The 57,671-nt window shown below is 62.2% G+C and carries 45 protein-coding genes and 1 pseudogene (2 of these 46 only partly in view); 17 read left to right on the top strand and 29 right to left on the bottom strand.

The genetic code is table 11. The features are described from left to right. Window positions 1-18: the 3' portion of a helix-turn-helix domain-containing protein gene (locus NX778_RS12410; protein ID WP_258812051.1), read on the top strand. The gene continues 795 nt to the left of window position 1, outside the view; 18 of the gene's 813 nt are visible here — the last part of the coding sequence; its start codon lies beyond the left edge, outside the window; it ends in the stop codon at window positions 16-18. Window positions 19-1,392: 1,374 nt separating this feature from the next. Here NX778_RS12410 and NX778_RS12415 read toward each other — a convergent pair. The 11 genes and pseudogenes from NX778_RS12415 to NX778_RS12465 form a co-directional block, all read right to left on the bottom strand. Continuing rightward, window positions 1,393-2,361 (bottom strand): hypothetical protein, encoded by a 969-nt coding sequence (locus NX778_RS12415; protein WP_258812052.1) that lies wholly within the window; start codon window positions 2,359-2,361, stop codon window positions 1,393-1,395. Between the two features lie 2 nt (window positions 2,362-2,363). After that, complete coding sequence (locus NX778_RS12420; protein WP_258812053.1) at window positions 2,364-3,473, bottom strand: AAA family ATPase; 1,110 nt, start codon at window positions 3,471-3,473, stop codon at window positions 2,364-2,366. Further along, window positions 3,470-4,588 carry a DUF262 domain-containing protein gene (locus tag NX778_RS12425; protein WP_258812054.1) on the bottom strand — a complete coding sequence of 373 codons (1,119 nt, stop codon included), beginning with the start codon at window positions 4,586-4,588 and terminating at the stop codon, window positions 3,470-3,472. The genes NX778_RS12420 and NX778_RS12425 overlap by 4 nt, the downstream gene beginning before the upstream one ends. A gap of 545 nt (window positions 4,589-5,133) precedes the next feature. Further along, window positions 5,134-6,351, bottom strand: a complete 1,218-nt coding sequence (locus tag NX778_RS12430) for a restriction endonuclease subunit S (RefSeq protein WP_258812055.1) — start codon at window positions 6,349-6,351, stop codon at window positions 5,134-5,136. 131 nt (window positions 6,352-6,482) lie between these two features. After that, window positions 6,483-8,975, bottom strand: coding sequence for a type I restriction-modification system subunit M (locus NX778_RS12435; RefSeq protein ID WP_258812056.1), 2,493 nt, complete (start codon window positions 8,973-8,975; stop codon window positions 6,483-6,485). Window positions 8,976-9,807: 832 nt separating this feature from the next. Then, window positions 9,808-10,128: pseudogene (locus NX778_RS12440) on the bottom strand (LysR family transcriptional regulator); the annotation flags it as partial. A gap of 29 nt (window positions 10,129-10,157) precedes the next feature. Beyond that, a complete protein-coding gene (locus NX778_RS12445) occupies window positions 10,158-11,159 on the bottom strand; it encodes an NADP-dependent oxidoreductase (RefSeq protein ID WP_258812057.1) in 1,002 nt (333 codons plus the stop codon). 48 nt (window positions 11,160-11,207) lie between these two features. Continuing rightward, window positions 11,208-12,071, bottom strand: a complete 864-nt coding sequence (locus NX778_RS12450) for an alpha/beta fold hydrolase (RefSeq protein WP_370661330.1) — start codon at window positions 12,069-12,071, stop codon at window positions 11,208-11,210. A 65-nt stretch (window positions 12,072-12,136) separates the two neighbouring features. After that, window positions 12,137-12,919, bottom strand: a complete 783-nt coding sequence (locus NX778_RS12455) for an SDR family NAD(P)-dependent oxidoreductase (RefSeq protein WP_258812058.1) — start codon at window positions 12,917-12,919, stop codon at window positions 12,137-12,139. A 69-nt stretch (window positions 12,920-12,988) separates the two neighbouring features. Further along, window positions 12,989-14,077: an alkene reductase gene (locus NX778_RS12460; protein ID WP_258812059.1), complete on the bottom strand. Its 1,089-nt coding sequence runs from the start codon at window positions 14,075-14,077 to the stop codon at window positions 12,989-12,991. 88 nt (window positions 14,078-14,165) lie between these two features. Then, a complete protein-coding gene (locus NX778_RS12465) occupies window positions 14,166-15,011 on the bottom strand; it encodes an alpha/beta fold hydrolase (protein WP_258812060.1) in 846 nt (281 codons plus the stop codon). Between the two features lie 128 nt (window positions 15,012-15,139). On the opposite strand from NX778_RS12465, the gene NX778_RS12470 reads away from it, so the two are divergent. Continuing rightward, window positions 15,140-15,718, top strand: a complete 579-nt coding sequence (locus NX778_RS12470) for a TetR/AcrR family transcriptional regulator (protein ID WP_258812061.1) — start codon at window positions 15,140-15,142, stop codon at window positions 15,716-15,718. Here the strand turns inward: NX778_RS12470 and NX778_RS12475 are convergent. Then, the gene (locus tag NX778_RS12475) at window positions 15,689-15,892 is read right to left on the bottom strand and encodes a hypothetical protein (protein WP_258812062.1); all 204 of its coding nucleotides are present in this window, start codon (window positions 15,890-15,892) and stop codon (window positions 15,689-15,691) included. The genes NX778_RS12470 and NX778_RS12475 overlap by 30 nt on opposite strands. Further along, window positions 15,876-16,331 carry a MarR family winged helix-turn-helix transcriptional regulator gene (locus NX778_RS12480; RefSeq protein ID WP_258812063.1) on the bottom strand — a complete coding sequence of 152 codons (456 nt, stop codon included), beginning with the start codon at window positions 16,329-16,331 and terminating at the stop codon, window positions 15,876-15,878. The genes NX778_RS12475 and NX778_RS12480 overlap by 17 nt, the downstream gene beginning before the upstream one ends. Window positions 16,332-16,447: 116 nt before the next feature. Between NX778_RS12480 and NX778_RS12485 the strand changes: the two genes are divergently transcribed. The 3 genes from NX778_RS12485 to NX778_RS12495 are packed head-to-tail and all read left to right on the top strand — an operon-like array spanning window position 16,448 to window position 19,146. Next, window positions 16,448-17,632 carry a thiolase family protein gene (locus tag NX778_RS12485; RefSeq protein WP_258812064.1) on the top strand — a complete coding sequence of 395 codons (1,185 nt, stop codon included), beginning with the start codon at window positions 16,448-16,450 and terminating at the stop codon, window positions 17,630-17,632. 15 nt (window positions 17,633-17,647) lie between these two features. Further along, window positions 17,648-18,145: a MaoC family dehydratase gene (locus NX778_RS12490; protein ID WP_258812065.1), complete on the top strand. Its 498-nt coding sequence runs from the start codon at window positions 17,648-17,650 to the stop codon at window positions 18,143-18,145. Then, complete coding sequence (locus NX778_RS12495; protein WP_258812066.1) at window positions 18,142-19,146, top strand: aldo/keto reductase; 1,005 nt, start codon at window positions 18,142-18,144, stop codon at window positions 19,144-19,146. Before NX778_RS12490 ends, NX778_RS12495 begins: the two co-directional genes overlap by 4 nt. Before the next feature lie 71 nt (window positions 19,147-19,217). Here the strand turns inward: NX778_RS12495 and NX778_RS12500 are convergent, their stop codons facing one another. Both NX778_RS12500 and NX778_RS12505 read right to left on the bottom strand, forming a co-directional pair. Further along, the gene (locus tag NX778_RS12500; RefSeq protein WP_258812067.1) at window positions 19,218-20,888 is read right to left on the bottom strand and encodes a methyl-accepting chemotaxis protein; all 1,671 of its coding nucleotides are present in this window, start codon (window positions 20,886-20,888) and stop codon (window positions 19,218-19,220) included. 186 nt (window positions 20,889-21,074) lie between these two features. Then, complete coding sequence (locus NX778_RS12505; RefSeq protein ID WP_258812068.1) at window positions 21,075-23,354, bottom strand: hypothetical protein; 2,280 nt, start codon at window positions 23,352-23,354, stop codon at window positions 21,075-21,077. 173 nt (window positions 23,355-23,527) lie between these two features. Between NX778_RS12505 and pelA the strand changes: the two genes are divergently transcribed. The 8 genes from pelA (at window position 23,528) to NX778_RS12545 (ending at window position 39,623) form a co-directional block, all read left to right on the top strand. Next, window positions 23,528-24,820 (top strand): pectate lyase, encoded by a 1,293-nt coding sequence (pelA, locus tag NX778_RS12510; RefSeq protein WP_258812069.1) that lies wholly within the window; start codon window positions 23,528-23,530, stop codon window positions 24,818-24,820. Further along, a complete protein-coding gene (locus tag NX778_RS12515; RefSeq protein WP_258812070.1) occupies window positions 24,817-26,940 on the top strand; it encodes a hypothetical protein in 2,124 nt (707 codons plus the stop codon). Before pelA ends, NX778_RS12515 begins: the two co-directional genes overlap by 4 nt. Before the next feature lie 277 nt (window positions 26,941-27,217). Next, window positions 27,218-28,996 (top strand): glycoside hydrolase family 28 protein, encoded by a 1,779-nt coding sequence (locus NX778_RS12520; RefSeq protein WP_258812071.1) that lies wholly within the window; start codon window positions 27,218-27,220, stop codon window positions 28,994-28,996. 82 nt (window positions 28,997-29,078) lie between these two features. Then, on the top strand, window positions 29,079-29,675 hold the full coding sequence (locus NX778_RS12525; RefSeq protein ID WP_258812072.1) for an RNA polymerase sigma factor: 597 nt from the start codon (window positions 29,079-29,081) through the stop codon (window positions 29,673-29,675). After that, window positions 29,662-30,654, top strand: a complete 993-nt coding sequence (locus NX778_RS12530) for a FecR family protein (RefSeq protein ID WP_258812073.1) — start codon at window positions 29,662-29,664, stop codon at window positions 30,652-30,654. The genes NX778_RS12525 and NX778_RS12530 overlap by 14 nt, the downstream gene beginning before the upstream one ends. A 152-nt stretch (window positions 30,655-30,806) precedes the next feature. After that, window positions 30,807-34,550 (top strand): TonB-dependent receptor, encoded by a 3,744-nt coding sequence (locus tag NX778_RS12535; protein WP_258812074.1) that lies wholly within the window; start codon window positions 30,807-30,809, stop codon window positions 34,548-34,550. Between the two features lie 148 nt (window positions 34,551-34,698). Further along, window positions 34,699-38,259 carry a TonB-dependent receptor gene (locus NX778_RS12540; protein ID WP_258812075.1) on the top strand — a complete coding sequence of 1,187 codons (3,561 nt, stop codon included), beginning with the start codon at window positions 34,699-34,701 and terminating at the stop codon, window positions 38,257-38,259. Further along, window positions 38,259-39,623, top strand: coding sequence for a glycoside hydrolase family 28 protein (locus tag NX778_RS12545; RefSeq protein WP_258812076.1), 1,365 nt, complete (start codon window positions 38,259-38,261; stop codon window positions 39,621-39,623). Before NX778_RS12540 ends, NX778_RS12545 begins: the two co-directional genes overlap by 1 nt. 7 nt (window positions 39,624-39,630) lie before the next feature. Here the strand turns inward: NX778_RS12545 and NX778_RS12550 are convergent, their stop codons facing one another. Then, entirely contained in the window at window positions 39,631-41,274 is a 1,644-nt protein-coding gene (locus tag NX778_RS12550; protein ID WP_258812077.1) for a methyl-accepting chemotaxis protein, read from the bottom strand. A 252-nt stretch (window positions 41,275-41,526) separates the two neighbouring features. On the opposite strand from NX778_RS12550, the gene NX778_RS12555 reads away from it, so the two are divergent. Further along, window positions 41,527-42,300 (top strand): GIN domain-containing protein, encoded by a 774-nt coding sequence (locus tag NX778_RS12555; protein WP_258812078.1) that lies wholly within the window; start codon window positions 41,527-41,529, stop codon window positions 42,298-42,300. 64 nt (window positions 42,301-42,364) lie between these two features. On the opposite strand, the gene NX778_RS12560 is transcribed toward NX778_RS12555, so the two are convergent. The 12 genes from NX778_RS12560 to NX778_RS12615 form a co-directional block, all read right to left on the bottom strand. Further along, a complete protein-coding gene (locus NX778_RS12560; protein WP_258812079.1) occupies window positions 42,365-42,685 on the bottom strand; it encodes a BON domain-containing protein in 321 nt (106 codons plus the stop codon). A 94-nt stretch (window positions 42,686-42,779) separates the two neighbouring features. Beyond that, window positions 42,780-43,916, bottom strand: a complete 1,137-nt coding sequence (locus tag NX778_RS12565; RefSeq protein ID WP_258812080.1) for a LytR C-terminal domain-containing protein — start codon at window positions 43,914-43,916, stop codon at window positions 42,780-42,782. 17 nt (window positions 43,917-43,933) lie between these two features. After that, window positions 43,934-44,878 (bottom strand): type II secretion system F family protein, encoded by a 945-nt coding sequence (locus tag NX778_RS12570; RefSeq protein WP_258812081.1) that lies wholly within the window; start codon window positions 44,876-44,878, stop codon window positions 43,934-43,936. A gap of 9 nt (window positions 44,879-44,887) precedes the next feature. Then, entirely contained in the window at window positions 44,888-45,862 is a 975-nt protein-coding gene (locus NX778_RS12575; protein WP_258812082.1) for a type II secretion system F family protein, read from the bottom strand. Window positions 45,863-45,877: 15 nt separating this feature from the next. After that, window positions 45,878-47,218, bottom strand: a complete 1,341-nt coding sequence (locus tag NX778_RS12580; protein WP_258812083.1) for a TadA family conjugal transfer-associated ATPase — start codon at window positions 47,216-47,218, stop codon at window positions 45,878-45,880. Window positions 47,219-47,231: 13 nt separating this feature from the next. Next, complete coding sequence (locus tag NX778_RS12585; protein ID WP_258812084.1) at window positions 47,232-48,407, bottom strand: CpaE/TadZ family protein; 1,176 nt, start codon at window positions 48,405-48,407, stop codon at window positions 47,232-47,234. Between the two features lie 46 nt (window positions 48,408-48,453). Further along, window positions 48,454-48,708, bottom strand: a complete 255-nt coding sequence (locus NX778_RS12590) for a hypothetical protein (RefSeq protein WP_258812085.1) — start codon at window positions 48,706-48,708, stop codon at window positions 48,454-48,456. Between the two features lie 23 nt (window positions 48,709-48,731). Then, window positions 48,732-50,246 (bottom strand): type II and III secretion system protein family protein, encoded by a 1,515-nt coding sequence (locus tag NX778_RS12595; RefSeq protein WP_258812086.1) that lies wholly within the window; start codon window positions 50,244-50,246, stop codon window positions 48,732-48,734. A 46-nt stretch (window positions 50,247-50,292) separates the two neighbouring features. Further along, window positions 50,293-51,144 carry a Flp pilus assembly protein CpaB gene (gene cpaB / locus NX778_RS12600; RefSeq protein WP_258812087.1) on the bottom strand — a complete coding sequence of 284 codons (852 nt, stop codon included), beginning with the start codon at window positions 51,142-51,144 and terminating at the stop codon, window positions 50,293-50,295. Then, window positions 51,141-52,505 carry an ATP-binding protein gene (locus NX778_RS12605; RefSeq protein WP_258812088.1) on the bottom strand — a complete coding sequence of 455 codons (1,365 nt, stop codon included), beginning with the start codon at window positions 52,503-52,505 and terminating at the stop codon, window positions 51,141-51,143. The genes cpaB and NX778_RS12605 overlap by 4 nt, the downstream gene beginning before the upstream one ends. Before the next feature lie 98 nt (window positions 52,506-52,603). Next, complete coding sequence (locus NX778_RS12610) at window positions 52,604-53,131, bottom strand: A24 family peptidase (RefSeq protein WP_258812089.1); 528 nt, start codon at window positions 53,129-53,131, stop codon at window positions 52,604-52,606. A gap of 55 nt (window positions 53,132-53,186) precedes the next feature. After that, window positions 53,187-53,381 (bottom strand): Flp family type IVb pilin, encoded by a 195-nt coding sequence (locus NX778_RS12615; protein ID WP_258812090.1) that lies wholly within the window; start codon window positions 53,379-53,381, stop codon window positions 53,187-53,189. A 295-nt stretch (window positions 53,382-53,676) separates the two neighbouring features. Here NX778_RS12615 and NX778_RS12620 point away from each other — a divergent pair, with 295 nt between their 5' ends. Continuing rightward, window positions 53,677-54,705: a GGDEF domain-containing protein gene (locus tag NX778_RS12620; RefSeq protein WP_258812091.1), complete on the top strand. Its 1,029-nt coding sequence runs from the start codon at window positions 53,677-53,679 to the stop codon at window positions 54,703-54,705. On the opposite strand, the gene NX778_RS12625 is transcribed toward NX778_RS12620, so the two are convergent. Then, the gene (locus NX778_RS12625) at window positions 54,702-55,913 is read right to left on the bottom strand and encodes an HD-GYP domain-containing protein (protein WP_258812092.1); all 1,212 of its coding nucleotides are present in this window, start codon (window positions 55,911-55,913) and stop codon (window positions 54,702-54,704) included. The two genes, NX778_RS12620 and NX778_RS12625, sit on opposite strands and share 4 nt — an antisense overlap. 98 nt (window positions 55,914-56,011) lie before the next feature. Between NX778_RS12625 and NX778_RS12630 the strand changes: the two genes are divergently transcribed. After that, window positions 56,012-56,944: a LysR family transcriptional regulator gene (locus NX778_RS12630; RefSeq protein ID WP_258812093.1), complete on the top strand. Its 933-nt coding sequence runs from the start codon at window positions 56,012-56,014 to the stop codon at window positions 56,942-56,944. Between the two features lie 485 nt (window positions 56,945-57,429). After that, on the top strand, window positions 57,430-57,671 hold the start of the coding sequence (locus tag NX778_RS12635; protein WP_258812094.1) for an indolepyruvate ferredoxin oxidoreductase family protein. The gene runs 3,394 nt beyond the window's last position; the window shows 242 of its 3,636 coding nt (coding positions 1-242); the start codon lies at window positions 57,430-57,432; the stop codon falls past the right edge of the window.

Genomic DNA, 57,671 nt, shown 5'->3' on the forward strand with positions numbered 1-57,671 from the left:
GAAGATCACGATGACTGACCATATTTATTCCCGGCGACGAACCGAAATCTGCAAATTATTAACGTGTTACATCACGTTAGGATGGGCGAGACTACCCAGGACCGTTGCGTGAGATACAAGAAGCAAAATCCGCCTACCTTCTGTTCAGACAAAGCTTTTTTGTAAAGCGAACGGTTCTATCTAGCGCCATGCATGTATGCTTGGGCAAAGGCAAGCAACAACAAGCACAGAGGTTAAATGTCTGGTCCACGAATTACTCACCCACCCTTTTTGGATATCCCTTATTTGGGTCTTCGCGCTGGGTTGTTACCTCGTCCAAACTTACTTCGGAGAAGGTGTGCTTGCTGCTGCCCTTGTGCTATTGGCAGCGATTGCTGCTTGGCGGCGTTGGAAGCTCAGACGCGAGAGGGCTGAAGCCAACCTAAAGATCGAGGAACAGATGCGTAGATTGGATGAAGTTCTGCGGCAGCGTTAAGCAGTACCGTACAAGGCAGCGTCGTATGTCTTGAAAAGCAGATTCTTGCATCGGTGGCAGCCGCAGCAGAGGCGCCACTGAGCACTGGTCTTACGACCTTCGACAACCTCCTAATGCCCCTAAAGAGTCAACACAACCTCAAAGATACATGCTGGAGCTAGCCTTCGGATACTGTTGAAGAATACTTTGATTGCTTGTACGACTGCCAGGAGTCGATAGCGGCGTACGTACTCTAAGTTTGATGTCTTAGAAATTCTAAGATGTAGTCGAAGCGAAGCGTGGGCATTCTGGTCCTGTGCCGCCATGACATTGGTACTCAGCTCTTCCCAAAGAAATGGTGAAAGACCCTTAGAAATTCTAAGGATAAGACTCGGGTGAGCACTAGGGCAGGATAGGTACAAGGTACCAGAATGTACGGCAGAGTTATCTCGGACATGAAATTCCCTCTACTAAATCAACATCAACTCAATGAGATATAGTTACCCAACACAGCGCGTTATTCGAAATACATATGGGTGGACATGATGCGAAAATTTAAATATGTGGGGAAAATTGACGAGAACACAAAAGTGCTCGGCAGCCCTTATGGACGAGTTAAAGAACTGCTTAGGATTGGATTTGAGACACATTTTACAGTGCCTGAAATTGCAAGATTTAATGATGGATCTCAAAAATCTAGCAGCTCGCCGCTTAGTGAGATAAGCTCTATCAGTTCTTCCAACGCTCACCCAGGCAGCATAAAAGACGCTGGCAGCGACTGCGAATAGGTAACTCACTGTCATTGACAAAAATGGCAGCTAGGCGTTGACTGCGCTATAAACTTTTGATCCTAAAATTGTTCTTCAATTGTTTAGCGCAGAAGATCAAAGTCCGGCTTGCGATGAAAGTAATGTCGAACTACAGTCCAATCAGATGAATTAGCTTTTCGTCAGTTTCGGCCCAAGATAAAGCACTTTCAGACGTGATGCATCATTTGGAACTGGCCATTCGAAATGCATTCTGAAAAATCGATGGCTAATCTTTCCGTGCCAGTGCGCAAATATTTTATGCCCTTGATTTTCTGGATCATCAAAGCTTAATTCGGTCACAAAGTCTCGCTGGTTTGTTACCGATTCACCTGAAAAAAGCGCTCGATCGCCTGTAAAAAAGCGTTCGACCACACTGCGTGAAATAGCTCCTTCAGATCCATCAGCCTGCCGCCCTTCCATATATTCATTCAAATAAGTAAGAAGAACAATTGTTCGATCGCGGATTGGACCATCGAAAGGCTCACGTGCTAGACGCGCATCTTCAAAAACAGAATCAGGAATCCATAACTTTGGGAACCGTTCACGCGCCGCGATGATAAGTTCTCGCCATGAAGTGATTTCAGGTGCTAGGGCGCGTGCAGCATTCGTCAACTCGACCAAATCCCAATAGTTCTCTACATTGTAGGAACCAAGTCGATCCTCTGGTATTCCATGCTCAACTGGCAAAGGAGTAACGGTGAAATTGACAGTACCACCGGAAAAACTGAATGACTGCCCATCTAACTGTGCCTTTACCCGTCGCCCTACCTCTCCTAGACCACCATCTGTTACGTCGACACCGAAACATTCAAAATAATCTTGTTCCTCAGGTTGTCTACTATCCTCTACAAACGGTCCGGCCTTCCCTAGCCACGCAAATATTGCTGCTCGTTGATCGCGGCTCGCTGATGCAATTGCTTGCCGGACCGTTTCACGGTCATTTACCGGCCGATCCGCAAAACACTTCACAACAAAAAAAGATTCTCTCAAAACGTTATAGCGTGCCCGAATTTCAAGAAACCCTTGAAGGATCTCTAGAAAATTCGCTGCATTTTCAAACTGCCCTTGAAGTGACGAATCATTGAGGTAGATCCGCATTGTCAAAACCACCCGGAAAGCTTAGCCAAATCCTTTTCCGACTGATCAAAAAACCCATTCGGCCAACTATCGATGTTTCCAGCGTTATCAACATTCAAAGCTCGAACGCCATGATCGTTCTCAGACGGCCCTGAAAAGAAGTGAATGCGTAGGTTTTCCGGGGGTAGTATCCCTTCTTTTACCGCAAGTCGGACGCCATTCAAAAAATGGTCGCTGTGCGTTTCAACTATGACTTGTACACCGGCCGCAGACATATGAGCAATTAACCTACCCATCTGCGACTGCGCAAAAGGATGAAGATGAGCTTCTGGACTGTCAATTATCACTACTTGTCCATCTCGAGCAGTCAGTAACGCAACTAGAATTGGGAAGGCATATGTGTAACCATAGCCCACGTTTGCAGGTCTACGCCATTCACCAAATTCTGCTGTGCGAAACTGCAAACTTGCCAATAAAACTGTGGATACAAGTTGAGCGTTTGTCCCCGCGCCTGGGAAAAGAGTCGAGAACCAAGCATCCATCTGCTTACGAAGTGAAGTCGCGGTCTCAGAAGGATGAGTTCGCGAAGGAGATATCTCGTCGTCCGCGCACTTTTCGTACCAATAGGCAGCAAAACGACCATCAACTCCTACATCAGGCACGTCGTCTTTAGTGAGCTCGGGCAAGGGAAAAGAGTCAGCGGTTCCCTCTCGAACGGAACTCAAATATGAAAGTGAAATTAACGTACCTTCAACGGATTTGGACTCCTCTGTAACTTTATCTTGTTGGCAGAGAGAACGAAAATTTTCTATTTCTAATTGCCGCTCACCAGAGCGTGAAGTCAGCATCCAGCTAACTTCCTCTATGTCGCTTGTTATCCTGAAACTAACGTACGGGTTCGAACTGTTTGCAGGCAATATATCGCCAAATGTTCCTAGTTTCACAAGTGGTCCGTTCAGCACAACTCTTTCTCTTAGAGACGAAGTCCTCAACGATTGGGTAAGTAACGCTAGCGGCTGTACTGCACTCGATTTTCCACCTGCATTAACACCCGTGAGCAAAGTTAGATTTCCGAAATTAATTTTCAAATTTGAAAAACATTTGAAATTTTCGACACTTAAGCTCGTAATCATTTTTTTATAACCTCTTGCAGTTTCTCTTCCATTGCAGCAAACCTATATTGTACTGCAGCGGTGCTGTTGGTTGAATATGTGATTGCCCGTGCGAATTGCTCATTTCGAACTAATTCAACAATAGCGTTACGAATCTCCATTTCGTTCGAATCGGAAATGCTGTCCTCAAAGTCAGACATGAGAACAGCGCACACTTCAAATAGAGATATGTTTATTACGCTTCGAACACTTGCGAGGCTTTGAGAGGCCAGCGACTTCCTAAACGCATGGTCTTTAAACAGTCTTCTATTTAAAGCCATCGCATTATCGAAAGAGCTTCGAAGCTGTTTTCGCTTTAATTCACCTATCGAGTCAAGACTCTTGAGCCCTTGTGCCAAAAAGCTGTCCATGTCCCCGGTTGTGTACTTTTGCCATCCGAGAAGCTTAAAAGAGCAAAATCGGTTAATCGCCTCACGGTCACGCATAGTTTTAGCGTTAAGCGAACCTCCTGTCGCTGAGCGGAACGCGTCAGATTCTGCTGCGCCCCGCAGCCATAACGTAGCCGGTCCGTTGTAAAGCGCATTTCGCATCTGTTGCCTAGTTAATGGCTCACCGCTATTTACTCGCTCAAATATATCCAATCTCGCTCGCTCAGGTGCTTTGGCATCAAGAATATACATCGTTAATTGAGTATCGAGAATTCTCTCTTGCAGATTCAGGGGCAGTTCGCCAAATATCTTTCCCTCAAGCACGTTAGCACGCACGGCCGTCCCGCTTCCTCCAAGCCCTGTCAGGCGAAAATCATTAGAAAGGAACCGAGATAAAGTAGTTAAGCGCTGCAGTCCGTCAACGACAATAATCCTTCCGTCCGCTGCTTCTGCCACATAAAAGACGGGAAGCGGAATTCTCATAACACAACTCTCAATCAACTTTGATTGTTTCGGAACCGGCCAAACAAAGTCTCTTTGAAATTCTGGGTCGAGAATATATCGTTGATTTTGTATGCGCTTGACGACTTCACTTACAGATCGCGTCTCTGTGCGGACAAAAACGGCATCAAGAGGATAATCGCCCCACCCGTCTGACGATTCGTCATCTACTCCCTCGACATCTGACCCAAAATTGTTTTGTTTCATAACTCATCCCGTCTTCTGAATATTCAGTTTAACGCCCACATTCTATTTATCAAACATAAACGAGTTACCTGAATTTCGGTTCATTTTTGCACAGATAAGCTGGTAAGCGGAACGCACTACTCCCTAGCTTAATTGGACTCACCATTTTTTTGCATCGCCAAGAGCCCTCTGCTAATGATCAAAAAGAGATCCCACCTTAATGCTCCTGAGGCGAGACATCGCATGTAGCTGATTGTTTCGTCAAGCCAGAGATGCATCATGTTCAATACGCAAACGGACATTCTCTTTAAAATACACTGTTTGCGATCAATTTCCTTCTTCGCTTTATTCCTTAGCAACATGACCGAAGGGTGACTTCGCGTGCATTCCCCAGGTCTCAATCCGATAATATTGTCATGTCACAATCTTGGGCTAGATGAACTTAAGGCGGACTCTCTGCCTTCGTTCTAACGGTTGGTAAATTCGAGGCATCATTGCCAACCGTGTAAAGCTAACTGTCGACTAAGCTCTTGCTTTCTTCGATAACTTTGTCACTCAGAATACGTTCATTCTGTAGTTTCAAACAGAGCTGATTCGAACTTGGCCCAAGCTACGCGACGTAGTTCAATCGCTTTCATGTTCTTTATCTCAGCTTCTTGCCTACCCTGGTTGAGCTTTACGATGAGGTCACGCTGAGTTGCGATATCTGGCACCGGAAACCGCAGACTGAGCAAGGATGGTTTGGAGATATTTTTCATAGTTGGCGACGTGCCAGTCAACTGTGTTTCGATTTGCTCTCGCACTGTCGGCAGCTTCATAACAGCAGCTAGAAATCTACCGTCTAAGAGACTATCTTCCTTGAAAATCACCCGAAAGAGCTTATCGGACAACATCAGTTTAGGACGTGTTTTCTCAACGTATGCACATGCGCCGACGTATCTTGTTACGTTGGCACGACTAATGATTACGTCCCCTTCTTTTACTTCGTAATGAGGTAAGGGTTTTAATTTTGGGGGAAGTTCCTTATTCTCCATCTCGTCGTAATAGCCGTAAGATACAGCTCCCACTTTCAACACTCCCCAGTTGTTCGGTGAAGCTGGATGGTCGAGACATTTTGGGCTCCATCCGTTCTCGAGGTCATCCACTAAGCTATCTAGTGCCATAACTGGCCATTTTGCGATCGAGTGGCCCGACTGTGTTATTGCTCGCAAGACACCCTCATGACTCCATCGCTCTACATCTTTGAATCGTGCAATGAAGACTGGACGATTAGGCAGTGGTGGAGGCGAAGCAATTCCGAGCTCGTCTTCGAAAATACGTTGGCTGGCTTGCGCGATTTTTGCGGCTTCGGTCTCGAGGACTTCAGCGTCATTTAAAGCAGTGTAGTATCCATCGAGCAAAGTTTTTTGCTCGCTCACGTCTGGTAACGGAATAGTGAGTGATTCAAATTCAGATGGTCGGACTCGAGCCTTCGTTGTGTTGCCAGATCTCAATCGCCCAACCCGATGTTTAAAGGCATCGGTTCTGATGACCATCCGTATAAATTCAGCAGAAACCTTAGCAGGGTCAACGTTGTAAACAGGATATTCTGCGCTGACAGCTAAGTGGTCGAGGCGATCTGGTACGACGCATAGCGATCCTTGAGCAACTCGAATTTTCGAAATAACCAAGTCACCGGGGTGAGCATAGAACAGAGGCCCTTTGTAGCCTTTTTTCTCTTCAGCAGTGCGAACATGCAAGACACCGCCAAACGTTATTTTTGCTATAACGTTTAACTCATCCAATGATGTAGCTGCTCGGTCAACTGGAGCAATTTTACGGCAGATAAAATCGCTTAATGGATGCTCTTCGTAAGCGCTCTTGTGCCAAACTTCACCATCTTCAATCCAACGTTCGATGTCCCTCCACCACCGGATTACGCAGTGGAGGGCTCCGGAAAATTTGGTATAGCCTCCTGAACGGCACCGTCCGTCACCCACTTTTCAAAGGTACGAAATTGCTCCAGAACTTGGGGAAGGTCGTTGGTCACGCCGTCGCCGGTATCCCCTGTGGACGTTATGCCGACGGATTTGGGTGCGCCCACGAATACTGGATAATCGAATAGCTCCCGAACTCGGGCCCAGAGCGCTGCGGTGTGAGCAGAGTCAACTTCTCGGTACTTGACCTTGAGCTGCGACATCAATGCCTCACCAGCTTTCGCAGCAACATTTAAAGCGGCTTGAGCTTCGCGCTTAAGTAGGGCCGCAGCCGTTTTGTTCTCGGCAGCCGCCGAGCCTTCCCACATAGGCCTGGGTTGTAATGTAGGCTCAACACCACGAGGGTAGGCAGGAGGCTCGCCACGTGTCCAAGTCGGCAGAACCCTAGTAACGCCCAAACTGCTCAGTTTGCTCAACAGTTCTTCTATGTCCTTGTCGTCGCAGGCTGCTATCCGTTTCGCATAGGCAGCATGCAGCGCGTTTCGCTGCTCATCAAATACTGGGTAAAATTCCTGTTCAGCTTTTTCCCATGCAGATTCCCAAGCCGCTGCTTCAACCTCAGTAAACTTTGTCATGAATACTAGCGAAGCCTTCACCGTCGCATCACTAGAACGGAACGTTTCTTCCGGCAGGCTAACCACAGCCATCAGCTTTGCCCGACCTTCTGCATAACGGCGCAGCCAAGCGAGCGAAGGATTATTCAAATTGCCGTCTGGAAGCACAATACCCATGCGCCCACCTGGCTTAAGAAGATTTAGGCAACGTTCGACAAATATAAGTTCAGTCGGTCGGTTGGGCTTGCCGTATCCAATGTCAAACAGGTCGAGGATGGGTGTGTCTTCAATTTCCAACTGTAAAAGACGATTGTGATTCTCTTCCCATGTCTCTCCATAGCGCTCTTTGCATGCGGCGATATATGTTGGGTCAGTCGGAATACGGGTTTCTTCGCTTCCCCCTAGCTTTTGATCTTTGCCAACATTAGAGCCGAAGGGCGGATTCGTAAGCACTACATCAAACCGGCCGTCAAATATACCGTTAATATCCACTAGGCCGTCATGATAGTGGATACCCCCATGCCCATCTCCATGCATTACCATATTCATTTTGGCAGTGCGTGCTGCACGGGCTTCTGCGTCCGTTCCATAGATGCATTTCCACGCAAGACGACCTACACGAGTATCAATCGGCTTGTTGTCGGGTCCACTAGGGAGCAATTCTAGATTGAGCTTGGCAAACGCCTCCTCGATTTGCCGCTCTTCTTCTTCCTCATGAAGTTTCAAAGCTTCTATACGTGCTCGCTCCGCGTCTTTCTTCGCCTTTATATCCTCCATAATCAGCGCGCGAACGTGCTCAAAGGTTCGAATGAGAAAGCCCCCGGAACCAGATGCGGGATCACAGACCAGTTCGCCTTCTGCAGGGTTCAGGAGGTCAACCATGAACTCAACCACGGGACGCGGGGTAAAATACTGCCCAAGTTCACCGCGGAATGTAGTGCCGAGGAAACGCTCGAAGGCCAAACCCTTAATGTCGTCGCCAGTCTTTGCAAGGTCAAAACGCTCCAACTCTTTGACGATACGGCGGAACGTGCTTTCAGAGATGTCAAGCTTATCGTTAGCCGTGAATAGCTCGTCAGCCTTGTAGAAATTCTTGGTGAGTTCAAATAACCCATCATGAACTTGTGGGTCATTGGGCATGCGCGATGCAGCCCGTTTATCAAGGTAATCCGTTGTAAAAGTCCCATGTAAACCGGAACGCTCGACGTACATTTTGATAAACAAGATCTTCGAGATGGTGTCGAAGGCTCTTCCAGGATCCATCTTGTGTACATCCCGAAGGATGCTATGGCATACAAACAAGAGGTCTTGGAATTCCTTGCGGCTAAAAGCACGTAATGATTCCTTGATTTCCTTTAGACGTTTGGCGTCTCCCCAATCAGCGGCCTTCGGTATCTCATTGATTGCCACGAAGCCGCCTGGCAGTCCTGGTAAGAGCCGAAATACTGAAGTGTGACGGATATTGGTGGCAACAAAGAACTCGCAGCCCGAGGCACGAGTGTATGACTCGCCTTGGTAGTAGTCACTTTGTTGAATTTCAATACTGTCAGTTTTGCACTCGACTACGAGCACTGGCGACCTGACCGGCTTAGCGTTCTTATCAGCGACGGATTGCCATACGACTATGTCGGCACGAGGACTTTTATGGCCATGTTGCGTGCGACGCTCTTGATCCATCTGCCCTAAATCGTAACCATAGTGGTCGACTAAAACACGTATAAAATTCTGACGTACGACCTCTTCAGGCTTTGTACTGACATCTCGCCATTCTTTGCGGAGCGGTATCCAAAGCCAACTGCCGACTTGATGCAGAGTGTCCGGTTCGGTTGGGAACGGTGTAGATGGAAGGGTGGAGGGCTTCTTGGGATTCTTGGTCATTATTTGAACTAACTCAGGCCTATACACACAACGGCGCTTAACAGGCTCCTAGTCGATTTGCTACTGATCAAGGAGCCCAACAGTGAGCGTCATTTTCCACCCTATCGTCATCGAAGCCAAGCTGAAATCGTCTAGCAATGGCACATCTGAGAGAGAGAGACGTAGTCAAGGATGCAATAGTTGTATTTTAAGCAACCTTCAGGGTTTTGGCGCGTGGCTTGCTAGGTCATCGAAGAACAGTTCGATCCACTTCCTCAGAAAACCACTGAGTTGCCTCACGACAAAAGTTTCCTTTATGAAACTATGCCGATCTCTGTTCCAGATAGTATTTTTCGCGAACAGCTGCGATGCGCTGACCTGATACTTCAGTTACACATTCAGTACATCCATCAGTTCTTTCCTCTTCCGCCAACTTACGGTAACTTACTGATATTAAAATACTTTTCATTTCGCTCGATTACGGTAAAATTCTTCTAATAATCAAAGACATACTGAATTCTTAGCTAATTTGTAATCATCAGGTGACCCGTTCGATTCGGGTAGCCGGCACCACAAAATAGCTTTGAAAACAGTGCCTTAGACTTAGTCGGTCTAAGGCATTTGTCTTTCTGCATCCACAACTCAGCTAGGATGGCCGTGGCCACGACCTCGCGAGAGAAGACCTACTCGCAGATTGCCACGATCCCAACCGCCTGGCGCGTAGAGTTCCTTACAGACTTCCTAATGCGACTTCCCACTATCGAGAGAGGTGGCCCCGCAACAAAAGATGATCTGCGTAATATCGTCGCACCCGACATGGGTGGCCGTGGGCCATACCCTACCGATACCCTAGCGGTAGGCGCGATGGTGTGATGCCGTCTGACAGCGCGATGCGCAACTGTCCGTGACAACCATTGGCAGCGGACTTGACGCTATCGCGGGCTTGATCCCATGCGACGAAGACACGTCGGACGTGTTCCAGGAACAGGCGTCCCGCGCGGATCAACTGCGTGCGGCGGGTGGTGCGAACGAATAGGCGCGAACCGAGTTCTTCCTCCAACTCCTTGTTAGTGCGAGACAGCGGCGACTGGTCAATGTGCAGGCGCTCGGCAGCGCGAGCGAAGCTGAGTTCTTCGGCAACGGCAATAAAACACCGGAGATGCCTCAGTTCCATTTTGTCCTCCGCAGTTCAACTAGGTTTCATCACTTCACTTTGATGACCACCTTGCCTTTCGCCCGCCCCGTCTCAACGTAAGCCAAAGCCTCCGCTACCGAGTTAAATGGGAATATTCGATCCACGGCTGGCTTGATGACGCCGGACTCAATCAGAGAACTGATTTCACCCAGTTGACTCCCGCTTGCCCGCATGAAGACAAAGGTGTATTGGATGCCGCGCCGCTTTGCCTTTTTTCGGATGCCGTGGCTCAACAGGCGTAGAACCTGCTTGAGCGGCCAAGCGAGCTTCTGGTCGGCCGCGAACTCTGGCGTGGGCGGGCCGGAGATGGAAATGAGGTGGCCGCCCGGCTTGAGCACTTGGAGCGATTTCTCCAGTTCGTCGCTGCCGAGGCTGTTCAGCACCACGTCGTAGTCGCGCAGCTCGGTGGCGAAGTCCTGCTTCTTGTAGTCGATGACGACATCCGCGCCCAACGCCTTGACCCACTCAACGTTGCTGGTGCTGGTCGTCGTCGCGACGAATGCGCCCAGATGCTTGGCCAACTGGATGGCGATGGTGCCCACGCCGCCGGAGCCAGCCTGGATGAATACCTTCTGTCCCTTCTTGAGCTTGGCAGTTTCGACCAGCAGCTGCCAGGCCGTCAGGGCGACCAGCGGGATCGAGGCCGCTTCCTCCATGCTGAGGTTGGCGGGCTTGTGCGCCAGCGACCCTTCCTTGACGGCGATGTATTCGGCGAAGGTGCCGATCCGGAAATCGTCCGGCCGCGCATAGACTTCATCGCCCAATTTGAACCTGCGCACGCGCGGACCGATCTTGACGACTGTGCCGGCCACGTCGTGTCCCAGCACCAGGGGCATGCGATAGGGCAGGATAGGCTTGAACTCCCCGTTCCTGATTTTGACGTCGAGCAGGTTGACGCTTGCCGCGTGGATCTGGATCAGAACATCGTCATCCCGTAATTCGGGTTCCGGTACTTCGGCAATACGGCCGACTTCTTTCTTGCCGTAGCGGTCGATGGTGAAGGCTTTCATAGAAGGTCATTCCTTTTTTCTGAGTGCTCGAGCCGGTTGCACGTGGCGTTATTGCGCAAGAAAGGCCAAGGCTTGCGCCACGAAGTCTTCGTGGTACTGGAAGATGCCGCCATGCCCGGCGTCTTCGTAGATCACGAGCCGCGCGTTCGGAATCCGCCGCGCCATGTCGCGGCTCAGTGCGGAGGGCACCATGATGTCGTTGTCTCCATTGGCGATCAGGACAGGCAGGCGCAGGCGGGATAGGTCTTGTGACGCCTGCCGTCCCCAGTCCTTGATCGCCTTGAGTTGGCGAAGGAATGCACTAGGTGTTGGCCCCTTGTCTCGGTCGGCCTTGCGTTCCTTCAGACGCTTCAGAAACGCGCTCGCTGCCTGCCGACCGTTCGCCGTCGAGGTGAAGAACAGATAGGACTTGGGATCGCGCAGCGTCAGCAGGCCCTTGAGCATCAGCGGCCAGGACACGGCGCCCACGCGGTCGATGCCCGAGCCGCCTGCCGGGCCTGTGCCCGTGAGGATGAGCTTGCGCACGAGGTTCGGCGCTTTCAACACCACGTCCTGCGCCACGAAACCGCCGAGCGAGAAGCCCAGTAGATCGACGTGCTCGAAACCCATCGCCCGGATGAGCGCGATGGTGTCGCTGGCCATCTCGCCCACGGTCACCGGCGCGGTGCCGCCAGAGGCACCGATTCCCCGGTAGTCGATGGCAATGACGCGGTGCTTGCGGGCCAAGCCATCCACGATGCGCGGATCGAAGTTATCGAGCACAGCGCCCCAGTGATTGAGCAGCACCAAAGGAATGCCGTCCTGCATACCCAGTTCGCGGTAAGCGAACGTGGTGCCATCTGCCTTGATCAGATGGGTCTGTGCTTTGGCATAGGGCATTGCCGACTGCGGGGTTGGGTTGAAACTGCTCATTTTTTTGATTCCTTGGAATCGGCCTTCGCGCGTGAAAGTCCATGACTGCACGGCAGCGGTCAGGACTATGCCCGGTAACGCTCGGCCACATGTGCTTGTCGAATGTCCGAAAGCAGCCCTTGACGCGCACCGTCCAACGCAGTCCAGCGCTCGGCCATGTGCAGCGGCGGGATCGTGACCAGTTCGCGGCGGTCGAAACCGACCAATGCCGCATCGACCAGTTCGCCGACTTCCATCACGTCGGTCAGCGTGTTGACGTCGATACCGGCGCGCTCCCATATCTCGGTGCGGGTGGCCGCCGGTAGCACCGCTTGCACATACACGCCTTTGGACGACAGTTCGTGATTCAGCCCCTGTGACAGGAACAGCACATAAGCCTTGGTGGCGCCATAGATCGACATGCCGAACTCGGGAGCGAAGCCGACTACGGAACCGATGTTGACGATCGAGCCGGCGCCCGCCTGTACGAAGCGCGGAGCAGCGGCAGCGGCAAGCCGGGTCAGCGCGGTGGTGTTGAGCATGACCAGGCGTTCGATGCTATCTGCCGTCTGCTCTACAAACCCCCCCGCCTGGGCCACGCCGGCGTTGTTGATCAGGATGTTGATGCTGGCATCGTCACGCAGTCGGGTTTCGACGGCAGCCAGGTGGGCCTGCCTCGTCAGATCGGCTGGCAGCACGTCGATGGCAACCTTGTGTTCGCCGCGCAGGCGCTGCGCGAGTGCGTCCAGACGCGCCTCGTCGCGGGCGACCAGAACAAGATCGTGGCCGCGCTGCGCGAGGCGCTCGGCATAGGTTGCGCCGATGCCGGTCGAAGCGCCGGTAATCAGGGCGCTGGAGTGAGTGGTCATGTGAGTGTTCTCCGTAGATCAGGGACGCCGGGCCGCAACGACATAGCGTTCGGCCCGGCGCCTGTTTGCTTACCTGGCCTCGGCCAGCGTGGGGTAGTCGGTGTAGCCCGCCGCACCGCCGCCGTAGAGCGTGGCCGGGTTGAGCTGTGCCAGCGGCGCGCCGCTCTTCAACCGTTCGACCAGGTCAGGGTTGCTGATGAACTGCCGGCCGAAGGCAAACAGGTCAGCCTTGCCCGCATCAAGCTGGGCGGCGGCGAATTCCAGGTCGTAGCCGTTGTTGGCGAGGTAGGTCTGCTTGAAGCGGCGGCGCAGCGCGTCGTAGTCGAATGATGCCACGTCGCGCGGGCCGCCTGTCGCACCCTCGACCACATGCAGATAGACGATGCCCAGCGTGTTGAGCTGTTCGGCTATGTAGTCGTACTGCGGCTGCGGATCGCTGCTGAAGATGCCGTTGGCCGGCGACACGGGCGAGATGCGCACGCCGGTGCGATCGGCGCCGATCTCCTTCGCTACCGCGGCGACGACTTCCAGCAGCAGACGGGCACGGTTCTCGATGGAACCGCCGTAGGCGTCGGTGCGCTGGTTGGCCCCGTCCTTGATGAACTGCTCCAGCAGGTAGCCATTGGCGCCGTGGATCTCCACGCCGTCGAAGCCGGCGGCGATTGCGTTTGCCGCAGCCTGGCGGAAGTCGTTCACGATGCCCGGCAGCTCGTTCAGTTCGAGGGCGCGCGGTTCGGAAACGTCGGCAAAGCGGTTGTGGACGAAGGTCTTGGTCGCTGCACGGATGGCCGACGGTGCGACTGGCGCGGCACTGCCCGGCTGGACGTCGACGTGCGACACGCGGCCCACGTGCCAGAGCTGTACGACGATGCGCCCGCCCTTGGCATGTACAGCGTCCGTGACTTGGCGCCAGCCGGCGATCTGCTCGGGCGTGTATAGACCGGGAGTGTCCTGATAGCCCTGGGCCTGGGCCGACACCTGGGTGGCCTCGGTGATGATCAGGCCGGCAGAAGCGCGCTGGGCATAGTAGATGGCGGCCAGTTCGCTGGGCACCAGGCCGGCACCGGCACGGTTGCGGGTCAGCGGCGCCATGACAATGCGGTTGGCGAGCGTCAGAGGCCCCAGTGTGTACGGCTCGAAGAGTGCTTTCTTGCTCATGTTGGTATTCGTTCTCGTGAATGGATGGACGTGCGGCCGATGCTCGGCATGCGGCCGCCGAAGAAGGTCAATGGCTGCGCCCGCGCAGTCACTCCGCCAGGAACTGGATGGCGTGCTGGAGGAAGCGCCCGGGGTACTGGAACTGCGCGCCGTGGCCGGCGTCCGGGTAGATCAGCAACTGAGCGTTGGGGATGTTCTGCGCCAAGTGCCAGGAGTTGATCGTCGGAATCATCACGTCCTTGACCCCGTTGAGCACCAGCGTGGGCTGCTGGATGGCATTCAGGTAGGCGTAGGGGTTCTCAGCAGCCAGCGGCGTCAGGTAGGCGGCATGGGCTTCGGCCTGTGCCTGGGCGACCGCAGCGGAACTGGGTGGGTCTTGATCGGCGCGCTGGTGGCGGCGCTCCCAGAAAGCCAGTCCAGCCTGCTTGGCGGCTTCCGAGCGCCCGAAGAACAGGTAGAGGAAATCTTCCGCCGTGGGCACCGGACGGGGGGCGACTTCGAGCACCTTGGGCTCCATGTTCGGATCGCCGCCGCGCAGCCCTGTGCCCAGCAGCAGCAACTTGCGCACGAGTTGCGGATGGCGCAGCGCCACCTCCTGCACCTGGAAGCCACCGAGAGAGAAGCCCAGCAGATCCACCTGCGACAGACCCAGCGCCTGGATCACCCGCGCAATGTCGTCGGCCATGTCCTCGATGCGGTTGCGCGGGGTGCCGCTCGACGAGGCGATGCCGCGGCCGTTGAAGAGGATGACCTCGCGGCCTTCGGCGAGGCCATCGGTCAACAGCGGATCCCAGTGATCCATGCCACCACGGAAGTGCTGCACGAAGAACAGCGGCGGATGCGAGCGGGAGGCGTTGCCCCAGCGGCGGTAGGCGAATTGGTCGCCATCGACCTCCACGAACTGGGTGGGTGCGGTCAGGTGCGTGTTGCTCATGATCAAGATCCTTTCAAGTGATGTCCCCTTAATGATGACGATCATAATCTAACCTGTCAAGACTTTGATGGTGATCGACATCAATGTATAGTGTTAGCTCCTAGCACAGAGAAAAATCAGTCAACGATATGAAGGTCACCAAAGCACAAGCACAGGCGAACCGGGCGCACATCGTCGAAACGGCGTCTGCGCTCTTTCGTGAGCGTGGCTACGACGGCGTGGGCGTTGCCGACCTGATGGCCGCTGCGGGCTTCACCCATGGGGGCTTCTACAAGCATTTCGGCTCCAAGGCCGACCTGATGGCGGAATCGGCCGCTTGCGGTTTCTCGCAAACGGTGGCAATGACCGAAGGCTCCGACCTCGCCGCGTTTTTGCAGCAGTACCTATCCAGGCAGCACCGTGATGCCCCTGGTCAGGGTTGCACGATGGCGGCGTTGTGCGCAGATGCGGCGCGTCAGCCAGAGCCCGTCAGAGAGGTTTTTGCCGCTGGACTGGAGCGTTTGCTCGCGGCGCTGAGTCCCGATGTCATCGAGGATGCAGCCATGTCGCGGGAGGCGCGCGCCAAGACCATCAACGCGATCGCGCATGCTGTCGGAGCGCTCGTGTTGTCGCGGTCCTGCCCCGACGACTCTCCGCTTGCCAACGAAATCCTGGAGACCTGCCGCACGGCGATCCAGTCAAACGCGTCGGCACTGCCGAAACGGTAACGTCCTGGATGCCCCACGCAGGACCGGACGGTGGATGCGAAAGAACAGCGCCAGCCCGAACGGCGAGAATCCGAATCCGTCCAGCAGGATGGCAGGTGCCATCGCGAAGAACATGTAGCGAGCGCCGATGACCAGGCTCACCGACAGCGCGGGCGCATTACTCGTCGGCTGCATCGTCGCCTCCTTCATCGAGGCGTTCGATACAAGCATCCAGCAGCTCATGCAGGGCAGCCACGCGCTCCACCCCCAAGCGCTCATTCAGCGCAGTTTGCGCTGCCTGCCAGGCACGCTGCCCCTCGGCTCGCTTTGCTTGACCGGCCTCGGTCGCATCGACGAGACGGCTGCGCGCATCGCTGCCCGCGCCAATCCTCAGCCATCCATGAGCCACCAGAGGCTGCATGTTGCGCGTCAACGTCGAAGCATCCATCTGCATGCGTTTGGCCAGGTCGCCGGGACGGATCGGCCCAAGCCCGACGACATATGACAGCAGCGCGTACTGCGTGTTCTTCAGTCCCGTTTCGCTGACGTAGCGGTCGTAGTGGCGCGTCACCATGCGAGTGAGCTGGCGCAGCTTCAGGTTCGTACACCCTTGCGGTTTGGAGGTGTTCTTCATGTGATATATTGTATATGCAAACGTTGTATATGCAATCGTATCCAGTGAAATCTACGCGCATGCGACCACGACCTGTCTGATCTTCGACCAACCCGCTCTCACGACAAGGAGTTCCCATGAGCAAGCCTGAAATCGTCCTTTGTGCGCCCGTGCGCACACCAATCGGCACCTTTGGCGGAGCGTTGAAGGACACCCCTGCAACCGCTCTGGGCGCGGCTGTGGTGCGCGACACCTGCCGGCGTGCCGGCCTGCCTCCCGAGGCTGTCGATACCGTGGTGCTGGGTCAGGTGATCCAGGCAGGGGCCAAAATGAACCCTGCACGTCAAGCCGCCATTGGCGGCGGCCTCCCGGCGCAGGTGCCCGCAGTGACCGTCAACCGGGTCTGCGGGTCGGGAGCGCAGGCCATCGCCAGCGCTGCGCTGGAAGTAGCCGCCGGGTACGCCAAGGTGGCAATCGCTGGCGGCATGGAGAACATGGATCAGGCCCCGTACCTAGTGCCCAGTGGGCGCTGGGGTAATCGAATGGGCGACGCGGCAATGCTGGACAGCTTGCTGCGCGATGGTCTCAACGATGCCTTCAGCGGACAGCACTCGGGCTGGCATACCGAAGATTTGGTCAGCCGGTATGGGATCACCCGCGAAGACCAGGATCGTTGGGCAGCGCGCTCGCAGCAGCGTTTCAGCGCAGCACAAGCGGCAGGCAAGTTCGACGAGGAAATCGTTGCGATCGACCTGGCTGGCCGCAAGGGACCGGTGCGATTCGACCGCGACGAAGCCAACCGTCCGGAGACGACCATCGAAACGCTGTCCAAGCTCAAGCCTGCTTTCCGCAAGGACGGCAGCATCACCGCCGGCAACGCGCCTGGACTCAACAGCGGCGCAGCCGCGCTGATCGTCGCGGAACGCGACTTTGCCGACAAGCATGAGCTGCGGCCTTGGGCGCGACTGGTCGCGCAGGGCGTGGCTGCGGTCGAGCCGGGCCTGTTCGGCATCGGCCCCGTGCCGGCAGTCAAGCTCGCCCTGGAGCGAGCTGGGTGGAAGCACGGCGACATCGAGCGCATCGAGATCAACGAGGCTTTCGCCGCGATCGCGCTGGCCTGTCTGCGCGAGATGGGCCTGCCGGAAGACATTGTTAACGTCGAAGGCGGCTCCATCGCCCACGGCCATGCGATCGGCGCCACGGGTGCCGTGCTGACCACGCGCTTGCTGCATTCGATGCGTCGTGACGGCCTCAAGCGCGGGGTGGTGACGCTGTGCATCGGTGGCGGCCAAGGCATCGCACTGGCGCTCGAAGCGCTCTGATCAACGAGTGTTCTCATGACCATCCTCTACCTGGAAGACTTCACACCGGGTCAGCGCTTCGGTGGCCGCACGCGCATCCGCATCGAGGAAGCCCGACTCAAGGCATTCGCATCGGAGTTCGATCCCCAACCCTTTCACCTCGACGAAGGCGCCGCTAGCGCCTCGATATTTCGAGGCTTGGCCGCCAGCGGCTGGCATACCGCAGCGGTGACCATGCGCCTGCTCGTGGACAGCGAATTCCGGCCCGCAGGCGGCATCGTCGGCGCGGGCTTCGACGAGGTGCGCTGGCCGCAGCCGACGCGGCCAGGCGACGAGTTGCGCGTGGAAAGCGAGGTGTTGGAAGTTCGGCAGTCCAAGTCCAGGCCCGAGCAAGGGCTGGTCAAGGTGCGAACGAACACCCTGAATCAGGACGGGGAGGTCGTGCAGATCTCCGTCGGCAATGTGGTGGTTCTGTGCCGGTCGGCGTCGTCGGGTGAGGCGCAGCACGATATTTCTCAAAGGAGCGAAGCATGAAATACACCGTCTTTGGTAAAACCGGCCTGCGTGTGTCGCAAGTCGCATTGGGCACGGGTAACTTCGGCACGGGCTGGGGGTATGGCGCCGACCCTGATGCCGCAGAGGCCGTCTTCAATTCCTATGCCGAGGCGGGCGGCAACTTCATCGACACGGCGGACGTCTATCAGTTCGGTCAATCGGAAGAACTGCTCGGCACCCTGCTGCGGGGCCGGCGCGAGGACTTCGTGCTGGCCACCAAGTTCAGCAACGGTGCCGTGCCGAACGCGAACCGGCTGCTCACCGGCAACAGCCGCAAAGCGCTGGTGGCTTCCGTGGAGGCGAGCCTCAAGCGCCTCAGGACCGACAGGATCGACATCTACTGGGCACACCATCCCGACGGTGTTACCCCCATCGAGGAAATCGTCCGCGGCTTCGAGGATTTGGCGTGTGCGGGCAAGATCCTCTATGCAGGCTTGTCGAATTTTCCTGCCTGGCGCCTGGCCCGTGCGGTCACCCTCGCTGAACTGACCCGCGCGGTTCCCATAGCGGCGGCACAGTTCGAGCACAGCCTGGTGCGCCGTGAACCCGAGGCCGACCTGTTTCCAGCAGCACGCGCCTTGGATCTGGGTGTGGTGACCTGGTCGCCGCTGGGCGGGGGCATGTTGACCGGCAAGTACCGGCAGGGAGAAAAGGGCCGGGCCGAGGGCTTTGGCGGACGAGTTTTCCAGCCGGAGAACTCGGCGCAGCGCACGCAGATCCTGGACACCGTGCTGGCCGTTGCAAGCGAGCTGGGCGTCACCGCAGGCCAAGTGGCCATTGCCTGGGCCGGAACGCATGGAGCCGTACCGATCATCGGCCCGCGTTCGCCTGCCCAACTGAGCGACAACCTCGGTGCGCTGACGGTCGCGCTATCGGCCGAACAACTCCATCGCCTCGACACCGTCAGTAGCCTCGTGTCATCGGCACCATCACGGTCGCCGGTCCCCTGGGCCGAGGATTTCAATCGGGTCGTTGCTTGACACTATGCAGCCCAGCCTTCATAGCTGGGCTTTTTGCTTTTTGCTTTTTGCTTTTTGCTTTCTGCCCTGGTTCAACTCGTCACTAAGGCGCGGTCCCGAATCAGCTCTCTCGATGGCTTGGCGGCGGCGATAGTGATCTGCGGTACGCGCGGCATCGGTTCCTGTGCCGCACTCAGCTTGTTCGGTGACGACGTCACCTTGCCATCCAGCTTGAATACGCTGACCAACCGCGCCAGGTCGCCGGCCTGATCCTGCAGCGACGCGGACGCCGCCGCGGCTTCCTCGACCAGCGCCGCGTTTTGCTGGGTGACCTGATCCATGTGCATGATCGCCTGATTGACCTGTTCGATGCCTGCGCTTTGTTCCTGGCCGGCTTCGGTGATTTCTCCCATGATATCGGTCACGCGTTTGACGCTGTCAACGATTGCCTGCATCGTGCCGCCGGCTTCGTCGACCAGTTTCGCGCCCACCTCGATTTGCTCGACCGAATCGGTAATCAGCGCCTTGATTTCCCTGGCCGCGACAGCCGAGCGCTGCGCAAGGTTGCGCACTTCGGTGGCGACCACCGCAAAGCCGCGCCCCTGCTCTCCCGCCCGCGCCGCCTCAACCGCAGCGTTCAGCGCCAGGATATTGGTCTGGAAAGCGATGCCATCGATCACGCCGATGATGTCGACGACCTTCCGCGACGATGCATTGATCGAGCCCATCATGGTGACCACTTGCGAAACCACAGCGCCGCCCTGAACCGCAACTTCAGACGCCGATAAGGTCATCTGGTTAGCCTGCCGCGCATTGTCTGCATTTTTTCTCACGGCTTTGGTCAGCTCGTCCATGGATGCGGCGGTTTCTTCCAGAGAGCTGGCCTGCTCGTCGGTGCGTGAGGACAAATCGAGATTGCCAGCGGCGATCTGGCCAGAGGAAGCGGCAATGGCATCGGTACCGGAGCGAACTTGTACAACGATGTTTTGCAAGCTGCCGCTCATTTCTTTCAGCGCCTGCAGCAACTGGCCAGTCTCGTCGGTCGTTTTGACTTCGATGCGACGGGTCAGATCGCCGGCTGCCACTGACTGCGCGACTTTCACTGCCTCGCCCATCGGACCGGTAATCGATCTCGTTATCCAATAGGCGAGAGCAATGCCGATGAATACCGTGACCAATCCCAGCGCGATCATCAAAGCACGAGAGGAACGAATATCGCTCAGCGCTTCCGCTCCACTGGATTCAACCGCCTGATTCTGCAGTTGCGACAATTCCTTCACGGATTCCTGCAGCGTGCCGAGGGTTGGAAGTGTCTCGAGCAGCATCATGGAAGTGGCTTCGTCCCGATTCTGCTCGATGAGTTTGTCCACTTTGCTGAAGGACGCGACATACCGGACGCGATTGTCCCGGACCTTCTCGACCAATGCCTTCCCTTCGGGCGAATTATCGAGTTTGCTCAGCGTCTGGATCGCCTCGGTAATGATTTTTTTGTTGGCTTCGATCCGTTCGTGGATATCGGCGATGCGCGCTTTATCCGTCGTCAGAAATAGCTCCATCACGTTGCGGGCGTTTGCACGCGTGTTGGTGTCGATGGTGCTGGCAGCTTGCGCCCTCACCCAGTCTTTTTCGACGATTCTGCTGGTGATTCCTCCGACGTTGGCGATCCCAACCAGCCCCGCCGCAATCAAGGCCACCATCAGCATCAAGAGCAACCCGAAGCCTGTCGCCAAGCGGACGCTGATTTTCATATTGGCTATATTCATCCTCGCTCCATCCCATTCCCGAAAACGCACCAGAGTTGTGCATCGCCGATAAACAAAACAAAAGGGCGCCCGTCCAAATGCATTGCTGCATTCGACGAGACGCCCTTGTCTCTTTCAATTAGCGGTGACGCCATTGGCACCGCCACCATTTATCAAGCAATACTCATGCCATGAGGCAACCGCACTCTAGATCGATTTCAGCAGTCCTTCGGCCCTGACTTTCCAACCCTTGCGGGGGAAGCCGGGAGCGAGGCCGCCCTGCCCGTCCCATCCCCCCGCCATCAGGGCGACCGCCAACAGCAGTCCGCCGTTCGATGGGAAATAGGTCTGGGCAGCCCGCTGGTAGCCCGGCCCGTCCGGCCCGACACCAGCTTGCGCGCTGGTGGAGCCGGTCGCGGTTGGTACGAAGGCGGCGGCGTGGGCGTCGAGATGGACACGAGGCGTCATGCCGCTGGTGCCGAACTTGTTGTTCTTGGCGTCGAAGAACAGCCAGTCGATGGCCTCTTCCGGCGCGTTCAGGCGGGCGGCGGTCAAGGCCATCATCGGGTAGTCCCAGCCCCAGGTCTGGCGCAGGTCCCAGTCGCGCTTGACGCGGTCGAGGGTGCGGCGCATGGTCGGTTTGTCAACGTCGCGGCCGGGCAGGAAGCCGAGCGGCATGAGGAAGGATGGGTGGTCGCGGTTCTGGCAGGTCTCCTCCAACGCGTTCGCCTTGCAGGCGCCAGCGGCCTTGTCCCAGAAGCCCGGTTCGGAGCGGACCGGCAGGTACAGGCCGTCTTTCTGCGGCAGGTCCGGCCACTTGGCCAGCACCGCGTCCCAATCGGCGTGCCGGGATTTGCCGGCACGCTCGCGCCAGGCTTGCGCGGTTTCGATGCCCCAGCGGAAGTAGGCGACTTCGAAGGCCGGGTCGAAGGTGCTCAATGGCGCAAAATTTTCCTGGACCGGGATGATCGGCGGACCGAGGCGATACTTGCCGCTCGCTTCGTCCAGATACGGGAACGATGCCAGCAGGTTCGCGCATTCCTCGACCAGTTCCCCGTAGGCTTTCAGCAAGCGCTCGCCGCCGCCGGCGCGGTACAGCAGCTCGCTCATGTAGATCGGGTGCGGTTGCTGCCACATGATGAAGGGCGAGACCTTGGACGGACTGTCGGCGCCATCCGGCCCGATCATCTTCGGCCACCACGCGCCTTTCAAGCCCTGCTCCGCGGCACGCGCCTTCGCTTTCGGCAGGAAACCGACGTACCATGCGAGACTCTTCTCCAGCAGCTGCGGCCGGCCCCACAACGCGAAGTGCGCCGAATGCCACGGGTGCATTTCCAGATGGGACTTGCCGTTCCAGCTGTTGGAGAACAGGCCCTCTTCCTGCGGCGGGAAAGCTCCCGCGGCGTTCACTGCCATCAAGTATTGCGACAGTACGACGCGGCGCTCCAGCTCCTTGGCGCGCGGATCAGTCGAGCCGGAAAAATCGACCATGCCGCCATCGGTCCAGTAATGAATCCAGTGGCGCGCGGTCGCCGCCGCAGCTTCGGCAGGGTTGGACACGGCCGCGCCAGCCTGCGCGGAAAATTGCGTGGTGACGATCAGTTTGCTGGCATTGGCGCCAACGCGATAAGCATGCGCTTCCGTCTTCTCGATCGCCGCACCAGGCGCCGCGATCGCGACGTGATACGCGGTCGCATCAATCTGCCGCTTCAGCCGCACTTCGCCGGCCTTGCGCGACAGCTCGGTCGTGCTGTGGCTGGCTGGATTGCTCCAGTCCGACGGATCCGGATTGAGCGCCTTCGCCACGCCCGGGAAGCGCACGGCGACCCCGAGGCGCCCCTGCGCCACCAGCGCGGAAGTCACCTCCGCCATCACCGCATCCTGCTCCGGCAGGACGCGCGTCACGACCGTCACCGCCTCGCCATCGTAGGTGAAGCTGCTGGTCAATGTCCCCGTCCACATATCCAGCGTCTGGCGCGTGTTGCGGATGTCGGCGAAGCGCGCCGGCGATCCGTCATTCGCGCGCAAGTCCAGCGCCATGCGGCCCAGCGAGAAGCGATGCGGATTCTCGCGGATCCATGCCATCGCCGGGTTCTTCTCGGCATCGGCCCAGTTTTCGATATAGCCATAGCGCCGCTTCACGCCACGCACGTCGATTTCCACCTGCGTATCGCGCACCGTGAATCCCTGCGGATTCGGAAAGCTGTGCCAGGCCCATTGCGCTTCGGTCAACAGCGGCGCAATCTTGCTGTACGGCTCGGTGAAGGTCTGAAGCCCGGTGATGTCCGCCGTGAAGCCGATATTCCCGTTCCCCAGCATCAGCGGCGAAGTGGGATCGACCTGGGTGAGAAATGGATTGTGGCGCCTGACCAGCGCCTTGCGGTCAATACGTGCGGTGGCCGACGCGGATGCGGGCAAGGCCATCGCGACACCGGTCGCGGCGGCGGCGAGCATCAGGCGGCGGCGGGAAATGAGGATAGTATCCATCGGACAATTCAACCATATCGGGCAGCGGGATTGAAGGATTAATGGCCCGCCAGCGCCGTTTAATCACGCAGCTGCGTGATTTGTTTTCCGCTTGAGGAAAATCCCCTCCTCGTCCGTCTTATCATTAACGGGGCATCGCAAGGTCCCGATAAAAAAGTAAAGAGGAGACAGCGATGAGATTTTCCAAAGGGGTGTGGGGCCTTGCACTGGTGTTCGCCGCGCCGGCCTTCAGCGCCATCATCGGCGCAAATACACCGGCACCCGAAATCACGATGGCACGCCTGACCGAACTACCGGTCGCGCAACGCGCGGCGTGGACGGACTACATCGCGCGCTCGCAGAAACAGCAGAAATTCGACCACGACACGCTGGCCGCCGAGTTGAAACCCGGCGAGAGCGCCCCTCCGCCGCCGGTGGCGGGCAGCGGCAAGATGCCACTCCACAAGGATGCGAGCTGGTACGCGTCGGCGGAAGCGCGCGCAATCGCCGATACCATCGTCAGCTTTCAGACGCCGTCCGGCGGCTGGAGCAAGAACCAGGACCGCACCAAAGCGCCGCGCCTGCCCGGCCAGCGTTATGCCAACGACGCCGAGACGATGGAAGTCGGCACCGGCAATTTCGACTCGCCGCACGACCGCTTCTGGACCTTCGTCGGCACCCTCGACAATGGCGCGACCACCACCGAGATGCGCTTCCTCGGCCGCGTGCAAGCACAATTGCCCGGCAAGGAAGGCGACGCCTACCGCGCCAGCATCACCAAGGCCATCGGCTACTTGCTGATGGCGCAATACCCGAACGGCGGCTGGCCGCAAGTTTATCCGCTGGAAGGCGGCTTCCACGACGGCATCACCTTCAACGACAACGCTGTGGCCGAGGCCGCAATGATCCTGGAAGATATCGCCGAGGGCCGTCCGGAATTTGCCTTCGTGCCGCCGGAGCTGCGCAAGCAAGCCGGCGCCGCAAGCGCGCGTGCGATCAGACCGATCCTCGACGCCCAGGTCGTGGTCGACGGCAAGAAGACCGTCTGGCCACAGCAGGTCGACGCCATCACGCTGCAGCCTATTTCGGCGCGCAACTACGAGATGCGCTCGCTGGCCAGCGCCGAGACCACTGAGATCCTGCTGTTCCTAATGCGCCAGCCGAATCCGACACCGGAGATCAAGGCCGCCGTCGATTCCGGCATCGCCTGGCTCAAGGCACATGCCATCTACGACAAAGCCTTCACCAAGATCAACGACGAGGAAGGCCGCAAGCTGGTCGACAAGCCGGGCGCGGGCCCGATCTGGTCGCGCGATTACGACCTCCAGACCGGCAAGCCGATCTTCGGCGACAAGGACAAGTCGATCCACGACGACGTCAACAATATCTCGAAGGGCCGCCGCAATGGCTACGCCTGGTACACCCCGATGCCGCAGAAATCAATCAACGCCTACAACGAAATGACGGGCAAGCGCGCCACCCCATGAAAAGACTTTATCTTGCCAGCGCCTTCGCGCTCGCCACCTTCGCCACGGTCAGCGTTGCAGCGCCGATCGACCGCCAGGCCGTCGTGACGCGGCACAATCCGCACCTCACCGCCATCGACCCGATGTCGCCGCTTAGTGTCGGCAACGGGCGCTTCGCGTTCACCGCCGACGTCACCGGCCTGCAGACGCTGCCGGACCTGTACCACGACAAGGGCACGCCGGAAGAGACCCAGGCCCGCTGGTCCTGGCACGAGGACGCCAATCCCAACGGCTACAAACTGTCGGACGCCAACCGCGACTATACGGCCCACGGCCGCACCGTCGGCTATCCGACCAATACCAAAGTTCCCGCTGGCCAGTGGCTGCGCGAAAACCCGCACATCCAGCCGCTGCCGCAGATCGGCTTCGTGCTCACGGGCGGCGGCGCCCGGCCCATCACAGCCGCCGACGTCACCGGCATCGATCAGCGCCTTGATATGTGGAAGGGCGAGCTGGACAGCCACGTCCAGCTGCTGGGCCAGCCGGTCAGCGTGAGCAGCGCCGTCAGCCCCGGCAGCGACACGCTCGCCCTGCGCATCCGCTCGCCGCTGCTGGCCAGCGGCCGCGTAGCGGTGCGCATCGCCCTGCCCTTCGGCTACCAGATGCGCGACCACCACAACCCGCCGCTCGACTGGTCGCATCCGGAGGCGCACAAGAGCACGGTGCTGGAACAGGGCAGCAACAAGCTCGTGGTCGAGCACACGCGCGATGACGCGCGCTACGCGATGACGCTGGCCAGCAGCGCGCCGATGACCATCACCCATCCTTCGGCCCACATCTTCGAGATCGCGCCCAAGTCCGGCGACACGCTGGATATCACCGTCAGCTTCGTCCAGGACGGCACCGCGCCGGCGACGGACAGCGCGCGCGTGTTCGCGGACAGCAGTGCGCATTGGGCCGGATTCTGGCGCAGCGGCGCGGCGGTTGATTTTGCCGGCAGCACCGATCCGCGCGCCAATGAACTGGAACGGCGCGTGGTGCTGTCGCAGTACCTGACGGCGATCCAGCTTGGCGACACGGTGCCGGCATCGGAAAGCGGCCTCACCACGTCCACGTGGTACGGCAAGCACCATGCGGAAATGGTCTGGTGGCATACGGCGCACTTCGCGCTGTGGGGCCGGCCGGAATTCACGGCGCGAACGCTCACGTGGTTCCAGCGCACCTTGCCGGTCGCGCGCGCGATCGCCGCGGAGCGTGGCTTGCAGGGCGCGCGCTGGATGAAAATGACCGGGCCGGGCGGCCGCGAGAGCCCGGGCGGCAATCCGCTCATCGTCTGGAACCAGCCGCACGTCATCCACCTCGCGGAACTCATGTACCGCGCCAATCCGTCGCGCGAAACGCTGGAGCGTTACCGTGACCTGGTGTTCGAGACGGCGCAGTGCATGGCCTCGATGCTGCACTGGGACGAGAAGGGCCAGCGTTATGTGCTTGGCCCACCGCTGTGGATCGCGCAAGAGATCTACGACCAGTCGACCAGCATGAACCCGACCTACGAGCTGAGCTACTGGGCGCGCGGGCTGGAGATCGCGCAGGAATGGCGCGAGCGGCTCGGCATGGCACGCGATCCGGCCTGGGAAAAGGAGCGCACGCATTTGTCGGCACTGCCGCAGAAAGACGGCAAATATGTGGCGCTGGAGTCGCATCCGGACACCTGGGACAACGTGGACAGCCGGCACGACCACCCGTCCTTCCTGATGGCGCTGGGCCAGCTGCCGGGCGATGGTGTCGACCGCGAGGTGATGCGCCGCACGCTGCATGCCGTGTTGTCCAGCTGGGACTGGAAAACCAAGATCTGGGGCTGGGACTATCCGATGATCGCGATGACCGCGGCGCGGCTGGGCGAGCCCAAAGCGGCCGTGGACGTGTTGCTCAAGTCGGACGGGCCGAACAACAGCTACACGCAGGCGGGGCATAACGTGAATACCAAGCTGCCGGTTTATCTGCCGGGGAATGGGGCGTTGCTGGCGGCGGTGGCGATGATGGCGGGCGGCTGGGATGGCGCGCCGGATCGGCCGGCGCCGGGGTTCCCGAACGATGGGACCTGGGTGGTGCATGCCGAAGGTTTCCAGCGCTTGCCGTGATGTGTGCCTTAAACATAACGTCGTTCCCGCGAAAGCGGAAACCCCATTTCTCCAGCAGACAGGCCAAGCTTATCGGATTGACGCCGCTAACTTCAGCACGTCGTCCCGGCGCAGGCCGGGACCCATGCTGAGTTTGCCGGCCAACTGCGTCGACGCTTCGACTTCTCTAACGGTCTATGGGTCCCGGCCTGCGCCGGGACGACGGGCATCTGCTAACAAAGAAATTTTGGGTTCCCGCCTCCGCGGGAACGACGGTCACTCTTAATCGAGAAATCGCATGACTAGCAAAACAAACCCCCAGCGCCGCACCTTCCTGCGTAGCGCCTCCGCCGCAGGTATTCTGCTCGCCAGCGACATCGGCTCGATCGCCGCCGCTGCGGAAATGCCCGCCGATCCGTGGCAGCACGCCCAGCAGATCATCGACCGCTGCAGCAAGCCCCTCGTCTTCCGCAAGGAGGACTTCCCGATCACCAACTTCGGCGCGCGCAGCTGCGACCTGGTCCCCGCCATCTCCACCTGGCGCAAGACCCAGCGCAAGGTGATGACCCCGGCCCCCGGTTCGCACGACTGCTACCCCGCGATCGCCGCCGCCATTGCCGCCGCCAACCGCGCCGGTGGCGGCCGCGTGCTGATCCCTGCCGGGAACTGGTATTGCAAAGGCCCAATCGTGCTGCGCTCGAACGTGCACGTCCACCTGGCGGCCAACGCGCAAATCTACTTCAGCGCCAATCCGCTCGATTACGCGAAGTACGGCGACATAGACTGCGGCAAGAACGGCAAGCTGGTGTTGTCGCGCTGGCAAGGCAACGATCTCCTGAACTATTCGCCGCTGGTGTACGCGTACAAGCAGTCGAACATCGCGCTCACAGGCGAGGACTGGACCAGCGTGCTCAATGGCCAGGCCGGCGTGCCCTTCGAATCGGGCGACGGCTCGTGGTGGGGCTGGGTCGACAGCAAGGGCGATGCCATCTCGGCCGCCACCAACAACCCGCTCAACCCGGAACTCGAAGAAATTGCGCCATGGCTGACGCCCGAACAGCGCGCGCTGGTGCAGGGCGAGCACCCACGCTGGCGCGGCGACACGCGCTACCTGCCGGCGCTGTCCGAAGCCGGCGTCCCCATCGGCAAACGCGTGTTCGGCATCGGCCACTACCTGCGGCCCTGCCTGATCGAGCTGATCGGCTGCACCGACGTGCTGCTCGAAGGCTACCAGACCAACGATTCGCCGTTCTGGCAGCATCACCCGGTCGATTGCCGCAACCTGCGCATCAGCAAGGTGAACATGGAGAGCATGGGGCCGAACAACGACGGCTTCGATCCCGAATCCTGCGACACGGTGCTGGTGGACGGCTGCACCTTCAACACCGGCGACGACTGCATCGCCATCAAGTCCGGCAAGAACCGCGACACGCAGTACGGGCCGACGCGCAACGTCGTGATCCAGAATTCGGTGATGAACAGCGGCCACGGCGGCATCACGCTTGGCAGCGAAATGGCGGCCGGGATCGAGCACGTGTACGCGCAGAAGATCGAGTTCCGCAACGTGCACTGGGCCACCGAGCCGCTGCACACTGCGATCCGGCTGAAGGCGAACATGAACCGCGGCGGCTTCCTGCGCCACTTCTACGTGCGCGACGTGACGCTGCCGAACGGCGTCGCCGCGCAGGAGCAACGCAACAAGGACAAGCCGTCGACCAGCGGCGGCGCCGTGATCACCATCGACTGCGACTACGCCGCCGGCGACGACGCGGTGCGCAACCGGCCGCCGGCGGTGTCCGACGTGCACATCTCGAACCTGCGTGCCTCGAACGTGAAACTGGCCGACGGCGAGTACTCCTGCAACCAGGCCTTGCTCATCCTCGGCCCGGTCGCCGCCCACTTCAACGGGCCGGCCGGCACGGCGATCCTGCCGGTGTCGAACATCACGATCAGCGATTCCGACTTCGGCACGGTGCGCAACGCGGCCAAGCCGGTCTTCCTGCACAACGCGCAGGGAGTGGTGCTGAAAAACGTGCAAATTAACGGAAAAATGATCAATCAGACACTGTCGGCCTGAAGAACCGCTCACGAGATTGATTGCTCCTCGGAACTTGGGACGCCCGGTGCGGCATATACTTGGCCTGATCCGGGACCCAGGCATGAGCGAGCTTATGGAAACAGAAGTTGTTGACTGGCTGACAATGAACTTCCTGCCTCACGAGGCAGAGCTGCGTAAAATGCTGCGCCGGGTCTGCGCATGTGCGGCCGAGGTCGATGATGTCATCCAGGAGACCTACTATAGAATCCTGTCGATGCCGAGCCTGGAGCACGTCCACCATCCGAAGTCCTTCATTTTCCGCGCCGCGAAGAACATTGTGCTGGACCGCATCCGGCGCGACGCCGTCGTCAGCATCGAGGCGATGGCCAACCTGGACGACCTGGAAATCGAGGACACCGCGCCCTCGCCGGAACGGGTGGCATTCGCGCGGGCCGAGCTGAAATGGGTGATCGGCCTGATTGGCACCCTGCCCGACCGCTGCCGGACGGTATTCCGCGCGCGCAGGATCCACGGCATGTCGCAGATCGAGACCGCCGAGAGCCTGGGCCTGACCGACAGCGTCGTCGAACACGAAATGATGAAGGGCATGCGCCTGATGTCCGAGATGATCTCCAAACACGGAATCAATCAGGAAACGGGCAAGCGCAAAATGGCCGGGAAAAGAATTCTGGATAAAGCAAGTAATGTCAGAGATTGATCAACAAGCCTTCGGATGGGTAGCGCGCAAATTCGCGCGCGGCCTGTCCGATCAGGAAACCGCGGAACTGGATGCCTGGCTTGAGGCCGACATCCGGCACAAGGGCGCGCACGCCCGTGCCATGGCGATCTATAACGCCCTGCACCTGGCATCGGCGCCGGAATCCGCCTCGTCCAAACTGGATGATCCCGCGCCGGATGAAGACGCGGCGCCGCGCTACGCCGCGCCGCGCCGCAAATTCCTGATCTATGGCGCGCTGGCGGCCGGCCTCGGGGCCGCGGCGGTCAAGACCGGCATGACCGTGTTCGACAAAGGCACGGTGCTCAGCACGGCCAAGGGCGAATTCCGCAAGGTGCCACTGCAGGACACCTCGATCGCCAACATCAACAGCGGCAGCCAGATCGAGGTCGCCTTCACGCGCCAGCAACGCCGCATCAAGCTGCACCAGGGCGAAGCGTGGTTCGAGGTGGCCAAGGACAAGTCCAAGCCCTTCATCGTCGAAGCCGGGGACGCGCGGGTGCGCGCAGTCGGTACGGCGTTTGCTGTGCGGCGTTTCGCCAACGGCACCGAAGTGCTGGTCACCGAGGGAACGGTCGAAGTCTGGAACGAGACCGGTGCGGCGCAGAAGCGCTCGATGACGGCCGGCGAGCGCGCCTTCCTGGCGAAGGAAGCGCAAGCCATTGCGGTGACCCACCAACCGAACGAGGTCAACCGCATGCTGGCATGGCGCGAGGGCAAGCTGATCCTGGCGAACCAGACCTTGAGCGAGGCGGTCGCCGATTTCAACCGCTACAGCACGAAAGCGATCGTCGTCACCGACCCGGCGCTGGCAGGCAAGCGCCTGGTCGGCGAGTACCAGCTCGATGCGCCGGAATTGTTCGCCAAGGACGTGAGCATGGTGCTGGACGTACCGGTGTCCGTCACCGCCGACAAGATTTTCATCGGAGCCGCGCCCCGCCGAACCAAGAACCAAACGTAAAGCACAACAAAACGGAACAGCATAGTTCCGAATAACAGATCAGGCCAGGGAGAGAGACGCGCATGATTTTTGAAAATCAATGCGCAGGTAGAGTAGCCGTCATTTTTGCCGTGTGCGCGCTAGCGCATGCGGGAACGGCGCACGCGCAGGAATTGCCGCGGTCATTCAATATTCCCGCAGGCGCGGCCACTGAATCGGTGTCGAAGTTCGCGCGCCAGGCGGGCATCAATATCCTGACCTCGTCGGACATCCTGGCGGGCGTGAGTACCAAGCCGCTTACCGGCAGCTTCACGGTCTCCGAGGCGATCGAGCGCTTGTTGAAGGACACTGCCCTCGTCGGCAAGATCAATGCGAGCGGCGCGGTGGTGATCCTGCGACGCCACGCGCCTCAAGCCGTCAGCGCACCCATCGAGCCCAACGTTCCGGCCATCGCCCAAGCCATCCCGCCAATTCTGGTGGAGGAGCAGCCGGTGCGCAAGACCGTGGTGATCGTCGGCACCCGCGCTTCCCAGCAATCCGGCATCGAGCGCAAGAAAAACGCGGCCACCGCGATGGATTCCATCGTCGCCGAAGACGTCGGCTCGCTCCCCGACCGCAACATCGGCGAGGCCATCTCGCGCATGGCCGGCATCGCGCTCGACCGCGGCGACTTTGGCGAAGGCGTCAGCGTCGCCGTGCGCGGCAACGGCCCCGACCTGACGCGCGTGGAGCTTGACGGCCAGGCCGTGCAGTCGGCCGGCGGCAGCGACATGAACGGCGGCGGCGATGGCCGCGCGGTGGAGTTCCGCCAGTTGTCCGCCGACCTGATCAAGAGCGTGGACGTGGTGAAGGGATCGACCGCGGACATGACCGAAGGCGCGCTCGGCGGCAGTATCGTGATCAAGACGCGCACCGCCCTCGATTTCAAGAAGCCCTATGCCTCGCTGCGGGTGGCGGGCAGCCAGAATTCGCTGAACAGGAAATGGGAGCCGGACAGCAACCTGATCCTGGCCGACAAATACCTCGACGGCAGGCTTGGGCTGCTGCTCAACGCCTCGACCACTACCTTGGCCAACGAAGGCCATTCGGCGCAGGTCGCGGGCGGCGCCAACCAGGGCTATTTCCGCCTCTACGACTTCGACAACTCGCCGCAGAAAACGTTCAGCTTCCAGCCGGGCACGGTCAACACGGCCGATGCGTCCACGCGGACGCCGATGCTGCAATCGCCGCTGACGGGCGGCGGCTACTTCAACTCCGCCACGCCTCTGGAAGTGATCACCAGGTCGGCCGCCGCCCAGAGCAAGGCCGACTGCAACGCCGCTTTTCCTGCGCTGACTAGCGCCCAGCTCGACGCGATCACCGGTTCCTCCGCCCGCAGCGCGGCCCAGTCGCAGCGCAGCAACGAGCTGACGACCTGCCTGAACCAGTGGAACGATTACACGCCATCCGGCCCGCGCTACCTCGTCAAGCGCGAGATCGACCGGCGCCAGAATCTCGACCTGCGCGCGGACTTCAAGGTCAACGATGCCTTGACCGTCTACGCCAAGGGCAGTTACAACCGGCGCCACGACGACATCAACCAGCTGTCCTACAGCCTCGGCAACCTGGCCGTCAGCGGCGGCGTGCCAAACACGGTGCCGGGCACAGTGGTGGTGGACGCCAGCCATCACCTGACGCAATACACCTTCACCGGCGGCGCCGCCCGGACCGACCAGATGCACGACATCGCGCTGACCACGGCGCGCTACCTGCAGGCCGGCGGCGTGTTCAAGCGCGGCGGGCTGACCGCCGAATTCTTCGTGGGCGACGCGCGCTCGGATTTCCAGCGCGGCGCCAAGCAGCTGAGCTTCACGGATTACTATGGCGCGGCGACCGCGACATTGCTGTCCAACGGCTTGTGGGGCTACACCTTCCCGGACGTCAATCCGATCACCTCGCAAAGCTTCGAACGCTTCGCCAAGCTGTATCCCAACAATGCCAGCAAGGCGGTCTCGCCCGGCATCTACAACGCCAACGCGATCCCGGCCTACACCGCGGACCAGCAACAGGCCGTGACCTCCTCGCCCAACGTCACGTGGGCACCGCAGATCCGCGAGAGCGCGGAGCGCACGGCCAAGCTCGACCTGAGCTACGCCTTGCCGTCATCGATTCCCTTCTTCAAGCGGATCAAGAGCGGCTTCAACCTGCGCGACACCACCAACGACAGCTGGACCATCAACAACGGCGGCTACAACCTGCGCGACGCGGTGGGGACCTACGGCACGCCCGGCTACGTGCCGCCGCTGGTGCTGCCCTCGCCCTCGCTGCGCAGCACGCTCTACGGTTGCCAGGACACGGCCGGTTCGCTCGGGCCGGGCGGCAACAAATGCCAATATGGCCTGATCATGAAGGACGACACCCGCCAGGCGCTCGACAGCAAGGCGGTGTTCACGATCCCGCAGTTCATGGACTTGCTCCAGCAGACGATGGTGCTGAAGGCGACGCCGACCCAGTTCTTCAGCGGCGCCAGGGGCCGGCCGGACGGCCTGATCGATAACTGGACCCAGATCGACGTCGAAAAGGTGTTCGCCATCGCCGGCATCCCGAATGCGAACTTCGACTGCGTCAAGCAATGCACGGCGAACGACGGCAAGGTGTACGACCAGCCGCACGCCTCACTGAAAGAGCAGGCGCAGGCTGTGTACCTGATGGGCGAGTTCGGCCTCGACCACATTCCCTTCACCGGAATTCGCCTGCCGTTCGGATGGGAGCTCGAAGGGAATGTCGGCGCGCGCTACGTCCGCACCAAGGTGCGCGGCACCGGCATGATGAGCTTCATTTCGATCACCAAGACGGACAGCTACGATCCCCTGAATCCCTACGCCGGCGGCGGCACGCTTACCAGCAAGGTGTCGCAGGCAACCGCGGTCGACGCCGTGACCCATGATTTCCTGCCCAGCCTGAACCTGGCGACCTGGCTGGTACCTGACAAGCTAGTGCTGCGCTACGGCCTCGCGAGAACGGTGGCGCGGCCGCCGGCCTCGCGCCTGCTGCCATCGGGCACTTGCACCTATGACGAACGCAGGCTGGACGCCGTCGACGTATTCCAGGCCTGCACCGGCACCATCGGCAACCCTGCCCTGCAAGCGCAACGAAACGTCAACCAGGACCTGAGCGCGGAGTTCTATCCAAACAAGGACACGATGTTCTCCATCGCCACCTTCACACAGAAGGGCAAGGTGGGACCGTCGATCGCGGAGGGCGTGACCCACCTGCCCCTGTTCGCGCGCGAAGGGCTGGCCGCGCCGTCCGGTGGCGCTCCGTTCGCCGACATGCTGTTCGATTACTCGACCTGGACCAATGGCGCGGCGACCAGCCGCCAAGGGCTGGAGCTGGGGTTGAAGACGGCGTTCACCATCCTGCCGGGGCTGCTGCGCTACACCGGCTTCGACGCCAACTACAGCAAGATCCGTTCGCGGACCAGCACCGACAACGTGGTCGACCTGCTGACTGGCACGCCGCTGCCGCCGCCGCGCGAATCGGACTATTCGTATAACTGGGCGCTGTGGTACGACGACGGCAAGCTCGCGGCACGGGTCGCGGTGCAGGCCGTGGGCGCCTACTTCAACTGCATCGCGTCCTGCGGCCAGTCGGGTGTCAACAACTATCCGAGCGCGGCCTCCAACGTGCGCGTCGGCTTCCCCTACAACCCGGGCTCGCCCGATTTCAAGGACGCGACCCGCTTCATCGACGCCAAGATCTCGTACAAGTGGCGGCGCAACATCGAGTTCTTCGTCGAGGGACGGAACCTCGGCAACGCGACCACGTCGAACAGCCAGGCCCAGTTCGCCCCGTTCGCCGACGGCACGCCCAACCTCCTCGATTACTCCTACGCCGGACGCCGCATCATGGTCGGCGTCACTTTCCGCACGCTCTGAATCGCTCAACTTTTCGATTAAAACGATCACGAGCAGGTGATTCCTGAGGATCAGCCCAAGGCGCTCGTCTTAACAGATATGCGGTGCGTAAACATCGCCTTCTAAAAAAACGAGGAGATAGAGAATGGGCTGTACCGGAATTGGGCAGATGCGCCTTCACCGTTTGACGTATGCGGTCTCGATCGCGCTGGCGACGCTGATTGCCACCAACGTCGCGGTGGCGCAGGAAAAGAGCGCCACGGGCGATACCACTGAAACGAGCAGCACGGACAACAAGGTCACCACCGTCACCGTGGTCGCCACCCGCGCTTCGCAGCAATCCAGCATCGAACGCAAGAAGAATGCAGCGACGGCGATCGACTCGATCGTCGCGGAAGACGTCGGCTCGCTGCCGGACCGTAACGTCGGCGAGGCCATCTCGCGCATCGCGGGCATCGCGCTGGACCGTGGCGACTTCGGCGAGGGCGTGACCGTGTCCGTGCGCGGCAACGGCCCCGAGCTGACCCGAGTGGAACTTGACGGCCAGGCTGTCCAATCCGCCGGCGGCAGCGATATGTCGGGCGGTGGCGATGGCCGCGGCATGGAATTCCGCCAGCTGTCGTCCGACCTGATCAAGAGCGTGGACGTGATCAAGGGCTCGACCGCCGACATGACCGAAGGTTCGCTCGGCGGCGGTATACAGATCAAGACCCGCACCGGTCTCGATTTCAAGAAGCCCTTCGCCTCGCTGCGCGTGGCCGGCACCCAGGCCAGCCTGAACAAGAAGTGGGAACCGGACGCCAACCTGATCCTGGCGAACAAATACATGAACGGTCGCCTGGGCCTGCTGCTGAACGCGTCGACCACCACGCTGGACAACGAAGGCCACGTGGCGAAAGTCTCGGGCACCAACCAGGGCTATTTCCGCCTGTATGATTTCGACAACTCGCCGGACAAGACCTTCACCTTCCAGCCGAGCACCGTCAACACGGCGGATGCGGCCTCCAACACCCCGATCCTGTCGTCGCCCCTGATTGGCGGCGGCAACTTCAATTCGGCCACGCCGCTCGACCTGGTCACGCGTTCGGCCGCGGCCAAGACCAAGGCCGATTGCCAGGCCGCCTTCCCGGCCCTGACCACGGCGCAGCTGAACGCGATCTCGTCGTCCAGCCGCAGCGGAGCGCAAAGCCAGCGCACCAACGAGCTGAACACCTGCCTGAACCAGTGGAGCGACTATTCGCCGTCGGGCCCGCAGTACAACGTCCGCCGCGAGATCGACCGCCGCCAGAACCTGGACCTGCGCGCAGACTTCAAGGTGAACGACAACCTGACCGTGTATGCCAAGGGCAGCTACAACCGCCGCCACGACGACATCAACAGCCTGAGCTTCTCGATGGGTAACTTCACCGTGAAAAACGGCGCGCCCAACACCCAGCCAGGCTCGGTGGTGGTCGACGCCAGCCATCACCTGACGTCCTACACCTTCAACAACACCGACAGCAATGGCGTGGCCAAGACCGGCCAGAGCCACGGCATCGGCAACACGACGGCGCGCTACCTGCAGCTGGGCGGCACCTACCGGAACCGCGGCCTGCTGGCGGAATTCTTCGTCGGCGATGCGCGTTCCGACTTCAACCGGGGTGAAAAGAACTTGACCCTGAACGACTACTACGGCTCGGGCACGCTGAGCGTGCTGCCGAATGGCCTGTGGGGCTACACCTTCCCGGGCTATAACCCGACCGATAATTCGGACCTGTCGCGCTTCGCCACGCTGTACCCGCGCGGCGCCAGTGCCGCCGTCCCGATCAGCAAATACATCACCATCGCCACGCCGGCCTACACGGCGGCCCAGCAAAACGCGGTCACCTCCTCGCCAAACCTGACCTGGAAGCCTTCCATCTACTTCAGCGAGGAGCGCACGGCGAAGGCCGACGTGACCTGGACGACGCCGGAGTCGGTCCCCTTCTTCAAGCGCTTCAAGACCGGCTTCAACCTGCGCGACATGCGCAACGATAACTGGAACATCAACAATGGCGGTTACACCCTGACCGAATCGGTCGGCACCTTCGGACAACCGGGCTATATTCCGCCGGTCGTGCTGCCGTCGCCGCAAGTGCTCAGCACGATGTACGGCTGCGCCGATTCGCCGGGCTCGCTTGGACCAGGCGGCAACAAGTGCGTGTACGGCTGGATCCCGGGAGGCAACATCAAGCAGGGCCTGGCCGGGGCTTCGGTCATGCCGGTGGATCAATTCATGGACATGCTGCGGCAGACCATGACCATGAAGGCCACGCCGACCCAGTTCTTCAGCGGCGCCAAGGACCGTCCGGCCGGCCTGGTCGACAACTGGACCCAGATCGACGTCGAGAAGCTGTTCAGCATCATGGGCATCCCGAACACGAACTTCGACTGCGTCAAGAAGTGCACCGCCAACGACGGCAAGGTCTACGACCAGCCGGCACAGCACCTGAAGGAACGCACCGAAGCGTTCTACCTGATGGGCGACTTCGGCCTCGACCACATTCCGTTCACCGATCGTGCCCTGCCGTTTGGCTGGGAGCTGGACGGCAACGTGGGCGTGCGCTACGTGCGCACCAAGGTGAGCGGTACCGGCATGATGACCTTCACCTCGATCACCAAGACCCCGTCCTACGACCCGAACTTCCCGGATGCGATCGGCGGCACGCTGACTGAATCGGTCACGCAGCCCACCGCAACCGAGGCCAAGACGACGGACGTGTTGCCGAGCCTGAACCTGGCTACCTGGGTGATGCCGGACAAGATGGTGCTGCGCTATAGCGTGGCCAAGACGGTGGCTCGTCCGCCGGTGTCGCGCCTGCTGGCCTCCGGCAGCTGCACCTACGACGAGCGGCAGGTGGACGGGATCGATTCGCCGCAGAAGTGCAGCGGCACCGTCGGCAACCCGGCCCTGCAGGCGCAGAAGAACGTGAACCAGAACCTGTCGGTGGAATACTATCCGAACAAGGACACGATGTTCTCGATCGCCGGCTTCACGCAGAAAGGCAGGGTCGGCCCCGCGATCTCGCAAGGCGTGAACAACCAGAAGCTGTTCGCCAACACCAGCCTGGTCGATCCGGCTACGGGCGCTTCGCTGGCCGACATGCTGTTCAACTACTCGACCTGGGTCAATGGCACCACGACCGGCCGCAAGGGCGTCGAGTTCAGCACCAAGACGGCGTTCACCTTCCTGCCCTCCTTCCTGCGCTACACCGGCTTCGACGGCAACTACACCAAGCAGCACTCGGCCACCACGGCGGCCAATGTGGTCGACCTGTTGACCGGCACCCCGCTGCCGCCGCAGAACGAGCAGAAGTACACCTACAACGCAGCGCTCTGGTACGACGACGGCAGGCTGTCGGCGCGCGTCGCGGTACAGGCGGTGGCCTCGTACTTCAACTGCATCGCCTCCTGCGGCAGTTCGACCAGCATGTACAACTACCCGAACGTGGGCAACTACGGCCGCTTCTCCAGTGCGTACAACCCGGGTTCGCCGATCTTCACGGACTCGACCCGCTTCATCGACGCCAAGATCTCGTACAAGATCACGCCGGCGGTGGAGGTGTTCGTGGAAGGACGCAACCTGGGCAATGCGACCACCTCGCATAGCACCGGCGGTTTCGCGCCGTTTGCGGACGGCACGCCAAGCCTGATCGACTACGCTTACGCCGGCCGACGCATCATGGTCGGTGTGAACTTCCGCACCCTGTGATGAAGCAAGCCACAAGGTGGATGCTGGCGGCGGCGCTTGCGCTCGGCGCCAGCCGTGGCTTCGCGGCGGATTTCAATGCCGCAAAGTACGGAGCCAAGGGCGATGGCGTGACCATGAACACGGCCGCCATCCAGCAGGCGATCGATGCCGCGGCCAAGGAGCATGGCACGGTCGTCTTCCCGGCCGGCACCTACCTGACCGGTTCGGTGTTCGTGAAGTCCGGCGTGACGCTGCGGCTCGACAAGGGCGTGACCCTGCTCGGCTCGCAAAACATCAAGGACTATCCCGTGATGCCGAGCCGGATCGCGGGCATCGAGATGAGCTGGCCTGCCGCGCTGGTCAATGTCTACAAGCAGGAGAACGCCGCCGTCGTTGGCGAGGGAACCATCGATGGCGACGGCAAGGTGTTCTGGCAAGCCTACTGGGACCTGCGCAAGGATTACAACGCGCGCGGCCTGCGCTGGGCGTCGGACTATGATGCCGGACGCCCGCGCCTGCTGCAGGTGTTCGATTCGTCGCAGGTCCAGATCGGCGGCGGCCTGCTGCTGCGCCGCTCCGGCTTCTGGACGGTGCACATCTGCTACTCGCATGACGTGGCCGTCGACGGCGTCACGATCCGCAACAACGTGGACGGGCGCGGTCCTTCCACCGACGGCATCGACATCGACTCGTCGCGCAAGGTGCTGGTGGCGCACGCCGACATCGAGGCCAATGACGACGGGATCGTGATGAAAGCCGGCCGCGATGCGGATGGCCTGCGCGTGGCGCGCCCGACCGAGGATGTGGTGGTGCGCGACTCGATCGTGCGCGATGCGAAGGCGGGCTTTGTGTTCGGCAGCGAAACCTCGGGTGGCTTCCGCAATATCGAAGCCTACAATATCCAGATGCTGGCGAAGGTACCGGTGGGGATCATGTTCAAGTCGGCGCATACGCGCGGCGGCTGGGGTGAGGATATCCGCCTGCACGATATCGACATGGATGGCGTGCCGGTGGTGATGCGGGTGAATATGAACTGGAATCCCGCCTACAGCTACGCGCGCATTCCCGAGAGCGAGAAAAATTATCCGGCGCACTGGAAGGTGCTGGCGACGCCGGTGCCGGAACAGCAGGGCATCGCGCATTTTCACGACGTGAAGATCTGGAATATCAAGGCAAAGGCTGCGGCGACGGCGTTCGAGGTGGATGGCTTTGCCAACGCGCCGCTCCAGCGGTTCAGCTTCGACCAGATCGATATCGAGGCCAAAAAGGGCGGGCATATCAATGACGCGCAGGACTGGCGCTTTGCCAATCTGCGCTTGCGCAGCGATGTGCCGATTGAAGTCGGCAAGGCGAGCAGCGTCAGCGGGGTGCCGGCGAGTCCCTGAACATCATTTAAGTCTCTACCTTTGGCGGCCTGGAAACGGGCCGTTTTTTTTGCGATGTCTGCGGCGCTGCCGCCTTGTCGCTCCGCGCGGCAATTTTGAATTCGCCGACAAGATTCAACAGCTGCCCGGCCTGTTCCTTCATCCCGTTGGTCGCGGCAGCCGCCTGTTCCACCAGCACCGCGTTTTGCTGCGTGATCCGATCCATTTGCGAGATCGCCAGGTTAATCTGCTCAAGCCCCGATTTCTGCTCGCGCCCCGCGGCTGAAATATCCCGCATCAGGTCCGCGGCCTTCGATACCGACGCGACGATATCGTCCATCGTGATTCCCGCTTGCGTCACCTGCGTGCTACCTGCCTGCACGGTGCTTACCGATGCCTCGATCAGCTTCTTGATTTCCTTCGCGGCGCTGGCGCTGCGCTGGGCGAGCATGCGCACTTCGGTCGCGACCACGGCGAATCCCTTGCCGTGCTCCCCTGCCCGCGCGGCTTCCACCGCCGCATTCAGGGCGAGAATATTCGTTTGAAACGCGATCCCGTCGATCACCGTGATGATGTCGGTGATCCTGCCGGAGCTGTCCCGGATGGATTCCATCTGGCTGACCACCTGGCTGACCACTTCGCCGCCGACGCTCGCCAGCTTCGAGGTGGCGATCACCAGGTCGGTCGCCTGCTGCGCATTCTCGGCATTCTGCGCCACGGTGGAGGTCAGCTCTTCCATCGCGGCCGCGGTTTCCTGCAAACTGGAGGCCTGGGCTTCGGTGCGCGCCGACAAATCCATGACACCGCTGGAGATATCGCCAGCGTCGCCATTGACCTGCTGGCTCGACTGCGCAATTTGCCCGATCAGCAGCTTGATATTGATCTGCAAAACCTTCGCCGCATTCAGCACCAGCGCCACTTCATCGTTGCCATTCGGGCGGATTGCGCCGGTCAGGTCGCCGGAGGACATGCGCTCCATCGCCTTCCATGCGTCGCGCATCGGTTTGACGATGCTGTGGTATGCCATGAACGAGAATGCACCGGCCAGCACCAGTCCCAGAACCGCAATCGCCGATTCGATCAGGACGATGGCAGGCCGCGTCGCGCCCAGCAGCGCCGTCGCCGCGCCGGCCACCAATAGCGCGGCCATGATCGCGAATGCGGCATATAACTTCACGGCAGTCGGGAGATTGCGCACGCAGCGCAGCCGATAAAGCAGGGAACGGCTCAGTGCGGCGCCCTCGCGAATCAGCAGGCTGCGGTCGCCGCGATGAATTGCGCGATATGCCTCCTCGGCCGCGCGCACCGCGTCGCGCGACGGCTTGCGGCGAATCGAGGTATAGCCCACCACCTCGTGATGTTCGATGAGCGGCGCGACGTCCGCTTCCACCCAATAGAAATCGCCGTTCTTGCAGCGGTTCTTGACCAATCCGCTCCATGCCTTGCCCAGCTTGAGCGTGCGCCACAGGTCGGCGAAGGCCGCTTCCGGCATGTCCGGATGGCGCACGATGTTATGCGCCTTGTTCACCAATTCCGCCCGGGAGAAACCGCTGATCCGGACGAAATCCTCGTTGACGTAGGTAATCCGCCCTTTCAGGTCCGTCTTCGAAACGATCGTATCGGCGTCTTCCAGGACGTATTCAGTGGTGGTGACAGGATGATTTAATCGCATGGTGGCCCGGATGCATACTTAAAGTAGATGATGATTTGTGAGCGAATCTACTGTTGATCATTGGCTAACAGGAATGCGGTAAATCAAATCCTTGCGATTTGGGCGCAATTCAATACGGGCCTTTCCGGATCGCGGAATTTCCGGGCTTTTTTACGCTTTGGCCCCCGATCTTTGCAATTCATCGCAATCCGCTGCGTGCCGGAAAAGGCCGGGTCTATAGTTCATTCCATCGAAAAACCGACGGAGACCGACATGAACAAATTGCTGACCACCACCCTCGCCGCCACCACCCTCGCGCTCGCCACCCATGCCGCCTTCGCGGAAGACCAGGTGCGCGAAAACCGTCCGGTCGACGCCAAGGTCACCCGCATCCGGCTGGGCGGGGTGGTGACGCTGAACGTGCACCAGGGCGCGACGCCGTCGTTGGTCATTTCGGGCGGCAAGAGCCTCGTTGCACGCACCACCACGACCCAGCACGGCGACACGCTGGACATCGGCAACGAAAGCGAATCCCACTTCAGCTGGCACAGCGACAGCGACAAGCTGGTCGCCGACCTGACGGTGCCGAACCTGCAGGAATTCTCGGCCAGCGGCGTGGGCAACAGCACGGTCACCGGCTTTTCCGGCGACAAGGTGCGGGTCTCGATGGATGGCGCCGGCTCGCTGACGATGAACAGCCGTTACCGCGTGGTCGATGCGGCGCTGGGCGGCGTCGGCGGCGTGACCCTGAACAACGGCGGCACCGCCGACCGTGTCGACCTGTCCTTGCGTGGCGCCGGACGCATGACCATCACCGGGGAAACCAAAGTGCTGCACGGCACCCTGAGCGGCGTGGGCAGCCTGGACGCCACCAACCTGCGCGCCGATTCGGTCGAGTTGCGGATGAGCGGGATGGGCAGCGCGAACGTGTTCGCCCGCAGCGCCGCCAACCTGAACCTGTCCGGGCTGGGCTCGGCGTCGGTGTATGGCAATCCGGCGACGCGCAACGCGGCGACCAGCGGGATGGGGAAGGTTAGCTGGAAGTAATCAAAGCCGGCTTACAGCAAGCTCAGCATGGGTCCCGGCCGCCGCCGGGACGACGGCGCTGGCTTCAGGGCACGGTCTTGCGCAGGACCATGTCGTCCTTGACCGACTTGACGCCCTTCACGTCGCGCGCGAGCTGGACGGCGCGCTCCTCTTCCGCGCGTGAATCGACGAAGCCGGAAAGCTGGACCGTGCCCTTGAAGGTTTCGACCTTGACCTGCGTGGCCTTCACTTGCGGGTCGTCGGCGAAGACGGCCTTGACCTTGGCGGTAATCACGCTGTCGTCGATGTATTCGCCGGTCCCTTCGCGCGTCTTGGTCGGCGCGCAGGCGGTCAGCGCCGCGATCAGCAGGGCGGCGCAGGCAGTAGTGAAGTGCTGTGTTTTCATGGCATCGCTCCCGAAAAGACCCCTAATCTAGCGCTTTTTCGGCATCGATGCCTTGGCGTATTTGCGTGTGCGCGACAGTTCGCTTAGGCAAGATTCAACCACCGCCATGCGCGTCGGCCAGCATGGGCGCCGCTTCGCCAGCCGGCAGCGGCCGCAAGGCAAAGTCGGGGCGCGCGATGTCGCGCCCGATCACCAGCCGCAGCTTGGCGCGCTCGAAGTTACCGACCTCGACCACGGTGGCGTCTCCAAACCGTGCCGCCAGACGCTCGGCCACGGGACGGTAGCCGGCCGCATATTCCACGCGCGTCTGGCGCACGCCGTAGCCCTTCTCGTTGGTCAGCCGGACCACCTTCAGGCCCGGGTCGCCCATCTTTTGCGACAGCGACTTCGCCATGCCGGTGACGCCATTGCCATTGCGGATTTCGAGCAGCGCGGCAGACAGCGTAGCCAGTGGCGGCAGCGGCGCGGGCCGCGGCGGCGGCGCCACCGGAATGGCCTGCCCATCGGTCTCCGGCGCCGGCACGTGCTGGACGCGGGCCAGCGGCGCCGGCGTGCGGCGCAGCTCCAGCAAGCCGTCCGCGCGCGTGACGATGTCGGTCGCCGCCCATTCGTCGCCCGGACGCGGTGCCTCCTTCACCGCCGCATCCACTGCCGGCACGGCGCTGCCGCCGACCGCGGTGAAATCGGCCCGCGCGTCGTGCGACTGCAGCGCCGCGGCCTGGCGGAACATATCCTGTGCGCGCTCGACCTGTCCCAGCTTCTGCAGGCTTTCGCCGAGATGGAACCAGGCGCTGTAGCTGAGCGGGTCGAGCAGGCAGGCTTTTTCGAGCGCGGTGACGGCGTCGCCGTACTGCCCGTTGAGGAAGTAGGCATAGCCCAGGTTGGTGAACAGGTAGGCGCTGGACGGGCCTGAGGCCATGGTGAGCCCGGTGGTGAGCTCGCGCCAGATCGGGATCGCCTGCTCGAAAGCGCGCCGTTCCGCGTACAGCGTCGCCATGCCGTTGCGCGCGTTGACGTGGGCCGGGTCGGCCGCCAACGCATCGCGGTAGGCGTGCAGCGCGCGGTCGTACTGGTGCGCCAGGTGATAGTTGCGGCCGATCTGGTAGGCGTCGTCGGCGCTGCGCGCGGCCGGCGGCTGGTCGGGCAGCGCGAAGCGGCCGGACAGGCTGGCGCAGGCAACGAGCAGCGGCCCGGCGCACAGGATCGACAGGCGTTCGAACGGGATTCGCATCGCAGGCTCCGTACGGGTCAGTTCACAAGGTTGTCGAGGGCCGGACCGAGCGTGCGCACGATCTGGATCGCGGCGGGACCCATCAGCACCATCAGCAGGGTCGGGAAGATGCAGAAGATGAGCGGGAACAGCAGCTTCAGGCCGATCTTGGCCGCGGTCTCCTCGGCCAGCATGCGGCGCTTGTTGCGCAGGTTTTCGGAATGGACGCGCAGCGAATCGCCGATGCTGGTGCCGAAGCGCTCCGACTGGATCAGCATCGCGACCAGGGTATCGACATCGTCCACCCCGGTGCGCAGCGCGAAATTGCGCAGCGCCTTCTCGCGCGAGAAGCCGGCGCGGGTCTCCATCAGCACCAGTTGCAGCTCCTGCGCCAGCGTCACGCTCTTGATGTGGATTTCGCTGGCCACCTTGACCAATGCGCGCTCCAGCGACAGGCCGGCTTCCACGCAGACGGTCAGCAGGTCGAGCGCATCGGGCACGTTCTCGAAGATCTCGCGCCGGCGGCGCTCGGCGATGCGGGCCAGGATCACGTTCGGCAGGTAGTAGCCGAAGGTGGCGGCCAGCAGCAGCACCAGCAGCAGCCGGCTGCCCGCCAGCCCGGCGCCGGTCAGCGCCAGCACGAAGCCGGACAGCGCGGGCGCCAGCAGCGCCAGCACGGTCTTGGACGCGAAGTACAGTGTCGGCGCGGCCGGGTTGCGCCAGCCGGCATTCATGAACTTCATCCGCAGCGCGGATTTTTCCCAGCCCTCTTCCGGGATCGACAGCTTGGTCAGCGGCCGCACCGCCTTGGCGATGCGCTCCAGCCAGCCGTGCTTCTGCAGGGCGGTTTCCTCATCCGGCGCCAGGAACTTGCCGAGCCGCGCGCGCAGCGCCGCCGGCGCGAACAGCATCATGCCGAGCCACGCCAGCGCGCAGACGACGGCAAAGACGATCACCAGGAATGCCAGTTCGCCGATGTGCATCGCGCCTCCTCAGACTCGGATGTGGATGATCTTGCGCAGCCAGAGCACGCCGAACACGATCATGCCGCTGGCTACCCACAGCAGCTTCGTGCCGACCGGGTCGGTCCACAGGAGGCTGATGTACTTGGGGTTCAGGATGGTCATCATCAGCGCCACCACGAACGGCAGCGCGCCCAGGATCCAGGCCGACATCCGGCCTTCCGCCGACAGCACCCGCACCTGGCCGGCCAGCTTCAGGCGGCCGCGGATGATCAGGCTGATATTGCCGAGGATTTCGGCCAGGTTGCCGCCCGACTCGCGCTGGATCAGCACCGCGATGATCAGGTAGCGCAGGTCGGTCAGGGGGATGCGGTTGGCCATGTTGTGCAGCGCCTCGCTCATCGGCACGCCGTAGTTGATCTCCTCGCGCGCGATGCGGAATTCGCCCGACAGCGGCTCGGACAGCTCGGTGCCGACGATCTGCAGCACGTTGGTGAAGGAGTGGCCGGCGCGCAGCGCGCGGGCGATGAAGTCGGCGGCCTCGGGCAGCTGCTCCTCGATGCGGACCAGGCGGCGGGCGCGCGCGCGGCGCGCCAGCATGACCGGGGCGGCGCCGAACAGCAGCGCGAACGCGAGACGCACCGGCAGCGGCAGCGGCCAGCGCGCCGACAGCCCGAGCCCGAGCAGGAAGCAGAAGCCGCTGGCGAGCAGGAAGTGTTCGACCGCGTAGCGCGACCCGGACTGCACCAGCAGCCGGTCGACGCGGTGCGCGAGCGGCCATTGGTGCAGCAGGCGGTCGGCCGCCTCGTTGGCGCTGAAGCGGCGCTGCTTGAGAATGGAGATGCGCTCGGAGCGTCCGACGCCGCCGGACATGATCTGCAGGCGCCGCGAGATGCGCTGCGCGGCCTTGCCGTGGGTGCCCATCCACCACAAGTAGACGGCCTCGATCCCGAGGATCACCGCGGCGAACAGGAAGACCGTAAAACCGTAGAAAAGTGCGTCCATGATGCCCCGCGCAGTCTAGAAAACCAGGTCCGGGTCGAACGAGTCGTCCGGCGCCGGCACGCCATACATCTTGAGCCGGTCGGCAAAGCGCGGCCGCACACCGGTGGCGCTGAAACGGCCCTGCACCTTGCCGTCGGCGTCGACCCCGGTCTGCTCGTAATGGAAGATCTCCTGCATGGTGATGATCTCGCCTTCCATGCCGGTCAGCTCCTGCATGCTGACCAGCTTGCGGCAGCCGTCGGTCAGGCGCGACACCTGCAGCACCACGGTCACCGCGGAACAGATCTGCTGGCGGATCGCGCGCGGGGTCAGCGTGACGCCGGCCATGCTGACCATGTTCTCCAGCCGCGACAGCGCGTCGCGCGGGGTGTTGGAGTGGATGGTGGCGAGCGAGCCCTCGTGGCCGGTGTTCATCGCCTGCAGCATGTCGAGCGCCTCGGCGCCGCGCACCTCGCCCAGGATGATGCGGTCGGGGCGCATGCGCAGGGCGTTGCGCACCAGCTGGCGCTGCGTCACCTCGCCCTTGCCTTCGATGTTCGGCGGGCGCGTCTCCAGGCGCACCACGTGCGGCTGGCGCAGCTGCAGCTCGGCCGCGTCCTCGATCGTGACGATGCGCTCGTTCCCGGGAATGAAGCCGGACAGCAGGTTGAGCAAGGTGGTCTTGCCGCTGCCGGTGCCGCCCGAGATCAGGATGTTGATCTTGGCAACGCCGAGCGACTGCAGCACCTTGATCATCGGCGGCGTCATGCTTTTGTACTCGAGCAGGTTCTGCACCGACAGCGGGGTCGCGCCGAAGCGGCGGATCGACAGCAGCGGACCGTCGACCGCCAGCGGCGGAATGATCGCGTTCACGCGCGAGCCGTCCGGCAGGCGCGCGTCGACCATCGGGCTGCTCTCGTCCACGCGGCGGCCGACGCGCGAGACGATCTTCTCGATGATCTTCATCAGGTGCGCGTTGTCGTGGAAGGCGATGTCGGTCAGCTCCAGCCGGCCCTTGCGCTCGACGTAGACCTTGTTGCTGGTGTTGACCAGGATGTCGGACACGGTCGGGTCGTTCAGCAGCGGTTCCAGCGGGCCGAAGCCGAGCATCTCGTGCTGGATGTCGAGCACCAGGTTGTGGCGCTCGTGCTGGTTGAGGACGATGCGCTCTTCCTCGATGATGCGCTGGATGAGCAGCGCCAGCTCGTGCTTGAACTGCTCGGTGGTGAGGCGCTTCAGGCGCTCCAGGTCGATCCGGTCGAGGATCATCTGGTGCATCGTCTTCTTCAGCTCCTGGTAGGCCTGGTGCGCGGCCTCGGGCATGGCGCCGAGCGGACGGTCGTCGTCGGTTCCGGTCAGGCGTTCGCGTAGTGACATGGCGGCTCCGTCTTCAGTATTCGCTTTCGCTACGCCCGAACAGGCGGTCGAACAGGCCCTTGTTCTCGGGGACGCGGCGGGCGGTCACGAGCTCGACCAGCTCGGCCAGGCTGCGCGCGGCGGTGCTGCTGCGGGTGAGCTGCAGCACCGGCACGCCCTGGTTGACCGAATCGGTGACCGCCACGTAGTCGTTGGGGACGGTGTGCACCACTTCGGCGCCGAGCGCGGAGTTCAGGTCCTGCAGGCGCAGCTTGCCACCCTTCTCGTAGCGGTTGACGATCAGGCGGATGCTGTCGACCGGGTAGCCGAGCGAGCGGAAGATGTCGAGCAGGCGGCGGGCGTCGCGGATGTCGGGCAGCGCCAGCTGCAGCACCGGGTAGATGAAATCGGTGTTGTCGAGCGCGCGCAGCGACACCGAGTCGATCTGGCGGCCGACGTCGAGCAGAATGTAGTCGTAGTGCTGGCGGGCGACGCGCAGGATGGTGTCGATGTGCTCCGGCTTGGCCTCCTTGGCCTGGGCCGGATCGTCGGCCGCGGCCAGCACGCCGAAGCCGGGCGCCACGTGCACCAGGCAGGAATGCAGGAAGGGGCCGTCGATGCGGGCAATCTGGCTGCACACGTCGGACAGCGTCATGGCCGGCTTCTGGTCCGACACGTACAGCGTGGCGTCGCCGAACTGGCCGTGCAGGTCGACCAGCAGCACCTTCTTGTCGGCCAGGGTGGCCAGCGCGTAGCCGAAATTGGTGGAGATGAAGGTGGCGCCGCTGCCGCCCTTGCAGGCGATGAAGGCCAGCACCTTGCCGTCATGGTTGGCGCCGACGCCGGCGGTGGCCGCGATCCGGTCCATCGCCTCGTGGAAGGCGCGGTGCACCAGCGGCAGCGGCAGCACCTCGCGCACGCCGACGCGCATGGCGCGGATCAGGAGCTCGGGCTGCTGGTGGCGGGTCAGCAGCATGATGTGGGCGCCGGCGTAGTGGCGCGCCAGGCGTTCGAGCAGGTCGGCATCGGCGTCGTCGGTCTCGCTGGCGTCGACGATCAGCAGTTCCGGCTGGTCGGCCACCGGCCGCTCAAGCGCATCGCGCAAGCTGGCGCGGCCGGCCGCCATGTTCAGCGGCGGCACGCGGGCCGCGCCCTGCGATGCGATTTCCGCGTAAAGCTGGCTGTCGCGGCTGATCAGTAAAGCTTTCATCGGCGTTCCTCGGCGGCGTGGTCACGGGAAGCGAAGCGGCGGCGGGCTACTGGCCGCTGCCGAGGATCAGCGCCGGCTTGGTCTCGGCTTCCGGCTGGGCGAACGATTTCTGGTAGCGCTCCTGGGCGGCGCGCGCGGCGTGGCCGTCGATCCCGAGCGCCGGGTTGGCGTTGTTCGAGGCCGCCGGATTGGCGACCTGCGCCGACAGGTTGGCGCGTACCGCCTCGCCGAAATGGTCGTCGATGCGCGGGCTGGAGCTGCATCCGGCCAGCGCCAGCAGCACACACGCGGTTGCGGTCATTCTGGTTGCCATCGCTGCCTCCCTTATTTGAGTTCGAAGCCGCCGGCGCTCTGCGCGACCTGGGCGGTGACGGCGGGCGTGGACGCGGCCGCATTGGTGACGGCCGGCGCCGGCCCTTCGAGACGGCCGCCGAGCAGCACCGCGCCGACCGCTGGCGCGCCCACCTTGTCGGTCGGCAGGGCGTAGCTGGTCGAGGGCTGCGGCTTGACCAGGTGGGCGGTGATCACGAACACCAGCTCGGTGCGGTCGGCCTGGTATTCGGAGCTGCGGAACAGCGCGCCCAGGATCGGCACCTCGCCCAGCACCGGCAAGCCCTTCAGGTTGGTGGTCAGGTTGTTCTTGATCAGGCCACCGATGGCGAAGCTCTGGCCGTCGTAGAGCTGGACCGTGGTGCTGGCCTTGCGGGTGGTGACCACCGGCAGGACCGCAGTGGCGCCGGTGCTCCCCGCGGTGAAGCCGACGCCGTCGCGCGACAGCTCGGACACTTCCGGCGCGACGCGCAGGTTGATGCGGCCGCCGGCCAGCACGGTGGGGGTGAAGCGCACGCCGACGCCGAATTCCTTCTCCTCGAGCGAGACGCGGTTGTTGTCCTGCGCGACCGGAATGTAGAACTTGCCGCCGGCGAGGAAGCTGGCTTCCTGGCCGCTGATCGCCATCACGCTCGGCTCGGCCAGCACGCGCACCACGCCGTCGGTCTTCTGGGCCGCGGCCGTGAACTGCTGCTTGCCGTTGGAATGGCTGGCGTTGACGGCGCCGCCCAGGTTCCCGCTCAGGAAATTGGACAGCACGGAGGCGGCCCAGCCGCTGCCGCCGAAGCGCAGGCTGGCGCCGGCCTCCAGGCTTTCGAGCAGGGTCTTGGAGACCTCGGCGATCTTCACTTCCAGCTGCACCTGCTGCGGCGCGCTCACCGACAACAGGTTGACCACGCGCGCCGCGGGATTGTTATTGGTGGCCTGCTGCTGCCCCTGCTGCAGGGCGGGCGGGTCGTCCTTGCGCGCGGCCGGCAGCGCGCGCAGCGGGCGGCGCACATAGGCGGTGGCCAGTTCGACCGCACGGGCCACGGCGGCGGCGTCGCTCACGCTCCCGGTCAGCACCAGCGAATCGGCGGCGGCCAGGACCTTGATATTGCGCTCGTCCGGCATGACGGCGGCCAGGGTGGCCTGCAGCGCCGCGGGGTCCATCGCGACCACGATGTCGACCACGCTGCAGGCGCCGCTCCTGCCCTGCACGATCATATTGGTGGTGCCGACGTCGACGCCGGCGAGGTAGAGCGTGTCGGGCGCCACCAGCAGCGCCTGGACCACGCCCGGGTTGCCGATGCTGCGGTTGCCGACCGCTTCGGGCAGGCGCAGCATGGTGGAGCGCCCGACCTGCAGCGCCAGCTGGGCCGGGCGCGCGGCTTCGCCGCTGCAGCGGGCGCTGGCCTCGCCGCGTTCGACAGCGGCCGGCGTTTCGGCCTGGACCGCGGGGCGTTCCGCCGCCAGCGCCGGCAGCGCCGCCGACAGCAGCAGGCCGCCCAGCAGGCAACGCGCATTCATGGGGCATCCGTTCATGGGTTCACCTTGACGCTAATGGTTGGAGTGGTCAGAAGCACTCTTGGGCGGGCTGCAGGCCGTTGATCACGCCGATGCAGTCGCGCTTGGCCTGGACCGCGACTTTCTGCACCTGCGGCGGGGCCGGCCGCGGCGCCACGGGGACCGGCTTCGGCGCCGGTTTCACCGCTTCTTCCGGCAACAGGGTCAGCTTGGTCGCGCCGCTGGTGCGCACCGGATCGGGGTCGACCTGGTTGCGCAGCACCAGCGACAGGGTGCCGACGCTGCGCGCCAGGTCGAGCTTCTCGGCCTGCTCCGGGGTGACCTCCAGCGTGACCGCGTTGACCACCTTCGGCTTGGTCTCGTCGCGGCTGACTTCCTGGGCCACGGCCAGCACCAGGATCCGCTCGAGCACGATCTTCGAGATGTTCTGCTCGCGCTGGACCACGGCGGCGGACGCGGCGTCCTTCTGCATGCTGACGATGATGTCGACGTAGTTGCCGGGCAGCGCGAAGCCAGCCACGCCGACCACGTCGTTGACACGCACCGTGATGGCGCGCTTGCCTTCGGCGATCAGGGCCGACAGGCCGCCCAGGGTGCCGCTCGGCGCCAGCTTGGCTTCGCTGACCGGCTCGCCGACCAGCACGCTGCTCTTGAGGACCCGGCCGGACAGCTTTTGCGGATCGAAGAAGGCGCCCTTGGGCACGCTGTCGACCGGCCAGTCGACCAGCTTGAACATCTCCGGCGCGAGACGCTGGCCGAGGTTGATGTCGGACGCCGCGACGACGATGCGGCCGCCGCCGCTGCCCGGCTGTTGCAGCAGCCAGCGCGAGGCCAGCACCACCGCGGCCAGGCCGAACAGGATGGCGACCGCCATGACGGCCAGTGCACGTTTGTTTTTCATCGTTGATCCCCTTCGGTGGCGACGGTGCGGCAGGTGGCGAACATGCTGTGCCAGGCCTGGTCGAGCGCGGCGACGGTCAGGCGCGGTTCGGTCCCGGCGAAGCTGGCGAAATCGGCGATGCGGCCGAGCAGTTCATGCGGATAACCGGCCAGCAGCGGTCGCCCGCTGGCGCGATGCAGGCGCGCCACCAGGTGTTCGATGGCCGCCTCGTCGCAGTCGATGCCGCGCAGGCGGCCGTGGCGGCGCAGCAGCGCGCGGTAGGCCGCTTCCGGCAGCGCGCCGAGCGGCACCTTGTAGCCGATGCGGCGCAGGAAGGCGTCGTCGAACACCTCGGCCGGCGGCAGGCTGGTCGCGAACACCACGGCGGCGTCGAAGGGCACGCTCTCGGTGTGGCCGCCGGGCAGGGCCAGCTGGTCGACGCCCTGGTCGAGCGGGCCGATCCAGCGGTTGAGCATCTCGGCCACCGGCAGGCGCTGGCGGCCGACGTCGTCCACCACCAGCATGCCGTTGTTGGCCAACAGCTGCGGCGGCGCGCGCAGCACGCCGGCGGCGGGATCGTGGCGCAGGTCGAGCATGTCGCGCGAGAGGCCGGCGCCGACCTGGACCAGCGGACGCTGGCAGATCGCCCAGCGCATGTCGGTGCTGCGGCGCTCCTCCTGCTGGCGCGGCAGCGGCGGCGGGGCGGCATGCAGCAGCGGGTCGTGGATCTGGATGATCTGGCGCTCGACCACCACCGCGTAGGGCACCGCCACCGCGCCCAGCAGCAATCGCCCGAGCTTGCGCGCCAGCGTGGTCTTGCCGCTGCCGGACGGGCCGTACAGCAGCAGCGCGCGCGCCGAATGGAGGGCCGCGCCGAGCATGTCGCGCAGGGCGGGGTCGAGGCCGTCGTCGGCCAGGGCGGCGGCCAGCTCGGCGCGCCCGACGCGCTCGGCGCCGCGCTGGCGCAGCGACTGGCGCTCGACCACGCTCTTGTAGACCGCAAGCGGCACCGGGGCCGGGCCGAGGTAGCGCGACTGTGCCAGGAAGTCGAGCGCGGTCTTCTGGCCGATCGCGGTGAGCTGGTACTGGACGTCGATGTCCGAGTCGCCGCACCAGGCCACCTCGACCTGCTGCTCGGCCATCAGGGCATTGAGCACTTCGCGCAGCACGCTGACCGGCAGCTTGAGCTTGCCCGACAGGGCCGGCAGCGGCGTCTTGCCGGACGCGTGCAGGGCCTTGACCACCAGCTCGGTCACCAGGCGCGGCTCCAGGCCGGTGTCGCGCACGCCCTTGGGCTGGCGCGGCAGGATCGAGGCAATCGCCAACTCGTCCGTGGCGGGACGGACCCGCAGTTCGGCCGGTGGCGGCAGGGTTTCAATCATCGGGAGTCCCCTTTCGACGGTTCAACTTTCCGACGGACACAGTTGATTCTAGCCAGTGGCCTACAGGCTACTTTTGAGCTTGAGCAAGAAACCCCGGCTCAGGCGTGACGGGCCCACACCACCGCCACGGTGGCCAGCGCGATCGCCAGGCCGTAGGGCATGTCGCCGACGCCGGGGCGGGACAGCGTGGCCGGCAGCGCCGGCAGGCCGGCCAGCCGCAGCCAGATCGGCCGCAAGAGGTCGCGCAGGTTGCGCAGCGCGGCCCGCACGTGGCCGCGGCCGACGATGATGGCGAGGGCCATCACGCCGCCCACGCACCAGGCCAGCACGGCGATCTGGAAGGTGGCGGCCGGACCGGCGAAGGCGCCGACCGTGGCCAGCAGCTTGACGTCGCCGGCGGCCATGCCGCGCAGCAGGTAGAGCGGCAGGAACAGCAGCAGGCCGACGCCGGCGCCAATCAGCCCGTCGAGCAGGCCCGCCCCGCCCAGGCCGGCCTGCAACGGCAGCGCCACGGCCCAGGCCACCAACAACAGGCGGTTCGGGATCCGGCGGCTGAGCAGGTCCTGGGCGCCGGCCAGCGTCACCAGCGCCAGCAGCGCGAGGTCGAGGATCATCTGGACGGGCATGACGTTCTCCAAAGGGAAAAGCCCTCCACCCGGGGGCGGGCGGAGGGCAAGCGGCTTACGACATCCCGGCGACGGCGTTGGTCACCTTGGTGGCGATGGTGCTGAAGGCGGTGTTCAGGCCGCCCCCGAGGGCGGTGGCCCCGGCCGTCAGCGCGACCCCGATCAGGGCCGCGATCAGGCCGTACTCGATCGCGGTGACCCCCGCTTCATCAGCGAGGAAGTCCTTGACTGCGTGAGAGAACTTATTCATGTGAAACTCCATATGGTGGTTAAGGAGAACAACAGACTGGGCCTTGGCAGCGTTGTTTCCTGCCGTCAGTTCCGGTCCAGTGCGTCCACTATAGGAGACGATCTCCAGAAGGAAGTTGACAGCACGCAAGCTTTCCGGCGAGCATCTTTATTGGTATGCGGCAATTCAGATCGCAGGCTGATGGACGCGCCGAAAGCGCAACAAGCTGTATTGACGGATTGCTGGATTTGACAAAAGGCTTTATGCTGCGTGACTTGCAATTCACGCAACGCACGCATCACGGGACAGGAAGCGCATGGATTCGTTGCTGAAACACATGGTCCACATGACCGGACATCGCGACCACGCGATGCTCGACATGTCGACCATCTCCGCCGTTCAAGAGATGGCGGGCGCGGCCCAGACGCGCATGCTGGGCCTGTCGCGCAGCGCCGGCCAGGACTGGGTGCGCTCGCGCGCCAGCGTGCGCGGCGACCACCCGGCGCGTGTCGAAGACCAGCTCGGCACCGGGCGCGGCGAGCCGCTGGACCAGTACCCGGCGCTGGCGCGCTGCCTGGCCGAACACAGCGCGAACGCCACCCAGGACGAGGATGGCCGCAGCACCATGTGGGTGCCGATCTGGATCGGCGAACATGCCGCTTCCTGCGTGGAGATCGTGCGCACCGCGCCGTTCGACCCGGAAGCGGTGCACATGATCGACGGCATCGTCGGGGTCTACCGCAACTTCTACAACCTGCTCGACTACAGCGAGCGCGACTCGCTCACCGGCCTGCTCAACCGCAAGACCTTCGACGACCAGCTGGCGCGCATGCTGCAGGCCAACCCGGAGCCGCCGCTGCCGGGCCAGCCGGAGCGCCGCCAGCTCACCGCCGAGCACGAACAATGGCTGGCCGTGGTCGACGTCGACCACTTCAAGCTGGTCAACGACCGCTTCGGCCACCTGTACGGCGACGAAGTGCTGATCCTGATCGCCAACATGCTGCAGAATTCCTTCCGTGCGCACGACCGTGTGTTCCGCTTCGGCGGCGAGGAATTCGTGGTGCTGCTGCGCGCCGTCACCGAACAGGACGTGGGCCGCATCATCGACCGCTTCCGCTCGGCGGTCGAGCGCCACGTCTTCCCGCAGGTGGGCAAGGTGACGGTCAGCATCGGCTTCACCCGCATCACGGCCAGCGAATCGCCGGTGGTGACCTTGGGCCATGCGGACCAGGCGCTGTACTACGCCAAGTCGCACGGCCGCAACCAGGTGTGCCACTACGACCAGCTGGTGGCGGACGGCCTGCTGCAGACCATCGCCCCCAACGACACGGTGGAGTTTTTCTAGGCCGCCGCGGCCGCCATGAATTGCATCGGATCGACCTTCCACTTGTCCGGCAGCTCGTGGCGCACGATCTTGTCGGCGCGCGCCAGGTCCACCGTCTCGGTCCGGATATACGCCTGGCGCTTCGCGTCGAAGAAGGCGTTGACCTTGGGCGTCAGCAGGCTGCTCTCGTGCGGCTCGACCACCACCGCCAGCCGCCCCGACTCCAGCAGCACCAGCGTGCCCACCGGATAGATGCCGACGCAGCGCACGAACTCCTGCGCCAGCACCGGGCTGAAATGAAATTTGCTCCACTCGTAGATCTTGCGCAGCGCATCGGCCGCCGGCAGGCCCTTGTGGTAGACCCGGTCGGCGGTGATGGCGTCGTAGACGTCGACAATCGCCGTCATCTGGGCCAGCTCGCTGATATCGTCGCCCGCCAGCCGGTCGGGATAGCCGCTGCCGTCGCGCCGCTCATGGTGGTGCAGGGTGATGTCGAGCGGGATCGGGCCGATGCCCGGCGTCTTGCGCAGGATCTCGTAGCCGTCCTGCGGATGGCGCCGGATGATGGCGAATTCCTCGTCGTCCAGGGAGCCCGGCTTGTTCAGGATGTGGTCGGGGACGAAGGCCTTGCCGGTATCGTGCAGCAGGCCGCCGAGCCCGGCCTGGTAAGTGGTCTCGTCGTTCAGGTTGCGCGAGCGGCAGAACGCGACCAGCAGCGTGCACACGCTGACCGAATGGAGGAAGGTGTAGTCGTCCTTGCCCTTGATTCGCAACAGGCCGAGCAAGGCGCCGGGATTGCGCAGGATCGAGGCGGTGATGTTTTCCACCACCGGCGCCACGCGCTCCAGTTCGATCGCCTTGCCGAGCCGCGCATCCTGCATCACTTCGCGCACCAGCCCGGCGGCCTGGCGGCGGATGTTGGCGGCGCGCTGCAGCTCCTCGGCCATCGAGCTGCGCAGCGGCGCCGGGGCCGGCTGGGCCGCCAGGTCCAGCAACTCGTTCTCGGTCTGGGCGCGCACTTCGGCCAGGGTCGGCGCGTCTTCCACGCCCACGCCCTTGCTGCAATCGATGACGACCGAGCGGATCTGGGCGGCGAGGATCTTGCGGATCTCGTCTTCCGAGCTCACCATGAAGCGATTGCGCACGAACGGGTGTTCAATCCAGCTGCAATCGAGATCATGGATAAACATGCCGACCCGCAACTGCGATGAATCGATCTTCTTGAGCATCCGCCTACTCCGGCTGTGTTAATCTCGTGCAAAAACTGTTCCATTGAGTATAACAGTTTGCAAGACAAATATACCTATGGTCGTTACCATTTGACAACGTGGAATTACGTCAACTCCGCTATTTCGTCGCCATCATGGACCACGGCTCGCTGTCGCGCGCGGCCCTGGTGCTGCACGTCGCGCAGCCGGCGCTGACCCAGCAGCTGCGCCAGCTGGAGGAAGAACTGGGCGCCCAGCTGCTGCACCGCTCGGCCCAGGGCGTGAGCGCGACCGACGCCGGGCGCCTGTTCTACCAGCACGCGCTGGCGATCCTGAAGCAGGTGGCGGACGCGCGCGCGGCGGTGGCGCAATCGACCGGGCGGCCGTCCGGCAGCGTCACGCTGGGCCTGCCGCACAGCATTTCGGGCGCGCTGGCCCTGCCGCTGCTGACCGCGGCGCGGGCGCGCTATCCGGAAATCACCCTGCAGCTGACGGAAGAAATATCCGGCAACCTGATCGAGCAGCTCAAGTCCGGCCGCCTGAACCTGGCGGTGCTGTTCGACGACGGCCAGCCGGGCCAGTTCGCGGCCACGCCGCTGGTCGAGGAAGACCTGATGTTCATCTGCCGCAGCGGCTCGGCGCTGGCCCCGGCCGGCGCCGCGGTGAGCCTGCGCGACGCCCTTGCCAGCCACCTGATCCTGCCCGCCCAGCAACAGGGGGTGCGGCCGCAGATCGAGCAGGTCGCGCGCGCGGCCGGACTGTCGCTCGAAAACATCATCGAGATCAATTCGATCGCGATCCTGCGTTCGGCCCTGCTGGCCGACATCGGCGCCACCCTGCTGCCGCTGGCGCCGCTGCTGGCCGACGTGCAGGCGGGCACCCTGCGGGCCTGGCCGGTGCACAGCCCGCAAGTGGCACGCAAGGTCACGCTATGTGCGTCGAAGAATATTCCGCTGACCAACGCGGCGGGCGCGATCGGGCGCCTGGTGCGCGAAGTGACCGAGGAGCTGTGCGCCGCCGGCAACTGGCCCGGCGCCCGCCTCGCACACTAGGCTGGCCTCGGGCTGGAACGGCGGCCGGGCGGCCCCGGCCTGACCCGTGCAGTTCCGCCGAAGCTCCTGCACTCATCTCGTCTCTTCCGCCCCGCCCATCGCATCTATTCCTGTCTCATTCCTTCTATTTTTTCCGACGTCGGAAAATTCGACAAAAAGAGACAGGATGAGACCCAATGAATAGGCCGAAATAGACACATTGAGTGCAGCGACTCGGGCGGGTGGGCCGCCTCCGCGTGCGGCGTTGCGGGCTCACGACGGCCAGGCGCGGCGATGCCGCCAGGCTGGGCGAACCATCATTTTTTCTTATACCCCCATCGTTCATCGGTATTTCCAGCCCGGCGCGCGAAACTTCTACACTCGCGCCAGAACGCGGCTTTCCGCCGCGCGCCAGTCGCCCACCGCGACGCCTGCCCGCCCCGGCGCGCGCCCACCCGGCACGCTCCAGACGGGACCACACCAGATCACGAATTTTGGAGACCGCCATGCCCGATACCACGGCAGCGCTGCCCCGTGCGCAGCAAGCCGAGCCCACGCTCGCCGCCCCCAGCCTTGCCAACGTCAGCCTTGCCAACGTCAGCCTTGCCAACGTCAGCCTTGCCAACGTCAGCCTCGCAAACGTCAGCCTCGACGACAAATACACCGCCAGGTCCGGCAAAATTTTCCTCTCGGGTATCCAGGCGCTGGTCCGCCTGCCGATGATCCAGCGCGAGCGCGACGCCGCCGC

This window comes from Massilia terrae (assembly GCF_024753145.1).
In the GTDB taxonomy this organism is placed as follows: Bacteria; Pseudomonadota; Gammaproteobacteria; order Burkholderiales; family Burkholderiaceae_D; genus Telluria; species Telluria terrae.

Excerpts from the sequence above, each read along its gene's own strand:
- NX778_RS12415 (WP_258812052.1), bottom strand. The coding sequence starts at position 2,361 with ATGCGGATCTACCTCAATGATTCGTCACTTCAAGGGCAGTTTGAAAAT.
- NX778_RS12420 (WP_258812053.1), bottom strand. The coding sequence starts at position 3,473 with ATGATTACGAGCTTAAGTGTCGAAAATTTCAAATGTTTTTCAAATTTG.
- NX778_RS12425 (WP_258812054.1), bottom strand. The coding sequence starts at position 4,588 with ATGAAACAAAACAATTTTGGGTCAGATGTCGAGGGAGTAGATGACGAA.
- NX778_RS12435 (WP_258812056.1), bottom strand. The coding sequence starts at position 8,975 with ATGACCAAGAATCCCAAGAAGCCCTCCACCCTTCCATCTACACCGTTC.
- NX778_RS12445 (WP_258812057.1), bottom strand. The coding sequence starts at position 11,159 with ATGAAAGCCTTCACCATCGACCGCTACGGCAAGAAAGAAGTCGGCCGT.
- NX778_RS12450 (WP_370661330.1), bottom strand. The coding sequence starts at position 12,071 with ATGAGCAGTTTCAACCCAACCCCGCAGTCGGCAATGCCCTATGCCAAA.
- NX778_RS12455 (WP_258812058.1), bottom strand. The coding sequence starts at position 12,919 with ATGACCACTCACTCCAGCGCCCTGATTACCGGCGCTTCGACCGGCATC.
- NX778_RS12460 (WP_258812059.1), bottom strand. The coding sequence starts at position 14,077 with ATGAGCAAGAAAGCACTCTTCGAGCCGTACACACTGGGGCCTCTGACG.
- NX778_RS12465 (WP_258812060.1), bottom strand. The coding sequence starts at position 15,011 with ATGAGCAACACGCACCTGACCGCACCCACCCAGTTCGTGGAGGTCGAT.
- NX778_RS12470 (WP_258812061.1), top strand. The coding sequence starts at position 15,140 with ATGAAGGTCACCAAAGCACAAGCACAGGCGAACCGGGCGCACATCGTC.
- NX778_RS12475 (WP_258812062.1), bottom strand. The coding sequence starts at position 15,892 with ATGCAGCCGACGAGTAATGCGCCCGCGCTGTCGGTGAGCCTGGTCATC.
- NX778_RS12480 (WP_258812063.1), bottom strand. The coding sequence starts at position 16,331 with ATGAAGAACACCTCCAAACCGCAAGGGTGTACGAACCTGAAGCTGCGC.
- NX778_RS12485 (WP_258812064.1), top strand. The coding sequence starts at position 16,448 with ATGAGCAAGCCTGAAATCGTCCTTTGTGCGCCCGTGCGCACACCAATC.
- NX778_RS12490 (WP_258812065.1), top strand. The coding sequence starts at position 17,648 with ATGACCATCCTCTACCTGGAAGACTTCACACCGGGTCAGCGCTTCGGT.
- NX778_RS12495 (WP_258812066.1), top strand. The coding sequence starts at position 18,142 with ATGAAATACACCGTCTTTGGTAAAACCGGCCTGCGTGTGTCGCAAGTC.
- NX778_RS12500 (WP_258812067.1), bottom strand. The coding sequence starts at position 20,888 with ATGAATATAGCCAATATGAAAATCAGCGTCCGCTTGGCGACAGGCTTC.
- NX778_RS12505 (WP_258812068.1), bottom strand. The coding sequence starts at position 23,354 with ATGGATACTATCCTCATTTCCCGCCGCCGCCTGATGCTCGCCGCCGCC.
- pelA (WP_258812069.1), top strand. The coding sequence starts at position 23,528 with ATGAGATTTTCCAAAGGGGTGTGGGGCCTTGCACTGGTGTTCGCCGCG.
- NX778_RS12515 (WP_258812070.1), top strand. The coding sequence starts at position 24,817 with ATGAAAAGACTTTATCTTGCCAGCGCCTTCGCGCTCGCCACCTTCGCC.
- NX778_RS12520 (WP_258812071.1), top strand. The coding sequence starts at position 27,218 with ATGACTAGCAAAACAAACCCCCAGCGCCGCACCTTCCTGCGTAGCGCC.
- NX778_RS12525 (WP_258812072.1), top strand. The coding sequence starts at position 29,079 with ATGAGCGAGCTTATGGAAACAGAAGTTGTTGACTGGCTGACAATGAAC.
- NX778_RS12530 (WP_258812073.1), top strand. The coding sequence starts at position 29,662 with ATGTCAGAGATTGATCAACAAGCCTTCGGATGGGTAGCGCGCAAATTC.
- NX778_RS12540 (WP_258812075.1), top strand. The coding sequence starts at position 34,699 with ATGCGCCTTCACCGTTTGACGTATGCGGTCTCGATCGCGCTGGCGACG.
- NX778_RS12545 (WP_258812076.1), top strand. The coding sequence starts at position 38,259 with ATGAAGCAAGCCACAAGGTGGATGCTGGCGGCGGCGCTTGCGCTCGGC.
- NX778_RS12550 (WP_258812077.1), bottom strand. The coding sequence starts at position 41,274 with ATGCGATTAAATCATCCTGTCACCACCACTGAATACGTCCTGGAAGAC.
- NX778_RS12555 (WP_258812078.1), top strand. The coding sequence starts at position 41,527 with ATGAACAAATTGCTGACCACCACCCTCGCCGCCACCACCCTCGCGCTC.
- NX778_RS12560 (WP_258812079.1), bottom strand. The coding sequence starts at position 42,685 with ATGAAAACACAGCACTTCACTACTGCCTGCGCCGCCCTGCTGATCGCG.
- NX778_RS12565 (WP_258812080.1), bottom strand. The coding sequence starts at position 43,916 with ATGCGAATCCCGTTCGAACGCCTGTCGATCCTGTGCGCCGGGCCGCTG.
- NX778_RS12570 (WP_258812081.1), bottom strand. The coding sequence starts at position 44,878 with ATGCACATCGGCGAACTGGCATTCCTGGTGATCGTCTTTGCCGTCGTC.
- NX778_RS12575 (WP_258812082.1), bottom strand. The coding sequence starts at position 45,862 with ATGGACGCACTTTTCTACGGTTTTACGGTCTTCCTGTTCGCCGCGGTG.
- NX778_RS12580 (WP_258812083.1), bottom strand. The coding sequence starts at position 47,218 with ATGTCACTACGCGAACGCCTGACCGGAACCGACGACGACCGTCCGCTC.
- NX778_RS12585 (WP_258812084.1), bottom strand. The coding sequence starts at position 48,407 with ATGAAAGCTTTACTGATCAGCCGCGACAGCCAGCTTTACGCGGAAATC.
- NX778_RS12590 (WP_258812085.1), bottom strand. The coding sequence starts at position 48,708 with ATGACCGCAACCGCGTGTGTGCTGCTGGCGCTGGCCGGATGCAGCTCC.
- NX778_RS12595 (WP_258812086.1), bottom strand. The coding sequence starts at position 50,246 with ATGAATGCGCGTTGCCTGCTGGGCGGCCTGCTGCTGTCGGCGGCGCTG.
- cpaB (WP_258812087.1), bottom strand. The coding sequence starts at position 51,144 with ATGAAAAACAAACGTGCACTGGCCGTCATGGCGGTCGCCATCCTGTTC.
- NX778_RS12605 (WP_258812088.1), bottom strand. The coding sequence starts at position 52,505 with ATGATTGAAACCCTGCCGCCACCGGCCGAACTGCGGGTCCGTCCCGCC.
- NX778_RS12610 (WP_258812089.1), bottom strand. The coding sequence starts at position 53,131 with ATGCCCGTCCAGATGATCCTCGACCTCGCGCTGCTGGCGCTGGTGACG.
- NX778_RS12615 (WP_258812090.1), bottom strand. The coding sequence starts at position 53,381 with ATGAATAAGTTCTCTCACGCAGTCAAGGACTTCCTCGCTGATGAAGCG.
- NX778_RS12620 (WP_258812091.1), top strand. The coding sequence starts at position 53,677 with ATGGATTCGTTGCTGAAACACATGGTCCACATGACCGGACATCGCGAC.
- NX778_RS12625 (WP_258812092.1), bottom strand. The coding sequence starts at position 55,913 with ATGCTCAAGAAGATCGATTCATCGCAGTTGCGGGTCGGCATGTTTATC.